This window comes from Williamsia sp. R60 (assembly GCF_054063855.1).
Genome location: NZ_JBSSGR010000001.1, coordinates 230,686 through 287,718, shown reverse-complemented (window position 1 = coordinate 287,718; position 57,033 = coordinate 230,686). Strand labels below are relative to the sequence as shown.

The 57,033-nt window shown below is 65.5% G+C and carries 55 protein-coding genes (2 of these 55 cut by a window edge); 10 read left to right on the top strand and 45 right to left on the bottom strand.

Annotation, left to right across the window (positions count from 1 at the left end; genetic code table 11):
- The 6 genes from ACVWY6_RS01200 to ACVWY6_RS01175 all read right to left on the bottom strand — a co-directional run.
- A protein-coding gene (locus ACVWY6_RS01200) for a DUF389 domain-containing protein (protein ID WP_457535724.1) crosses the window boundary here: on the bottom strand, positions 1-777 show its 5' portion. 204 nt of this gene lie to the left of the window's left edge; only the first 777 of its 981 coding nucleotides appear in the window; it begins with the start codon at positions 775-777; its stop codon lies off the left edge, out of view.
- Positions 778-795: 18 nt separating this feature from the next.
- Complete coding sequence (locus ACVWY6_RS01195; RefSeq protein WP_400720527.1) at positions 796-1,428, bottom strand: TetR/AcrR family transcriptional regulator; 633 nt, start codon at positions 1,426-1,428, stop codon at positions 796-798.
- A 94-nt stretch (positions 1,429-1,522) separates the two neighbouring features.
- Positions 1,523-3,031 (bottom strand): aldehyde dehydrogenase family protein, encoded by a 1,509-nt coding sequence (locus ACVWY6_RS01190; RefSeq protein ID WP_400720530.1) that lies wholly within the window; start codon positions 3,029-3,031, stop codon positions 1,523-1,525.
- A gap of 137 nt (positions 3,032-3,168) precedes the next feature.
- Positions 3,169-4,323 (bottom strand): acetyl-CoA C-acetyltransferase, encoded by a 1,155-nt coding sequence (locus ACVWY6_RS01185; RefSeq protein WP_457535722.1) that lies wholly within the window; start codon positions 4,321-4,323, stop codon positions 3,169-3,171.
- A gap of 45 nt (positions 4,324-4,368) precedes the next feature.
- Positions 4,369-5,181, bottom strand: coding sequence for an SDR family oxidoreductase (locus ACVWY6_RS01180; protein ID WP_023961152.1), 813 nt, complete (start codon positions 5,179-5,181; stop codon positions 4,369-4,371).
- A complete protein-coding gene (locus ACVWY6_RS01175; protein WP_030172579.1) occupies positions 5,178-6,431 on the bottom strand; it encodes an acyl-CoA dehydrogenase family protein in 1,254 nt (417 codons plus the stop codon). The genes ACVWY6_RS01180 and ACVWY6_RS01175 overlap by 4 nt, the downstream gene beginning before the upstream one ends.
- A 131-nt stretch (positions 6,432-6,562) precedes the next feature.
- On the opposite strand from ACVWY6_RS01175, the gene ACVWY6_RS01170 reads away from it, so the two are divergent.
- On the top strand, positions 6,563-8,167 hold the full coding sequence (locus ACVWY6_RS01170) for a FadD3 family acyl-CoA ligase (protein ID WP_457535720.1): 1,605 nt from the start codon (positions 6,563-6,565) through the stop codon (positions 8,165-8,167).
- Between the two features lie 256 nt (positions 8,168-8,423).
- Here ACVWY6_RS01170 and ACVWY6_RS01165 read toward each other — a convergent pair whose 3' ends face one another.
- The 16 genes from ACVWY6_RS01165 to hpt form a co-directional block, all read right to left on the bottom strand.
- Positions 8,424-8,756 carry a histone-like nucleoid-structuring protein Lsr2 gene (locus tag ACVWY6_RS01165; protein ID WP_023961146.1) on the bottom strand — a complete coding sequence of 111 codons (333 nt, stop codon included), beginning with the start codon at positions 8,754-8,756 and terminating at the stop codon, positions 8,424-8,426.
- 149 nt (positions 8,757-8,905) lie between these two features.
- Positions 8,906-10,477 (bottom strand): lysine--tRNA ligase, encoded by a 1,572-nt coding sequence (gene lysS, locus ACVWY6_RS01160; RefSeq protein ID WP_084248163.1) that lies wholly within the window; start codon positions 10,475-10,477, stop codon positions 8,906-8,908.
- A 29-nt stretch (positions 10,478-10,506) separates the two neighbouring features.
- On the bottom strand, positions 10,507-10,947 hold the full coding sequence (locus ACVWY6_RS01155) for a hypothetical protein (protein WP_457535718.1): 441 nt from the start codon (positions 10,945-10,947) through the stop codon (positions 10,507-10,509).
- A 170-nt stretch (positions 10,948-11,117) separates the two neighbouring features.
- Entirely contained in the window at positions 11,118-11,942 is an 825-nt protein-coding gene (locus ACVWY6_RS01150) for a type III pantothenate kinase (protein ID WP_457535717.1), read from the bottom strand.
- Position 11,943: 1 nt separating this feature from the next.
- Positions 11,944-12,375 (bottom strand): aspartate 1-decarboxylase, encoded by a 432-nt coding sequence (gene panD / locus ACVWY6_RS01145; protein WP_400720552.1) that lies wholly within the window; start codon positions 12,373-12,375, stop codon positions 11,944-11,946.
- Positions 12,372-13,289 carry a pantoate--beta-alanine ligase gene (gene panC / locus ACVWY6_RS01140; protein WP_457535715.1) on the bottom strand — a complete coding sequence of 306 codons (918 nt, stop codon included), beginning with the start codon at positions 13,287-13,289 and terminating at the stop codon, positions 12,372-12,374. The genes panD and panC overlap by 4 nt, the downstream gene beginning before the upstream one ends.
- Complete coding sequence (locus tag ACVWY6_RS01135) at positions 13,286-14,209, bottom strand: Rossmann-like and DUF2520 domain-containing protein (protein WP_457535714.1); 924 nt, start codon at positions 14,207-14,209, stop codon at positions 13,286-13,288. The genes panC and ACVWY6_RS01135 overlap by 4 nt, the downstream gene beginning before the upstream one ends.
- A 170-nt stretch (positions 14,210-14,379) precedes the next feature.
- Positions 14,380-15,561: a DUF6779 domain-containing protein gene (locus tag ACVWY6_RS01130; RefSeq protein WP_457535713.1), complete on the bottom strand. Its 1,182-nt coding sequence runs from the start codon at positions 15,559-15,561 to the stop codon at positions 14,380-14,382.
- Positions 15,562-15,674: 113 nt separating this feature from the next.
- On the bottom strand, positions 15,675-16,142 hold the full coding sequence (locus ACVWY6_RS01125; protein WP_457536837.1) for a DUF3180 domain-containing protein: 468 nt from the start codon (positions 16,140-16,142) through the stop codon (positions 15,675-15,677).
- Between the two features lie 35 nt (positions 16,143-16,177).
- The gene (gene folK / locus ACVWY6_RS01120) at positions 16,178-16,720 is read right to left on the bottom strand and encodes a 2-amino-4-hydroxy-6-hydroxymethyldihydropteridine diphosphokinase (protein WP_457535712.1); all 543 of its coding nucleotides are present in this window, start codon (positions 16,718-16,720) and stop codon (positions 16,178-16,180) included.
- Positions 16,717-17,091 (bottom strand): dihydroneopterin aldolase, encoded by a 375-nt coding sequence (gene folB, locus ACVWY6_RS01115; protein WP_457535710.1) that lies wholly within the window; start codon positions 17,089-17,091, stop codon positions 16,717-16,719. Before folB ends, folK begins: the two co-directional genes overlap by 4 nt.
- Positions 17,084-17,962: a dihydropteroate synthase gene (gene folP, locus ACVWY6_RS01110; RefSeq protein ID WP_457536836.1), complete on the bottom strand. Its 879-nt coding sequence runs from the start codon at positions 17,960-17,962 to the stop codon at positions 17,084-17,086. The genes folB and folP overlap by 8 nt, the downstream gene beginning before the upstream one ends.
- A gap of 108 nt (positions 17,963-18,070) precedes the next feature.
- Complete coding sequence (folE, locus tag ACVWY6_RS01105; protein WP_457535709.1) at positions 18,071-18,682, bottom strand: GTP cyclohydrolase I FolE; 612 nt, start codon at positions 18,680-18,682, stop codon at positions 18,071-18,073.
- Positions 18,679-21,075: an ATP-dependent zinc metalloprotease FtsH gene (gene ftsH, locus ACVWY6_RS01100; RefSeq protein WP_457535707.1), complete on the bottom strand. Its 2,397-nt coding sequence runs from the start codon at positions 21,073-21,075 to the stop codon at positions 18,679-18,681. Before ftsH ends, folE begins: the two co-directional genes overlap by 4 nt.
- Before the next feature lie 327 nt (positions 21,076-21,402).
- Positions 21,403-22,764 carry an amidase gene (locus ACVWY6_RS01095; RefSeq protein WP_457535706.1) on the bottom strand — a complete coding sequence of 454 codons (1,362 nt, stop codon included), beginning with the start codon at positions 22,762-22,764 and terminating at the stop codon, positions 21,403-21,405.
- A gap of 12 nt (positions 22,765-22,776) precedes the next feature.
- Positions 22,777-23,349 (bottom strand): hypoxanthine phosphoribosyltransferase, encoded by a 573-nt coding sequence (hpt, locus tag ACVWY6_RS01090; RefSeq protein ID WP_030172532.1) that lies wholly within the window; start codon positions 23,347-23,349, stop codon positions 22,777-22,779.
- A gap of 317 nt (positions 23,350-23,666) precedes the next feature.
- On the opposite strand from hpt, the gene ACVWY6_RS01085 reads away from it, so the two are divergent.
- Entirely contained in the window at positions 23,667-24,320 is a 654-nt protein-coding gene (locus ACVWY6_RS01085) for a hypothetical protein (protein ID WP_457535704.1), read from the top strand.
- A gap of 17 nt (positions 24,321-24,337) precedes the next feature.
- Here the strand turns inward: ACVWY6_RS01085 and tilS are convergent, their stop codons facing one another.
- Genes tilS through dacB form a run of 3 tightly spaced genes read right to left on the bottom strand, consistent with a single transcriptional unit; the run spans position 24,338 to position 27,683 of the window.
- Positions 24,338-25,300: a tRNA lysidine(34) synthetase TilS gene (tilS, locus tag ACVWY6_RS01080; RefSeq protein ID WP_457535702.1), complete on the bottom strand. Its 963-nt coding sequence runs from the start codon at positions 25,298-25,300 to the stop codon at positions 24,338-24,340.
- Complete coding sequence (locus tag ACVWY6_RS01075) at positions 25,297-26,313, bottom strand: zinc-dependent metalloprotease (protein WP_235189420.1); 1,017 nt, start codon at positions 26,311-26,313, stop codon at positions 25,297-25,299. Before ACVWY6_RS01075 ends, tilS begins: the two co-directional genes overlap by 4 nt.
- On the bottom strand, positions 26,310-27,683 hold the full coding sequence (gene dacB / locus ACVWY6_RS01070) for a D-alanyl-D-alanine carboxypeptidase/D-alanyl-D-alanine endopeptidase (RefSeq protein WP_457535700.1): 1,374 nt from the start codon (positions 27,681-27,683) through the stop codon (positions 26,310-26,312). Before dacB ends, ACVWY6_RS01075 begins: the two co-directional genes overlap by 4 nt.
- Before the next feature lie 105 nt (positions 27,684-27,788).
- Between dacB and ACVWY6_RS01065 the strand changes: the two genes are divergently transcribed.
- Complete coding sequence (locus tag ACVWY6_RS01065; protein WP_023955670.1) at positions 27,789-28,301, top strand: inorganic diphosphatase; 513 nt, start codon at positions 27,789-27,791, stop codon at positions 28,299-28,301.
- Between the two features lie 80 nt (positions 28,302-28,381).
- Here the strand turns inward: ACVWY6_RS01065 and ACVWY6_RS01060 are convergent, their stop codons facing one another.
- Together ACVWY6_RS01060 and ACVWY6_RS01055 are read right to left on the bottom strand one after the other, a co-directional pair.
- Positions 28,382-30,064, bottom strand: a complete 1,683-nt coding sequence (locus ACVWY6_RS01060; protein ID WP_457535698.1) for an MDR family MFS transporter — start codon at positions 30,062-30,064, stop codon at positions 28,382-28,384.
- Positions 30,061-30,531 (bottom strand): MarR family winged helix-turn-helix transcriptional regulator, encoded by a 471-nt coding sequence (locus tag ACVWY6_RS01055; RefSeq protein WP_457535697.1) that lies wholly within the window; start codon positions 30,529-30,531, stop codon positions 30,061-30,063. Before ACVWY6_RS01055 ends, ACVWY6_RS01060 begins: the two co-directional genes overlap by 4 nt.
- Positions 30,532-30,697: 166 nt before the next feature.
- Between ACVWY6_RS01055 and alc the strand changes: the two genes are divergently transcribed.
- Complete coding sequence (alc, locus tag ACVWY6_RS01050; RefSeq protein WP_457535695.1) at positions 30,698-31,723, top strand: allantoicase; 1,026 nt, start codon at positions 30,698-30,700, stop codon at positions 31,721-31,723.
- A 37-nt stretch (positions 31,724-31,760) separates the two neighbouring features.
- Here alc and ACVWY6_RS01045 read toward each other — a convergent pair whose 3' ends face one another.
- From ACVWY6_RS01045 to ACVWY6_RS01020, 6 genes are all read right to left on the bottom strand, one after another.
- The gene (locus ACVWY6_RS01045; protein ID WP_457535693.1) at positions 31,761-32,279 is read right to left on the bottom strand and encodes a hypothetical protein; all 519 of its coding nucleotides are present in this window, start codon (positions 32,277-32,279) and stop codon (positions 31,761-31,763) included.
- Positions 32,276-33,103, bottom strand: a complete 828-nt coding sequence (locus tag ACVWY6_RS01040; protein WP_457535691.1) for an aminotransferase class V-fold PLP-dependent enzyme — start codon at positions 33,101-33,103, stop codon at positions 32,276-32,278. The genes ACVWY6_RS01045 and ACVWY6_RS01040 overlap by 4 nt, the downstream gene beginning before the upstream one ends.
- A 122-nt stretch (positions 33,104-33,225) precedes the next feature.
- Positions 33,226-33,849, bottom strand: a complete 624-nt coding sequence (locus ACVWY6_RS01035; protein WP_457535690.1) for a DedA family protein — start codon at positions 33,847-33,849, stop codon at positions 33,226-33,228.
- A gap of 68 nt (positions 33,850-33,917) precedes the next feature.
- Entirely contained in the window at positions 33,918-35,126 is a 1,209-nt protein-coding gene (locus ACVWY6_RS01030) for an O-succinylhomoserine sulfhydrylase (RefSeq protein WP_457535688.1), read from the bottom strand.
- Positions 35,127-35,160: 34 nt separating this feature from the next.
- Positions 35,161-35,574 (bottom strand): rhodanese-like domain-containing protein, encoded by a 414-nt coding sequence (locus ACVWY6_RS01025; RefSeq protein WP_457535686.1) that lies wholly within the window; start codon positions 35,572-35,574, stop codon positions 35,161-35,163.
- Positions 35,571-36,059, bottom strand: a complete 489-nt coding sequence (locus tag ACVWY6_RS01020; RefSeq protein ID WP_457535684.1) for an Rv0361 family membrane protein — start codon at positions 36,057-36,059, stop codon at positions 35,571-35,573. Before ACVWY6_RS01020 ends, ACVWY6_RS01025 begins: the two co-directional genes overlap by 4 nt.
- Before the next feature lie 143 nt (positions 36,060-36,202).
- On the opposite strand from ACVWY6_RS01020, the gene ACVWY6_RS01015 reads away from it, so the two are divergent.
- Both ACVWY6_RS01015 and ACVWY6_RS01010 read left to right on the top strand, forming a co-directional pair.
- The gene (locus ACVWY6_RS01015) at positions 36,203-37,234 is read left to right on the top strand and encodes an ABC transporter substrate-binding protein (protein ID WP_457535683.1); all 1,032 of its coding nucleotides are present in this window, start codon (positions 36,203-36,205) and stop codon (positions 37,232-37,234) included.
- Positions 37,235-37,405: 171 nt separating this feature from the next.
- A complete protein-coding gene (locus tag ACVWY6_RS01010) occupies positions 37,406-38,794 on the top strand; it encodes an FAD-dependent oxidoreductase (protein ID WP_116917174.1) in 1,389 nt (462 codons plus the stop codon).
- Between the two features lie 159 nt (positions 38,795-38,953).
- On the opposite strand, the gene ACVWY6_RS01005 is transcribed toward ACVWY6_RS01010, so the two are convergent.
- On the bottom strand, positions 38,954-39,697 hold the full coding sequence (locus tag ACVWY6_RS01005; RefSeq protein ID WP_457535680.1) for a MerR family transcriptional regulator: 744 nt from the start codon (positions 39,695-39,697) through the stop codon (positions 38,954-38,956).
- 178 nt (positions 39,698-39,875) lie between these two features.
- The gene (locus ACVWY6_RS01000) at positions 39,876-40,298 is read right to left on the bottom strand and encodes a hypothetical protein (protein WP_030172470.1); all 423 of its coding nucleotides are present in this window, start codon (positions 40,296-40,298) and stop codon (positions 39,876-39,878) included.
- A gap of 241 nt (positions 40,299-40,539) precedes the next feature.
- Between ACVWY6_RS01000 and ACVWY6_RS00995 the strand changes: the two genes are divergently transcribed.
- The 3 genes from ACVWY6_RS00995 to ACVWY6_RS00985 are packed head-to-tail and all read left to right on the top strand — an operon-like array spanning position 40,540 to position 43,506.
- A complete protein-coding gene (locus tag ACVWY6_RS00995) occupies positions 40,540-41,577 on the top strand; it encodes a FecCD family ABC transporter permease (RefSeq protein WP_457535678.1) in 1,038 nt (345 codons plus the stop codon).
- Between the two features lie 19 nt (positions 41,578-41,596).
- Positions 41,597-42,697, top strand: coding sequence for a FecCD family ABC transporter permease (locus tag ACVWY6_RS00990; protein WP_457535676.1), 1,101 nt, complete (start codon positions 41,597-41,599; stop codon positions 42,695-42,697).
- The gene (locus ACVWY6_RS00985) at positions 42,694-43,506 is read left to right on the top strand and encodes an ABC transporter ATP-binding protein (protein ID WP_023961672.1); all 813 of its coding nucleotides are present in this window, start codon (positions 42,694-42,696) and stop codon (positions 43,504-43,506) included. The genes ACVWY6_RS00990 and ACVWY6_RS00985 overlap by 4 nt, the downstream gene beginning before the upstream one ends.
- A 16-nt stretch (positions 43,507-43,522) precedes the next feature.
- Here ACVWY6_RS00985 and ACVWY6_RS00980 read toward each other — a convergent pair whose 3' ends face one another.
- The 3 genes from ACVWY6_RS00980 to ACVWY6_RS00970 all read right to left on the bottom strand — a co-directional run bounded on the left by ACVWY6_RS00980 (position 43,523) and on the right by ACVWY6_RS00970 (position 45,878).
- Positions 43,523-44,002: a DUF456 domain-containing protein gene (locus tag ACVWY6_RS00980; protein WP_030172457.1), complete on the bottom strand. Its 480-nt coding sequence runs from the start codon at positions 44,000-44,002 to the stop codon at positions 43,523-43,525.
- 12 nt (positions 44,003-44,014) lie between these two features.
- The gene (gene purT, locus ACVWY6_RS00975; protein ID WP_400726691.1) at positions 44,015-45,394 is read right to left on the bottom strand and encodes a formate-dependent phosphoribosylglycinamide formyltransferase; all 1,380 of its coding nucleotides are present in this window, start codon (positions 45,392-45,394) and stop codon (positions 44,015-44,017) included.
- A gap of 163 nt (positions 45,395-45,557) precedes the next feature.
- Complete coding sequence (locus tag ACVWY6_RS00970) at positions 45,558-45,878, bottom strand: UBP-type zinc finger domain-containing protein (protein WP_120802928.1); 321 nt, start codon at positions 45,876-45,878, stop codon at positions 45,558-45,560.
- Positions 45,879-46,042: 164 nt separating this feature from the next.
- On the opposite strand from ACVWY6_RS00970, the gene ACVWY6_RS00965 reads away from it, so the two are divergent.
- Positions 46,043-47,638, top strand: a complete 1,596-nt coding sequence (locus ACVWY6_RS00965; protein ID WP_030172447.1) for a Na+/H+ antiporter — start codon at positions 46,043-46,045, stop codon at positions 47,636-47,638.
- 63 nt (positions 47,639-47,701) lie between these two features.
- Here ACVWY6_RS00965 and ACVWY6_RS00960 read toward each other — a convergent pair whose 3' ends face one another.
- The 7 genes from ACVWY6_RS00960 to ACVWY6_RS00930 form a co-directional block, all read right to left on the bottom strand.
- A complete protein-coding gene (locus ACVWY6_RS00960; RefSeq protein ID WP_400720619.1) occupies positions 47,702-49,255 on the bottom strand; it encodes an adenylate/guanylate cyclase domain-containing protein in 1,554 nt (517 codons plus the stop codon).
- A 37-nt stretch (positions 49,256-49,292) separates the two neighbouring features.
- On the bottom strand, positions 49,293-49,982 hold the full coding sequence (locus ACVWY6_RS00955; protein WP_457535674.1) for a response regulator: 690 nt from the start codon (positions 49,980-49,982) through the stop codon (positions 49,293-49,295).
- The gene (locus tag ACVWY6_RS00950) at positions 49,979-51,718 is read right to left on the bottom strand and encodes an ATP-binding protein (RefSeq protein WP_457536834.1); all 1,740 of its coding nucleotides are present in this window, start codon (positions 51,716-51,718) and stop codon (positions 49,979-49,981) included. Before ACVWY6_RS00950 ends, ACVWY6_RS00955 begins: the two co-directional genes overlap by 4 nt.
- Positions 51,719-51,792: 74 nt before the next feature.
- Positions 51,793-53,250 (bottom strand): CitMHS family transporter, encoded by a 1,458-nt coding sequence (locus ACVWY6_RS00945; protein ID WP_457535672.1) that lies wholly within the window; start codon positions 53,248-53,250, stop codon positions 51,793-51,795.
- Between the two features lie 174 nt (positions 53,251-53,424).
- The gene (locus tag ACVWY6_RS00940; protein ID WP_457535671.1) at positions 53,425-54,057 is read right to left on the bottom strand and encodes a TetR/AcrR family transcriptional regulator; all 633 of its coding nucleotides are present in this window, start codon (positions 54,055-54,057) and stop codon (positions 53,425-53,427) included.
- A gap of 19 nt (positions 54,058-54,076) precedes the next feature.
- Entirely contained in the window at positions 54,077-55,906 is a 1,830-nt protein-coding gene (locus ACVWY6_RS00935; protein WP_457535669.1) for a hydroxysqualene dehydroxylase, read from the bottom strand.
- 142 nt (positions 55,907-56,048) lie between these two features.
- A protein-coding gene (locus ACVWY6_RS00930) for an adenylosuccinate synthase (RefSeq protein WP_023955543.1) crosses the window boundary here: on the bottom strand, positions 56,049-57,033 show its 3' portion. It continues 302 nt past the right edge of the window; the window shows 985 of its 1,287 coding nt (coding positions 303-1,287); its start codon lies beyond the right edge, outside the window — the gene reads right to left on this strand; the stop codon is at positions 56,049-56,051.

Here is a 57,033-nt window from a genome sequence, read left to right as displayed (position 1 = left end):
GCCGGCGGCCGGAATCGTGGTGACCGAGATGAACACCCCCGACAAGCCACCAAGCCTTGCCGACGTCAGCGACAGCACACCAGCGGCACCCGCGAGCATCGCCACTATGAACGACCACTTGTCAGGCGAGTAGATGAACTCGGTGTCCGGCCGCGCCTCCACCACGTCGATCACCGTGATCCACCCCAGTGCGCGGGCGATCAACGCAAAGATTGTGGTGGCCACGATCGCGATCACAAAGCCGCCGCTCAACGTGGCCACCGCGCGCCGCAGCAACCCGAACCGCCGGCGCACCAGCGCAACTCCCAAAGCAGCAACCGCACCGAACTCGGGGCCGAGCACCATCGCGCCGATCAGGAGAATCGTCGAGTTCAGCACAATCGCAATCGCGCACAGCAGCGTCGCGAGAAACATGAACATCGAGAACGTCCAGTTGAACTCGGAATCCTCGTACGCCTGCTGGGTGACCTCAGTCCAGACCACCGCGTCCGCACTCGCTCCAGGAGTGACGCGTTCCGCGTCGAAAGCCTTCTGCGACATCCAAGTGGGCACTCGAGCGATCTGCACCGAACCGAACCGATGCACTCCCAGATCCCGCAGTTCGTTGATGATCTCGTTCACGCCCTCGCGGGCTACTTCGACCTCGAGCACATCGCCCGCCGGTTTGACCGACGAACCGGCGAACACGGCGACGTTGCTGACCGCCGAGTCATGGACAAGCATCTCCACGATCTGCTCGGTGAGCTCGGTCGGCGTGACCACCCGCATGTGCAGCATCGCAACAAGAGTGCCACGTCAGCGGGGAATGATCCCATCGAGCACCACACTGAGGTACTGCTCGGCCACCTGATGCGCGGTCAGCTCGCCACCGGGCCGATACCAGCGCACCGCAACCCACACGGTGTCACGCATGAACCGGTAGACCAGCTCGACGTCGAGATCGCTGCGGAAACTACCGTCGGCGACACCACGATTGAGCACGTCTTTCCAGAGGGTGCGGAACTCGACATTGCGGTCGCGTATGTAGGCGAAGCGGTCCTGCGTGGACAATCGCTTGGCTTCGTCTTGATAGATGGCGACGGCGTAGTGGTCGCGGTCGATGCTCTCGAACGAGGCAACAACCAACGCGCGCAGCGTCTCTCGCGCGGGCATGCCCGCCGCGACAACCTCGTGGTAGGTGTCAAAGAGCGAGTCCAGGAAACTACGCAGGATCTCGTCGACCATCGATTCCTTGGAATCGAAGTGGTGGTACAGACTGCCGGAGAGGATGCCCGCGCTGTCGGCGATGTCGCGCACTGTGGTTGTGCGCAGCCCGCGCTCGGCGAACAACGAACTCGCCACCGTCAGCAACTCGTCGCGCCGCGACGTTCTGGTCCGGCTGTCCGCCAGGCCTGACTCTGATTCGATCCGCTTTCGGGTCGCAGCCACCCGCCTCACCTCCAAGAGCTCAAGCCTAGCAAGCGCTTGGTTGTTCAGGTGTCCCACCTGCACGAAGCGGGTGGCATGCGATCCGTCGGTAGAGCTAGTGTCCCAGCTTCTTACGAGCCCGCGCGTTGAAGAACTTCCACAACTTCAACTGCGTGTTGGCGTTCTTGGTGTCCTTGGCAGTGAACGGCGCGGACATCATCTCGGACACCGCGATCTTCAACGTCGAGAACGCCACCGCCCGGGTGTGGGAGAAGGTGTCAAAACCGTACTTGCCGTGGTAGCTGCCCATGCCACTCTGGCCGGAGCCGCCGAACGGCAGGTCTGGCCCGAACATGTTGATGGCGAAGTCGTTTCCGTTGATCGAACCCGACCGGGTGGCGTCGGCGATCTTGGCGAATCGCTCATTGCGATCACCGTGCCAGTACATGGTCAACGGATTCGGATGACTTGTGACGTGGGCGATCACCTCGCCGAGATCGCGGTAGGGGTACACGGTGAGGACAGGACCGAAGACCTCGTCCTCTTCGATCTTCATCCCGGCCTTCACTCCGGTGAGCAGGGTTGGCGGGATCTTTCGAGCTTCCGCGTCCGGAAGACTTTCGCCTGCCGGGATCACCTGATGCTTGGTGGCACCGAGTGACACTGCATCGTCGATGAGGTCGACGATGCGGTTGAAGTTCTTCTCGTTGATGGTCGACGTGTACTGCGGATTGTCCTTGATCGACGGGAGGTTGCTGCGCCAGCGAGCCAACACCTTGTCGGTGAACTCCCCCAGCTTCGCTTCGGGCACCCACACGTAGTCGGGGCACAGGCACACCTGACCACCGTTGACCAGGCGGGCGTCGGCGATGCGCTGGGCAGCCTGATCGATGTCGGCGTCGATGTCGACGATCACCGGGTTCTTGCCACCGAGCTCGAGCGTGACGGGCACAAGGTTCTTGCCGGCCTCCGCGGCCACCGATCGACCCACATCCGGCGAGCCGGTGAAGAACATGTGGTCGACCTCGAGCTTGGCAAAATCTGAACCGCCGCCGTGAGCGCTGGTCAGCACGGCAAACTCCTCGAGGCTGAAGTACCTCGGTGCGTGCTTGGCGAGGACCGCGGTGGTCTTGGCGGTGACGGACGACGGACGCACCAGCACTCGGTTGCCCGCAGCGAATGCCGAGCCCGCCGGCACGATGGTCAGGTTGAGAGGAAAGTTCCAGGGGCCCATGATGCCGACGACACCCTTGGGGTCGTGGCGGACCTCCTGGCGGAATCCCGCCCGGGCCATCAACTTGCCCGGCGTGGACGTCTCCATCCACTTGGTGACATGCCTCTTCTGATGCGAGAGGTCGATCATGCATCCGGCGATGTCGGCGGCCATCGACAACTCGCGTGGTCGAGTCCCGAAGTCGGCATTCAACGCCTCGGCGAGCTCTTCGGCGTTGTCGAGCAACAGGGCCTGGAGGCGAACGATCCGGTCGATGCGAGTCTGCGCGTCGGGGATTCCGTCACGCAGGAACGCGGCCCGCTGCAGCTCGAGCAACTCCTGCAGCGACAACGTGTCGGCTGATTTTTGCTCTGTGACCTGCTTTTTAGCTACGTCTGCCGGTTTGGTCATAACGCGGACCTCCAAATTGCCCTTGGTTACACACGAAACGTTGGAACGATTTTCCAAGTATGTCGCAAACCAGTATGCGCCAACTCACACCAGGGGCGCCAGTGACCCGGGGGCAAAGAGGAGGTACGCGAGCTCGACTACAGCCGCTCGATGATCGTGACGTTGGCGGTGCCGCCACCCTCACACATCGTTTGCAGGCCGTAGCGGCCCCCGGTGCGCTCGAGTTCGTGCAGCAACGTGGCGAACAGTTTGGCGCCGGTGGCGCCGAGGGGATGTCCGAGGGCAATGCCGCCGCCGTTCGGGTTGACCCGGGCCGGGTCGGCGCCGGTCTCCTTGAGCCACGCGAGCACCACCGGGGCGAATGCTTCGTTGATCTCGATGACGTCGATGTCATCGATGCTCAGGCCGCTCTTCTCCAGTGCGTACTTGGTGGCGGGAATGGGCGCAGACAGCATCATCACGGGGTCGTCGCCGCGCACCGAGATGTGGTGGATGCGCGCGCGGGGCGTGAGGTTGTACTGCTTGAGTGCATCCTCAGACACCACGAGTGCAGCCGATGCACCGTCGCAGATCTGGGAGGCGACAGCAGCCGTCAGCGACGAGCCCTCGGCCAGTACCGGAAGTCCGGCCATCTTCTCCAGCGATGTCTCGCGAGGGCATTCGTCGACGACACAGTCGCCGAGCGCCACGGTCTCCGCAGCGAAGTGGCCCTCATCGATGGCGCGGCGCGCACGCTGGTGCGACTGCAGAGCCCACTGCTCCATGTCTTCGCGGCTGATGTCCCACTTCTTGGCCATCATGTCGGCGCCGGCGAACTGAGAGATCTCGGCATCGCCGAACCGCTCGTCCCAGCCGACCGATCCCTTGAACGGCCCTTCGAATCCATACTGGACGCCGGCCAGCATGGCGGCCGAGATGGGGATGGCGCTCATGTTCTGGACGCCGCCGGCGAGCACCACGTCCTGCGTGCCACTCATCACTGCCTGCGCGGCGAAATGGATGGCCTGCTGAGACGACCCGCACTGGCGGTCGATGGTGGTGCCGGGGATGTCGAGGGGCAGACCGGCCGTGAGCCAGGCGGTTCGGGCAATGTTGCCGGCCTGCGGCCCGATGGTGTCCACGCACCCGAAGACGACGTCGTCGACGACCATCGGGTCGATACCGGTGCGTTCGAGCGTCGCCTTGATGACGTGCGCGCCGAGATCGGCAGGGTGCACCTTGGCCAGTGCGCCGTTGCGCTTGCCGACCGGCGTGCGTACGGCATCGACGATGTACGCCTGAGGTTTGGACATTGTGTGCTCCTTCGATCAAAAAACGTGGCGGTTCGATCTGGTGGGTCAGGCCCGCTGGCTGGAGATGGAGACCACTTCACCGGTGAGATAGGTGGTGTAGTCGCTGGCGAGCATTGCGATGGTCGCCGCGATCTCCCAGACCTCGGCGGCGCGTCCGTAGGCCTCGCGCGAGGCGAGGTCGGCGAGCAGCTCTTCGCTCGTGACCTTCGCGAGGAAGGGATGGCGGGCGATGGAGGGAGCCACCGCGTTGATTCGCACGCCGTACTCGGCGGCTTCGATCGCCGCACACCGGGTCAGGGCCATCACCCCGGCTTTTGCTGCGGCGTAATGGGATTGGCTGTGCTGTGCACGCCAGCCCAGAACCGACGCATTGTTCACGATCACGCCGCCGTGCGGTGCGTCGCGGAAGTAACGCAACGCCGCGCGAGTCGCGCGGAAGGTGCCGTTCAACGTGATGTCGATGACGCGGTCCCACTCGTCGTCGTCCATGTCGACGACCGGGGTCTCACCACCGAGTCCGGCATTGTTGATCAGCACGTCGATACGGCCGAGTTCGGAGGCCGCGGACTCGATCAGGGCATTGACCTCCGAGGTCTTCTGCACGTTGCACACCACGGACGCCACGGTCTGGTCGGCGAACTCACCCTTGAGTTTGTCCACGGTCTCGCCGAGTCTGCGCTCGTGCCAATCGCTGACCAGCACATCGGCGCCTTCGGCCAGAGCCCTGCGCGCGGAAGCGAACCCGATTCCCGTGCCCGCGGCGGCCGTCACCACAACCTTGCGGCCGGCGAGCAGACCGTGACCTGGGATCTCTTCCGGCGGCGTCGCCAGCGGACTGGAGCCTTGCTGAACTGTCACGGTCGTGCCTCTCGAGGTAATCCGAGCACCCGCTCGGCAATGATGTTGCGCTGCACTTCATTCGAGCCGCCATAGATCGTGTCGGCGCGGGTGAACAGGAACAGCCGCTGCCACTGATCGAGTTCCACCTGGTCCGGCTCGAAGATGTTGTTGGGTTCACCCTCGCTGGTGCGATCGGGTGCGATGAGCGACGGGGCCCCCTGGACCGCCATTGCGAGCTCGCCGAGGTCACGATGCCAGTTGGCCCACAACAACTTCGACACCGAGGCCGCTCCCCCGGCGCCGCCGGTGTCCACCACGGCCAGTGTGCGTTGTGCGTGGGCCCGCATCACCCGGAGCTCGAGCCATGCCCGGGCGATCCGCTCCCGGATCACCGGGCTGTTCGACGACCCGTTGGCCTTTGCCATCTCCACGATGTGTTCGAGTTCGCGCGAGAAGCCCACCTGCTGCCCGAGGGTGGACACACCCCGCTCGAACTCGAGCAGACCCATCGCCACTTTCCAGCCCTCACCGGGTTCACCGACGACAAGGCCGGCCTCGGTGGTGGCGTCGTCGAAGAACACCTCGTTGAACTCGGAGGTACCGGTGAGCTGCTGAATCGGCCGGACGGTGACGCCGGGTTGATCGAGCGGCACGAGGAGAAAACTCAGTCCCTTGTGACGCGAGGACCCCGGCTCGGTGCGGCACAGCACAAATGCCCATTGGGCGACGTGTGCCAGCGACGTCCAGATCTTTTGGCCGTTGATGACCCACTTGTCGCCGTCGAGTGTGGCGGTGGTGGAGATGTTCGCCAGGTCCGACCCCGCGCCCGGTTCGGAGTAACCCTGCGCCCACAACTCGTCGACCGTGGTGATGCCCGGCAGGAAACGCTTCTTCTGTTCCTCGGTCCCGAAGGCGATCAGCGTCGGGCCGAGCAGTTCCTCGCCCACGTGGCTGACCCGGGCCGGCGCGCCCGCCCGGGCGTACTCCTGATGAAAAATGATGCGCTGCTCGATGGACGCGTTGCGTCCGCCGTGTTCCACGGGCCAACCGAGGCACGTCCATCCCGAGGCGGCCAGCAGCCGGTCCCACGCGAGCCGCGGCCCGTAGAACTCGTGTTCGCTGCCCGGGCCTCCGCGTGACTTCAGGTTCGCGAACTCGCCGGTCAGATTGTCGTCGAGCCACTGTCGTACGGCAGCCGCGAAATCGGCCGCCGAACCATCCCATTCACCCAGGTCCACGCCTCGGTCAGCGAGGTTGATCGCCGTCATGTGAACCAGCGTAACCGACCAAGCACTTGCTCGGTTAGCGCACCCAAGCAAGTGCTAGGTTTTGGCTTCGGAACCTGCGCTGTACCAGGTGGTACTAGCCTTTTACGCAGGTGTGAGCTCCGGGAGGAATCGTGTCCATTTCAGCAGATCAGCCCACCCCAGACCGGCTCGACGTCGACGCCGTCACCACCACACCGCAGGCCTTGCGCCGAGCCGCGGAATTGTGGCCGGACGGTCTGGCGATCATCGACGACCAGTGGGGCGAGACGGTCGAACTGACCTGGTCCGACCTCCTCGGCGCCGTGCGTACTTTCGCGGCCGGCCTGATCGCGGAGGGCATCGAGGCCGGCGACCGGGTCGCCATCTGGGCACCGAACAGCTTTCACTGGCCCATCGCCGCGCTCGGCGCCCATTTCGCCGGCGCCACCCTCGTCCCACTCAACACCCGTTACACCGCGGCGGAGGCGCTGGAGATCGTTCAGCGCACCAAGGCCCGGGCGATCGTCGTGGTCGGCCGATTCCTCGGCACCGACCGGGTCGAACAATTGTGCGCCGAGGCGGGCGGCGACCTCGCTGCCGCATCGGACCTGGCCGTGGCCATCCGCGTACGCCTCGAGGCGGATGACCATCGGGGTGCGGTCGCTGTCGACTGGAACGACTTCCTCTGTGCAGCAACCGACGAGGGAAGGGCCGAAGCCGACGCACGTGCATCTGCGGTCGCACCCACCGACATCTCCGACGTGCTGTTCACCTCAGGGACCACCGGCAGGTCAAAGGGAGCCCTCGCCGAGCATCAGCAGACGGTCGCCGGCGCTCGAGCGTGGGCCACCAACGGAAAACTGGGGACCGACGACCGCTACCTGATGGTGAACCCCTACTTCCACACCTTCGGCTACAAGGCCGGAATCCTCGTGTGCACCCTCATGGGCACCACGATGATCCCTCTGGCGGTGTACTCCACCGATGCCGCGATGCGGCTGATCGAGCAACGCGAGGCCACCGTGTTCCCCGGCGCCCCGACCATCTTCCAGACGATCCTCGACGCTCCGCGGCGCCCCGAGTTCGACCTCTCGTCACTGCGGCTGGCAGTCACCGGCGCCGCGATCGTGCCCGTGGTGCTCGTCGAGCGGATGCAACGCGACCTCGGCATCGAGACCGTCATCACCGCCTACGGCCTGACCGAGGCGAGCGGCTTCGTCACCACCTGCACACCCGACGACGACGATCAGACCGTGGCCAACACGTGCGGCCGCCCGTTCACGGGCATGGAGATCAAGCTCTCGGAGAACGGCGAGGTGCTGGCCCGCGGCAAGATGGTCATGCGCGGTTATCTCGACGACCCCAAGGCCACCGCAGAGGCGATCGACGCCGACGGCTGGCTGCACACCGGCGACATCGGAACAATCGACGAGCGCGGAAATCTCTCCATCACGGACCGCCTGAAAGACATGTACATCAGCGGCGGATTCAATGTGTACCCCGCAGAAGTCGAGCAGGTTCTCGCCAGAATCGACGGGGTGGCCGAGGCTGCCGTCGTCGGGGTACCTGATGAGCGATTGGGAGAAGTGGGGCGCGCTTACCTCACGTTGTCACCGGGCGCGTCCGTCGACGAAAAGTCGGTCATCGAGTACTGCCGTCAGAAACTCGCGAACTTCAAGACCCCGCGTTCGGTCATCATCATCGACGAGTTCCCACGCAATGCCGGCGGCAAGATCCTCAAGCGCGAACTGCACTGAACCCGGCCATGCCTGTCTTCGCGAGCTTTGTTCCGCTGATGAACAGTTTGTCTCACTTCGACTATCCGCAACTCGAAAGGGACAACGGTTTGTCACACAAGTTCACAAATGATCGCGACGGTCATAAATGTTTTCGATTCTTTTCTGAATGCGCACTAATACAATTCGAAGAGAACCGCCGGAGAAACAAATGACGGGCGGCCCGATTCCTCGGGCCGCCCGTCATTTTGACTACAGTTGTGGTCAGTTCAATGCGTCAGTGCGCCTCGTTGTAAGCCTCGACGACATCCGCGGCAATACGCCCACGCGATGACACCTGGTGGCCGTTACGACGGGCCCAGTCACGGATTGCCGCGGTCTGCTCGCGATCCACAGATGCCTTGGTGGCGATCCCTTTCGCGCGCTTACGGCCACTCACACGTCGGGCATGCTCAGCCCATTTCGCCACGTCGTCACGCAGCTTGTCAGCGTTCTTGCTGGACAGGTCGATCTCGTAGGTGACGCCATCGACGCCGAACTCCACGGTCTCGTCCGCTGTCTTGCTGTCATCAACATCATCTACGAGTGTGACGGTTACCTTCTTAGCCATAATGCTCCATTCTGATGGCTCCCGGATCCAACTTTGACAGTTCCGGCACACAACGCAAACGAACAATATTCATGGTGGCCGCCTATCGGCCGCCAGCATAGCGCGAATGAACCGTCAACGCTAATAAGAGGAAGTGTTTTCCAGTAACGTCATTGCTGCGGCTTGACGAGTGGAAAGAGGATGGTTTCGCGAATGCCGAGACCCGTCAGAGCCATCAGAAGTCGGTCAATGCCCATTCCGGTACCGGTCGTCGGCGGCATGCCCTGCTCCATGGCCGCAAGAAACTCTTCATCGAGCACCATTGCCTCATCATCACCGGCACGAGCCAAACGGGCCTGGTCGACGAACCGCTCCCGCTGAATCACCGGATCGACCAATTCGGAATAACCGGTAGCCAATTCGAACCCGCGGACATAGAGATCCCACTTTTCACTCACACCCGGCTTGTCGCGGTGCTCACGCACCAGGGGTGATGTCTCGACCGGGAAATCGCGGACGAATACCGGCCCCGACAACCCGTCGCCCACCTGGTGTTCCCAGAGTTCCTCGACGAGCTTGCCGTGGCCGTAGCCCTTGCCTGCCGGGATCTCGAGCCCCACATCGGCGCTGATGGAGAGCAGTTTCTCGACCGTCGTGGCCGGCGTGATCTCGATCCCGAGCGACTCGGAGAGCGAGGGATACATCTCCACCGACTTCCATTCCCCACTCAGATCGTTGATCGATCCGTCGGCCATCTCCGGGGTCAGGGTGCCGAGGGCGGCCATCGCCACTTCCTGGATCACCTCACGTGTCATCGTCGCCGAGTCGTCGTAGGTGCCGTACGCCTGGTACGTCTCCAGCATCGCGAACTCGGGCGAATGGGTGCTGTCGGCGCCCTCGTTGCGGAAGTTGCGGTTGATCTCGAAGACCCGCTCGATACCGCCGACCACAGCCCGCTTGAGGAACAGCTCTGGGGCGATGCGCAGGTAGAGGTCGATGTCGAGGGCGTTGGAATGGGTGACGAACGGCCTGGCGGCCGCACCACCGTGCAGCGTCTGCAGCATCGGTGTCTCGATCTCCAGGAATCCCCGCCGCTCCAGCGCCGCGCGCAGTTCCCGCAGGACCGCGACGCGTGTCCGCGCCATCTCGCGGGCCTGGGGTCGCACGATGAGGTCGACGTACCGCTGGCGGACACGCGTTTCCTCGTTCATCTCCTTGTGCGCCACCGGAAGTGGGCGCAGCGCCTTGCTCGCCATCTGCCACGTGTCGGCGAGCACGCTCAGTTCTCCGCGTCGCGAGCTGATCACCTCGCCGTGTACGAACACGAAGTCACCGAGGTCCACGTCGGACTTCCAGGCGGCCAGCGATTCCTCACCCACGCCGTTCAAGCTGATCATGGCCTGCAGCTGCGTGCCATCGCCTTCTTGAAGTGTTGCGAAGCACAGCTTCCCGGTGTTGCGGATGAAGATCACCCGGCCGGCGATGCCGACGACCTCACCTGTCTGGGTGTCGGGCTCGAGGTCTGGGTACTTCGCGCGGAGCTCGGCCAGTGAATGGGTGCGCGGAACCGACACGGGGTAGGCCTGACCACCCTCGGCGAGGATGCGATCGCGCTTCTCGCGCCGAACTCGCAACTGCTCCGGGGTCTGGTCCTCGGTGTTGTCAACTGCTGCATTTTTCCGGCCTTGGCCACGGGCTTCATTCACGCCAACGACCCTAGCGGCCGAACCTGGGTTGGCCATATTCGACGGGTCGCCAGGTCGGCGCGTGATCAGTGCGCGGAGAACATGCTCCACTCGCGTTCGGTGTGACCGGCGACCGGCCGCCGGTCAGCCGAACGGGCGAGCGCCATCTGGCCACCGGCAACAAACCGGGCGCCGGGCACCCCCGCGGCCTGCAGGTGCCAGGTGAGCATCTCGGCGTCGTGACCGTCCACCCCGATGAGAAGCCAACGGCTGGAGGCGTCAGCGCAACGCAGTGTCTCCCTCGAGCCCGGGATCAGGCGGTCGAGGACTTGATCGGAGGGAATTGCCAACGCGCCGAGGACGATTCCGTCCCGATCACGTTCCTGCTGGCTACGGATGTCGATCGCCACAGCACCGCTGCGGAGCAGGGAATCGACGTCGTGCGCCGCGACGGACAGCGGAGCAACGGGGTATGCCGACGTGGGCCGACTTGACAGAGAAGGTGCGGGTGCGGTGAGCACAGACATGGCTGGTGCTTTCGTGAATGATCGGCAACTAATCGGCCGAAGAACGGGCGTAGGGGTTATCAAGAGGCGTTTCAGCCCCGACAACACTCCTGACAGCTCCGCGTGATCACGGTGGAGATTGTGCCACAGCGATCACGATCGCACCACCGTCACCCGACCGCGGCAACACCTCAGTCCGGACGCGAGCCTGCCGAACGCCCCTTTGCCCGGGCATCGCGCTGCCGCTCGTACACCAGCCGCAACCCGTCGAGCGTCAGAGTTGGCTCGTGGTGCTGCAACGTCACACACTCATCGAAGACCAGCGGGGCGAGGTAGCCGGTGGCGATCACCGCGATGTCGTCGCCGTCGAAACCCGGCACTTCGCGCCGTACCCGGGACACGAGCCCGTCCACCTGACCTGCGAATCCGTACAGGATGCCCGACTGCAGTGCTTCGACGGTGTTCTTGCCCACCACCGAGCGCGGCGGCAACAGCTCGACCTTGCGTAGCGTCACCGTCCGGACGGCGAGGGCCTCGACCGCCAGATCGATACCCGGGGCGATCGCCCCACCGAGGAACTCGCCCTTCGCCGACACCACGTCGACGAGGGTGGTGGTCCCGAAATCGACGACGATGCAGCCGCGACCGTAGGCCGAGTAGGCGGCGAGCGCATTGGCGACGCGGTCGGTCCCGACCTCTTTGGGATTGTCGACCAACAGCGGAACCCCGGTTCGCACACCGGGTTCGAGCAGCACGTGCGGTCCGGCCCCGAAGTACTTCCCGACCATCACCCGCATCTCGCGCAGCAGAGACGGCACCGTCGACAGCCCGACAACGGCCGTGACCTGTTCCACGTCCGGCCCCAGCAGGCCACGGATGGTCAGCGCCAACTCGTCGGCGGTCATGCGCGACTCGGTCCTCATCCGCCAGTCGCGCACCAGCCGCGAATTGGTCCCGATGCCGACATAGACACCCAGGTGGATGTTCGTGTTGCCGACGTCCAGCGCGAGCAACATATCAGGCGGGGGTGCTCGACAGCACCGGGTGGCGGGGGTCGAGCAGATCCGAGCCTTCCGGTGCGTGTGCGGGGTCGGCACCCTGTTCGACGATGCGGTTCGATTCGTCGACGAACACCACCTTGGGCTGATACTCGAGGATCTCGCGGTCATCGAGTCCGCCGTAGGCGATCAGGATGACAAGGTCGCCCGGGTGCACCAGATGTGCTGCGGCGCCGTTGATACCGATGATCCCGGACCCGCGGGGACCCGAGATCGCGTAGGTGACCAACCGGGCGCCGTTGTTGATGTCGACGATGGTCACCTGCTCACCCTCGAGCAGACCGGCGGCGTCGAGCAGGTCCTGGTCGACCGTGACCGATCCGACGTAGTGCAGATCGGCCTGGGTCACCGTGGCGCGGTGGATCTTCGAGGTCATCATGGTGCGGATCATGCTGGGTTCTCTCCTCTTTCGACGAAACCGGTGCCGATCGCGACACCCACGTTGTCAATGAGCCGGGTGGAGCCGATTCGCGCGGCGACGAGCAGCCTGCCGTCGCCGCGGGCCGGCGGTTCTTCGAGGTTCGGGCCGCGCAGTTCGAGGTAGTCGACCGAGACTTCCGGGTGCAGGTCGAAAACGCCGCGGGCCGCGTCGAGGATGGCCTGCTCTCCCCCGGCGGCCGCATAGGCGCCCGCGATCAGCGCTGCCGACAGGGTCGTCGCCAGCTCACGCTGAGCGGGATCGAGGTACCGATTGCGCGACGACATGGCCAATCCGTCGGCTTCGCGCACGGTGGGAACGCCGACGATCTGTACGTCGAGGTTCAGGTCGGTGACCATCTGCCGGATCAACACCAACTGCTGGTAATCCTTCTCCCCGAAGTAGGCCTCCATCGGCGCGGCAATGTTCAGCAACTTGAGCACCACGGTCAGCATGCCTGCGAAATGCGTTGGTCGAGAAGCACCTTCGAGCTCTCCACCGAGCGGTCCAGGGTGCACGGTGGTGCGCGGTCCCGTCGGGTACATGTCGGAGACCTTCGGGGCGAAGACCAATTCGACGCCGGCCGCCCGCAGGAGATCGCAGTCCTCATCGAATGTCCGGGGGTAGGCGTCGAGGTCTTCACCCGCGGCGAACTGCAACGGGTTGACGAAGATGGACGCGATCACCACCGCGTCGCCCTTGCGTTTGGCGGCACGGACCAGTTCGAGATGGCCTGCGTGCAGCGCGCCCATCGTGGGGACCAGCACCACGCGCTTACCCGTCGAACGCAGGGCACGGCTGACCTTGTTCAGCAGCACTGGATCACGATGGACCGTCAATTGCCCAGCGGTGAAAGGTTTCTGGCCCGTGAGGTCATCAGTGGTCATCGATGTTCGTCCCGTCTGCTGTCATTTCCCAAGTCGTCGTCCCTGAGTAACTCGACCAGGTCCTTTGGTGGATCGGTGTACGTGGCGGCGCGGCGGGCGAGCGCACGATATCCCTCCGCGATGCCCGGATCAGCGGCCGTCAGCGCCTGCAGATGCCGGGCCACCGCCGCCGCGTCGCCGCGAGCCACCGGGCCGGTCAACGCCTTCGGGCCGATTTGCAGACTGTTGTCGAGCGCCGCGGTGAGCAGGGGCCCCAGGATCCGTTCCGGCCGTACGTCTTGGCCGTCGACCACCTTGCGCAGCGCTGCCACGGCGTCACACACAAGCGCGACAAGATGATTCGCACCATGAGCGAGGGCAGCGTGATAGAGGGTGCGGTCTTTCTCGTCGATGCGGACCGGTTCGGCGCCCATCTCCAGTACCAGCGATTGTCCGATTGCCAGACCCACCTCGTCCGCGGCAGTGACACCGAAGCAGCAGTTGCGGATCCGGTCCGTGTCCTCTTCCGTCCCGATAAACGTCATGGCCGGATGCAACGCCAGCGGGAGCGCTCCGATGTCGGTGAGCGGATCGAGCACGCGTACACCGTGTGCGCCCGCGGTGTGGGCGACGATGGTTCCCGGCCGCACCGATCCCGACTCCGCCAGATCGGAGATGACAGACGCCAATCGGTCGTCCGGGACCGCGATGACAAGGAGCTCGCACTGTGAGGCGACGTCGGCCACGGCGCGGATCTCGGACTCGGGGAGCCGCTGTGCCGCACGTGCGCGCGAGGCCGGGGACGATGCGGCGACGGCGCCGACCACGTGTTCGGCACGTTCGAGGGCCTGACCGATGGTGGTTCCCACTCGACCCGCCGACACGACGCCCACCGTCAGGCGGGCAGGCGCGGGCCAATTGGTAATCCCCGTCGAGGTCACCGTCGTCCTCCATTCGTTCCAGTCCCTCTGACTTCTCCCCTGGCCGTTGAGTCGAACGCGACTGGGGATGTGTCAGGCACGGGTACCAGACGTCTCGCAGCGAGAATAGAACCAGGCGGACACATATTGCCAATGCCTGTGATCGGGCTCACCCGATAGGACGTGGGCGATCAGCTACGACGGCGGCGGCGTCCACCGGCAGGTGCCGATGATTCGAATCGGGTGAGCAACTCCGAGACCGACCGTCCCGACGCATGTGCGCCTGGATGGTCCGCGGACTGCTCGCCGTCATCGGCCAGTAGCGCGTTGGGGATTCCACCTTCCGCGGGGACAGCCACCTCCCACTCGTCGGTGGGGGTTTCGTCCACGAACGGCCCGGGAGCCGACGACTCGACCTGCGCCTCGGGCGTTCCGTCCGCCTCCTCAGCACGCTTTTCGTGCGCGCCGGCCACCTGCGGCTCAGCGGTACGGGCCACGTCCCCGGCCGCGACGACCTCCGGTGCTGCGTCATCGGCGCGACGCCGGCTACCCGCATGGCGGCCGGACGGTGTCTGCGCGTTGATGGTGTCGCCGGGGTGGTCCGACGTCACCGCATCCTGCTCACCGGCGTCGGACGAGTCTTCGGTGTCGGTCGCGTCGTCTGCCGGCGTTTCGGCAGGCTCCACGGGCACCGGATCCTCGTCGGACACCACCGGGATGACCTGGGTGCTCTCGTTCGGGTTGTCGTCGCGCCGGCGATCAGCCGGGGGTGCCGTGGACGCAAAATCGCGTTCGGCCACGGTTCCGTCATCCGGGACCAGCGGCGCCGGCGGGAAATGCTGCTCGGCGAAGCCGGCCGGGGCGTAGGGATTGCCCGTCCCCTCATGACGGTTCGCGCGGTTCTCCAGTTCCGGCAGACGTTCACGGACCAGAGCGATCCGTTCGTCCGGGAGCTCCCCGAGCAGCTGCTCGAGGCTCGACCGCAAGGACTGCAGCTCCGCCTTGAGCGCGGACAGTTCTTCACCCGACTGTTCGCCGATCTCCTTGCGAACCTGTGTCTCGACGCCCAGTTCGTACTGACGGCGAGCGGAGATCTCACGCTCGAGCTGCAATTCGTAGACCAGTCGGAGGTCACGGGCCTTGGCGTCCGCGGAATCGGCCTGCCGGCGATACTTCGTCACCAGGATGGCGCCGATGACAGCAGCCCACAACGCGGTGATGACGGCCAGCGAGGCGGCGATGCTCATCTCCGAGGTGAAGATCATGAAGATGCTGGAGCCGAGCGCAAACAACAGCAGCACACCGAGCAACCACTGACCAGGACCACGGCGGGCTCTTCTGGCATCAGCCGATCGGCCGGCAGAGGTGGTCATGGTGGCAAACTTACCTGCCCGACTGTGTCGCGTTTGCCATCTGGTGCGGCAAGTCCAGTTATCGATCGTGTTTGTCGAGAGATCTGCACATCTCGCGAGAGATGTGTGGCTACTCAGGTGGCCAGGTCGTCTGAGGGATCGTCCGGCGTGCGGCAGCAGTATTCGAGCCAGAGTGCCGCACCGACAAGCAGCACGCCACCGATCAGGCCGACGATCGTGCCCGGGCGATCATGATCTGCCGCCGCGAGATCGTCTTGCCGGGTGAGCAGATACGCCAGCGTTCCGGTCCACACGCCGACGGCGAGAGCACCGAGAATGGCCGATGCCTTGGCCAGCGCCAGCACGCGCGCCGCCGTGATCGGATGCAATTGGCCGCTGTGCGAGCCGATTTGCCGGTCATTCACCCGGGCACGCACCACAAACGCGATCACAACCTCAAGTGCGGCAAGCACATACAGCACGATGCCGGCCAACAGGGGCAGCGGCGGCAGCGATCCGTAGCTGACCCGGACCACCAGGAACACCACAACCGCCACCACAACCGCGAGCATGGCGAGATCCCGGATACGGGTCGGGCCCATCGCGTTGTCGCTGCCGGGATCGGACTTGCGGCTCGTCACGTGTGTTTCCCTGCGTCGGTACCGGCGGTGGTCAGCGTGTGTTCGGTGAGTCGAACCCCGTCGCGGTCGGCCGGCGTCAATGCGGCCAGCAGATCCGACACCGAAACGTCGGAACCGCGATGACGTAGCACCGCTCCGGGATCGGCGTCCAGCCAGGGAATCAGGACAAACGCCCGCTCAGCGGCACGCGGGTGGGGCAAGGTCAACACCGGATCCGTCGACTCGACAACTGCCCCGTGGTCCGACACCGAGATCACGTCGACGTCGAGAGTTCGTGGCCCCCACCTCTGGTCGCGTACCCGCCTCGCCTCGTTCTCGAGATGCTGACCCACGTCCAGCCAATCGCGTGCGGTCCGGGCGTCGTCGTCGACCAGCAGGATCGCGTTCAGGAAATCCTGCTGCTCCACCCCGCCCCACGGTTCGGTGGCGTAGACCCGCGAGGCCGCCACCACCCGGTCACCGAGACCGTCGCAGACCGACTGCAGATGGGCGAGCCGGTCTCCGATGTTGGAGCCTATCGAGAGCACCGCACTGCTCACTGCATCCCCTTGCGGGATCGGCGAGCGACGACCGCCACGTCGTCGAACTCCAGATCGATTGGCGCAGAAGGCTTGTGCAATGTCACCTCACACGCCAGTACGGCGTCGAGATCGAGCAAGATCTTGTCGGCTATCTCGGCCGAGACCGTCTCGATGAGGTTGTGCGGTGTGCCGGCGATGATGTCGTGGGCGGTGTGGGCCAGTCCCCCGTAGTCGATGGTGTCGGCGAGGTCGTCCGTCGCCGCGGCCACCCGCAGGTCGGCCCACAGGATGATGTCGACGATGAAGTCCTGGCCGTCCTGCCGCTCGTGGTCGAACACCCCGTGATTGCCCCGAACCTTCAGTCCGCGCAACTCGATTCGATCAGCCATCGTGCCCTTTCGTTACAGCGCCCCCAGCGGAGAACGTGGTCGGACCGGTGTCGGCGCCGCGCGGCCCGCCCGCCTGCCAGGCGTCGGCGACCAGCACCGCATCGCGGCTGGCGCGCACGTCGTGTACCCGCACGCCCCACGCACCTCCCGCGGCCGCGAGTGCGGTCAGAGCGGCGGTGGCGATCTCGCGGCCATCCGGCGGACGTGGGTTTCCGTCTCGATCGGCGAGCAGGGTACCGAGAAAACGCTTGCGTGACGCCCCGATCAGTACGGGAAAACCGAGCCCCACCAAGGTTGGCAGTGCGTGTAGCAGGGCCCAATTGTGCTCGGCGGTCTTCGCGAATCCGAGACCAGGATCGAGGATCAACGCACTGGGATCAACACCGGCAGACGTGGCCGCATCGACCTGCGCCAGCAGTTCCCCGCTGACCTCGGCCACCACGTCGCGATACACGCCGGGTTCGCCGGTCCGATGGACAAACGACGGGTCGGAAGGGCGCCAGTGCATCAGGATCCACGGAACACCCGCCTCGGCGACAACTCCCGCCATGTCCGGATCGGCACGTCCCCCGGATACATCATTGACCACAGTTGCGCCCGCAGCGATCGCCTTCTCGGCGACCTCGGCGCGCATGGTGTCCACGGAAATCCGAACACCTTGCGCCGCCAGGCCTTTGATGACCGGCGTGACCCTGGCGATCTCGAGACCGGTGTCGACGCGGTGCGCACCGGGTCTGGTGGACTCCCCACCCACGTCGATGATGTCGGCCCCCTGCGCAGCCAGCGACAACCCATGGGCGATGGCGGCATCGGTATCGAGGTACCGGCCACCGTCGGAGAAGGAATCGGCCGTCACGTTGACGACGCCCATGATGATGGTGCTCACGCCGTCCACCCCATCACGACGTCCACCACGTCAGGTCGCCGGGGCTTTCGGTGATGCCGGCCCCTCACGATGCTCCTGGTGTGATCGCGCAGGTCAGCGGGAGATGAGGTCGAGGGCTTCGCCTCGCGAGACCGCGCTGGTCTTGAACTGACCGCGAACCGCAGAGGTGGTGGTGGTGGCGCCCGGCTTGCGGATACCGCGCATCGCCATGCAGAGGTGCTCGGCTTCGATCACCACGATCACACCGCGAGGATCGAGTCTGCGGACGATCGCGTCCGCGATCTGCGTGGTCAACCGTTCCTGCACCTGCGGTCGCTTCGCGTAGAGGTCGACCAGACGCGCCAACTTGGACAGGCCGGTCACCTGACCGCCGGGACCGGGGATATAGCCAACGTGCGCGACACCGTGGAACGACACCAGGTGGTGCTCGCAGGTCGAATACATCGGGATGTCCTTGACCAGCACCAGCTCGTCGTGACCGACATCGAAAGTGGTGGCCAGCACGTCGTCGGGGTTGACGTGCAGGCCTCCGAACATCTCGAAGTAAGCACGTGCCACCCGGGCGGGTGTCTCCTTCAGACCGTCGCGGTCCGGGTCCTCGCCGACGGCGATGAGCAGTTCACGTACGGCACGTTCGGCGCGCTCGGCGTCAAAGGGGGCAATCGCACCGTTCTTGGCGGGTGTCCCATTGGTCTGTTGTGTCATTGCCCATTCTGTCCGTTCGGGGAATGCCCATTCTGGCCGTGACCCTCGTTCCCGCCGTCGCCCTGGTTGTTCCCGTTGTGCCCGCCATGGCCATTCTGACCATTCGGTGACCTGCCATGAGAACCGGGCTGGCCGTAGGGGTTACCCGGCTGTCCGTATGGATTGCCTGGTTGCCCGTATGGGTTGCCTGCCGGGTAGGAACCGTTGTGGCCCGTGCCGCCGTTCTGGGCCTGTCCGCCGTTCGGCCCACCGTTGGGGGGCCAGCCCGGAGCCGACCAACCTGCGGGGGCGCCGTAATCGGGACGGGTGCCTCCTGGGACAGCACCTGCCTGCCCACCTTGCTGCGGGTAGGGGTTGCCCGGGGACTGCGGCGGATACTGCTGCTGCGGAAGCTCGCCCGGACCGGGCTGCATGTGCGACGGTCCGACCTTCGCCAGCTCCGGCGACTTCGGGGGTTCGGGCGGCCAGGGCTCGCCGCGCTCCTTGGCGAGCTCGCCCGGCGTCTTCACCGGCGGCTTGTCGCTCGGGGTGCGTTCGCCGAAATCGTTGAAGGTGGTGATGCGCGGGCGCTTGACCACCTTGTCGAAGATCTTCTCGAGATCCTTGCGGGTCAGGGTCTCGCGTTCGAGGAGTTGCGTGGCGAGCTCGTCGAGGGTGTCGCGGTACTCGGTGAGGATGGCCCACGCCTCGGTGTGAGCGGCCTCGATGAGGCGTCGCACCTCGTCGTCGATCTCACTGGCGACCTCGGGTGAGTAGTCGGCGTGCGAACCCATCGAGCGGCCGAGGAACGGGTCACCCTGCTCCTGCCCGTACCGCACGGCTCCGAGCCTGGCGCTCATGCCGTACTCCGTGACCATGGCGCGAGCGATCTTGGTGGCCTGGTCGATGTCGGAGGACGCGCCGGTGGTCGGCTCGTGGAACACCAACTCTTCGGCAGCACGACCACCCATTGCCATCACCAGACGGGCGATCATCTCCGAACGGGTCATCAGGTCTTTGTCCTGCTCGGGCACGGCAAGAGCGTGGCCGCCCGTACGTCCGCGGGCCAGGATGGTCACCTTGTAGATCGGGTCCAGATCGGGCATCGCCCACGCGGCGAGTGTGTGGCCTCCCTCGTGGTAGGCCACGATCTTCTTCTCGTGCTCACTGATGATGCGGCTCTTGCGACGCGGACCACCCACAACCCGGTCGACGGACTCTTCGAGCAGTTCGGCGGTGATGGTGGTGCGGTTCTCGCGGGCGGCCAGCAGTGCGGCCTCGTTGATGACGTTCGCCAGATCGGCACCCGACATACCCGGGGTGCGCTTGGCCAGACCGTCGAGGTCCGCGTCGGCGTCGATCGGCTTGCCCTGTGCGTGGACGTTGAGGATCGCCTTGCGGCCCGCCATGTCGGGGTTGCCGACGGGGATCTGACGGTCGAAGCGTCCCGGACGCAGAAGTGCAGGGTCGAGGATGTCGGGCCGGTTGGTGGCCGCGATCAAGATGACGCCCGAACGCTCACCGAATCCGTCCATCTCGACGAGCAACTGGTTGAGGGTCTGCTCGCGCTCGTCGTGTCCACCGCCCAGGCCGGCGCCGCGCTGGCGTCCGACGGCGTCGATCTCATCGACGAAGATGATGCAGGGGCTGTTGTTCTTGGCTTGCTCGAACATGTCGCGCACACGTGAGGCACCGACACCGACGAACATCTCCACGAAGTCCGAACCGGAGATGGTGAAGAACGGCACACCGGCCTCACCTGCGACCGCGCGGGCGAGAAGCGTCTTACCGGTTCCGGGAGGACCGAACAGCAACACGCCCTTGGGGATCTTGGCTCCCAACGCCTGGTAGCGGGCCGGGTTCTGCAGGAAGTCCTTGATCTCGAAGAGCTCTTCGACCGCCTCGTCCGCACCTGCCACATCGGCGAACGTGGTGGTCGGCATGTCTTTGTTCAGCTGTTTGGCCTTGGACTTGCCGAAGCCCATCACGCCGCCCTTGCCGCCACCCTGCATCCGGTTCATCACGAAGAAGAACAGGCCGAACAGCAGGACAAGCGGAAGGATGAAGATCAGCATCTGCATCAGGAACGACTCTTGGTTGACGTTCGTCTGATACTTCGCACCCGAGGCATCGACGCGGTCGAAGACCTCTTCGGTGGTGCGGGCTGGGTACTTGGCGGAGATCTTCTTGTCGCCGCCGGCCTGCGCCGGGTCCTTGAGCGTCATCCGTAGCGTCTGCTCGCGGTCGTCCATCTGCACCTCGGACACGTTCTTCGTGTTGAGCTGCGTCATCGCCACAGAGGTGTCGACACTCTTGTAGTCACGATTGTTGTCGCGGAGCACGGTCCAGCCCCAGATGGCCAGCACGATGATGGCCACGATCGCCAGGTTGCGAAAGACAGTCTTGCGGTTCATTGAGGTGTGTCAGCCGACCCCGACGGCCACTATCGGCCCTCTGTGATTTCGGCGCGTCCTTCCAGTCGGGATGTCTGAATCATCAGGCTACCCGTCAACGATTCATCGTGGTCGCGCGTTCCCCGTGGGCGAAAACAGTCGCGGCACCGCGCTGGCCGGCGCCGCGGCTCGCGAAACTTGGGAACGCTCGGTCTGCAGAGCGCGCAAACGCGAGTTTTGTGAGCTGGCCGCCGGCCGCGCTCGCAAAACTTGGGCACGCTCGGACTGCGGAGCGCGCAAACGCGACTATTGCGCGCCGGACGTCGGGCGCGCTCGGTGCGCGGACGGTCAGTATCCGGGAGCTACTCGCTGCCAGGGGCGGGCGGCCTCGATCTGGGCGGCTAGCTTCAGCAGCGTTGCCTCGGATCCCGGGCGGCCGGCGAAATGGACGGCCACCGGGGTCTTGGACACCGGGTGCACACCGAACGGCACAGACATCGCAGGCCATCCGAGGAGATTGAACAGTCCCTGGAACGGCGCGTAGTTGATGTTCGCCCACATGTTGGCCGCCCAGCTCTTGCTGCTCCACGCCTTCGCCTCGAGGGGTGGGGCTGCGAGGGCGGGGGTCATCAAGACGTCGGCCTGGTAGCGGTCGAGGTAAGCGAGCACCTTCTGCTCGATGGTGCTGGCCTGGACGTCGTGTACCAGATCAAAGCGTTGCACCGCCCTGCCGAGCGACGTGTGAATCTTGCTGCGCGACTGCAACTTCGACAGATCGCCACCCGCCTTCGCGAAGTCGTCCGCGTCGGCTGCAGCCCCCGCCAGCCATCGCAGCAGCAGAGGAGCCGGATTGCTCGGGTACGGGAGCTTGGACTGCGGCACCCTGTGGCCGTGATCGGCGAGCAACGCGCTGCAACTGGACACCGCCTGCGCAAAGTGCTTGTCCGTCCGACCCACGGCCAGCGGAAAGTTCTGCGCCACAACAATTCTGAGCTTCCCAGGGTCGGCGTCCGTCCCGGCGGCGGCAAGGGCCATGTCGTCGGCCATCACCCCGAGCATCAGTGCGCCGTCGGCAACCGTGGTGGCAAGCGGCCCGTTCTCACTCATCTTGAACCAGCCGTTGCCGCCGAACTCGCTGGGCACCACTCCGAGGCCGGGCTTGAAACCGAACAATCCGCAATCGGCGGCAGGGATGCGGATCGAGCCAAGGCCGTCGTTCCCGTGCGCCAACTCGACCTGCCCGCTGGCCACCGCCGCAGCCGCTCCACCGGACGAGCCGCCTGGGGTTCGCGCCGGATTCCACGGGTTGCGTGTCACGGTCTGCTCGTTGTCGGTGGTCCCCCACAAGCACAGCTCGGGTACGGCGGTGAGGCCGATGACCACTGCGCCCGCGGCTCGCAGCCTGCGGACCACGGTGTGGTCACTGAGCGCAGGTGCTCGACTGGTCGCGGCCGACCCCACGGTCATCGGCTCGCCTGCGACGGACACGTTGTCCTTGATGGCAACCGGCACGCCGGCCAAGGGCAACTTGGCCAGATCCGGATGGGCCGTGAGAAGTTCCGCCTCGGCGACGGCCTTGCCGGCACGGACCTTGACGAATGCGCCGATGGAACCGTCGCGATCAGCTATCCGTGACAGCGCATCCCGGGTCACCTGCACCGGATCGAGTCGACCGGTCCGGACACCTTCTGCCGTCTGTACCGCACTCACCGAAACGAACCTCTAATCGGAGTAGACGTTCGGGTTCAGCCGACCGACGTACGGCAGATCCCGGTACCTCTCGGCGTAATCGAGCCCGTACCCGACCACGAACTCGTTCGGGATGTCGAAGCCGACATCCTCGACGTGCACGTCCACCCGCACGGCGTCGGGTTTACGCAGCAGTGTGCAGACTTCCAACGACCTGGGGTGGCGGGTACGCAAGTTCTTCACCAGCCACGAGAGCGTCAGCCCGGAGTCGATGATGTCTTCGACGATCACGACGTCGCGGTCGTGGATGTCGCGATCGAGGTCTTTGAGGATGCGCACCACACCCGACGACGACGTCGAGGACCCATACGAACTCACCGCCATGAACTCGAGTTGCGACGGAATCGGCAGCGCCCTTGCGAAGTCGGTCATGAACATCACCGCACCCTTGAGGACACCGATGAGGACCAGGTCATCCGGAGTGTCCCGGTACCGGTTCGCCACCGTCTCGGCGAGCTCGGCGATGCGCCGCTGGATCTGCTCCTCGGTGACCACAACTGCTTCGATGTCGTCCCCATATGGATCGCGCTGTTCGCTCACGGACATCATCATGCCTCAACGGCCGCAGCCCGGGTCGCGCAGCCGTCGGCCGGCAGCTGTGTAGACCCAACGAATGACACCAATTCGCGACAGCCATATGGCTTTTCGTGGCGACTTCTCGTTTGTTTTGCGAATTGTCCCCATTTCGGCCAAACTCCCATTTGGCGACCGTTAGCATTGCGTTGCCTGAGAACACACGGTCATCACACAGCGTCACCATCCCCTCTGCCCAGGGGCCGGTCACGTCGCCTCTGCTTGTTTCGATGTGGGGATCGAAATCGGTTCGGGCGGACATTCAAGCAATCAGAGGGGATTTGTAGTCAATGAGGTTTCGGAAATCAGTGGTCTCGGCCATGCTGGTACTGGCCACCACCGCCAGCGTGGTGACGGCCACGCAGGCGAATGCGGCCCCGCCCGCGAAAGACATCGGCTATTCGGCGAATATCGTCGGTGATCACGTTGTGTTGAAGACCGACATCGGTTCGCTGCGCACCTCGGACGGTCAATTCCAGATCGTCGACAACAAAGGCAACGTCGCTGCGAGCATTCCTCTCGCCTACAACCTCAACGACAAGCAATTCCCCATCAACGCCGACATCAACGGCCGTACCGCGACCTTGACCCCTGTCCGCGACGCTGCGGCTGCTCAACCCGTGAAGGTCAGTGACGCCGTCCGCAAGCAGGCTGCTGCCCCGGCCACCCGCGAGCAACGCGATATGCAGGCGATGCAGACCCTCAGCCAGAGCATCAACACCGCGTCGGCGGTGGGTGGCCTCGTCGGGACCATCGTCGGCGGCGTGATCGGCTGCGTGGCAGGACTGGTCGGCGCGGTCGTCGGGTGTCTGCCAGGCATCGTGACGGGAGCCGGTATCGGAGGCGTCGTCGGAACCATCGTCGTGGGTGGTCCGGTCCTCATCGGTGCTGCCATCCAGTTCTTCAACACCATCAACTCCCCGTTCGTCCCGCCGGCCAACTGAGGCTGCCGGAACACAGCTCAACGCACGCGGCGTTCGACCACGAGTCGGGCGCCGCGTCGCGCTATCTCCAGCCTGTGATCGGGGTTCCCACCGACCGCGACCGGCCCTTGGCCACGCCACCGCACCAACAGGGCGTCCACCGCGTTCACCACTGAGCCGGTCGGTTCCGTCGCCCCCTGCGCGACGAGCCAGCGTCGCAGCAGTCGCCGCCGGATCGCTGCCGGCATCGACGTCATCTCCGCGCACACGATCTCGTCTCCGGCGATGACACCGGCGGCGTCATCGGCCATGTCCTCGAGTACGTCGATGTCGTCCTGCAACTGTGATGCCGTGCGACCCAATGATTCGACGACCCCGCCGTGCAACACCTGCTCCAGCAGGGGCAGCACCTCAGTACGCAACCGAACCCGCGTGAACCGCGGGTCGGTGTTGTGCGGGTCGTGATGCGGCGACAATCCCAGGTCGGTGCACGCGGCGACCGTGCTCGCACGCCGCAGACCGAGGAACGGGCGGCCGAACGGCGGAGTCCACGCACGCATCCCGGCGATGGACCGCGGCCCAGACCCTCTGGCGAGGCCGAGGAGAACGGTCTCCGCCTGATCGTCGAGGGTGTGCGCGAGTAAGACGGGCCTGCCCGCGCGCGCCTCGTCGAGTGCGTCATAGCGAGCACGGCGTGCTGCCGCCTCGAGACCACCACGACCCACCACGTCCACGGGGAGCACCGTGGCCTGCGCGCCCATCGCCCGGGCCGACCGCGCCGCCTCGTCGGCGACCGCGGCCGAGCCTTCCTGGAGTCGGTGGTCGACCACCAGGGCGTGCACCTGCAGGCCGGCGTGCACGGTAGCGGCGGTGAGTGCCAGCGAGTCCGCCCCGCCCGACAACCCCACGCACACAGCGGTCCCGTCGAGATGATCCTGGGCGAACGACGCCACGGCGCCGGTGACCTCGGCGATGGCGCCCGAGTCCACCCCAGGGTTCACAACACCCGGTCGATCCACAATCGTGGCTTTTCGATCTCGGCGGGCAGCGGCATGGTCTCCGGCCCCGTCCAGATCGCGTTGAAGCGGGTCATGCCCACGGTCCCGACGACTTCATCCACAAACGCCTTGCCGCGAATGTACTGAGCGAGTTTGGCGTCCATTCCGAGGAGCACACGCAGCAACCGTTGCACGGGATTCTGTGGCCGGCCCCGACGTTTGTCGAATGCCGCGCGAATCGTGTCGACGGTCGGGACGTGCTGCGGTCCGACGGCATCCATGACGTGATCGGCGTGGCCTTCGAGAAGTGTTCCCAGCATCATCATCCGGGTGAATGCCTCGTATTGCTCAGGGCTCTGCAACAACTGCATCGCACCGACGATGCCTTTTTCACGAGGCTGGTCGCTGCGCATCGCCGCACTGATCCGCGTCACCAATTCACCCGCGGATTCCGCGGTTTCGGCGGTCAGTGCTTCAACATTGGACGACATGTAATCGCGCAACCACGGGTTCGCGGAAAACTGCACCCGGTGCGTCACCTCGTGCAGACACACCCACAACCGAAAGTCCGAAGGTACAACCCGCAACGACCGTTCGACGGCGATGATGTTGGGCGTCACCAGCATCAAGACCCCGTCCGAGCCGGTATCCGGGTTGGCGGTGAACGGATCGTATTGCCCGAGGATCGCGCCAGAGAGCAGCGCCAGCAGTCCGCCGGCCTGAACACCGGCGACGCGTCCGGATATCCCGGGCTTGCCGTCGGGCTCAGGCCCCTCGAGCATCGCCGACATCGACAGCGCAGCGGCCTCGATCCAGCCACCACGGTCGAGGATCTGGGCCGCGGGCACGGCCAGACCGTCGGCCAATCCGGTGACCTCACGAACGGGGCCTTCGGCAGCGGCCGACGACCGCGCGAGTTCCTGTTGCGCTGCAGTGATCGTGTACTCGGTGGTGACAGGCCCCGGACGGGCGACCTTCTTGCCCACCGTCGCGGCGAGTTGCCAGTCGATACTCATCGGCATCCACATTCCCGCAGTGCCACTGCGATTGCATCGAGCGCCGGGCGGGCCGCATCTGGCGAACTCCCGTTGGACATCAGCGCGAAACTCAGGACGCGGCCTTCTCTCGTCTGCACCACACCCACCAACGCGCTCGCCCCGGTCAGTGTTCCCGTCTTGGCCCTCACCCATCCGGCACCCGACTTGTTCTGGGTGTCGAATCGTTCGGCGAGGGTGCCGGTGGCGCCTGCGACGGGGAGCATGTCGAGCAGGGGCCGCAGCTTGGGCTGTCCGTCTCCGGCCCCGGCGTTGACCACCTGATCGAGCAGTGCCGCCGAGACGCGATTGTCCTCGGACAGCCCACTGACATCGGCGAACACGGTTCCATTCATGTTGAAGCCGTAGTCGCTCAACGTCTTACGTACCGCCTCGATGCCACCGGCCATCGTCGGGCGACCACCGGTGGCCTTCGCGATCTCGATGGAGACGGTCTCGGCCAGTACATTGTCGCTGGCTCGCATCATGTCCCCGAGTCGCGTCACGAGAGGCGCCGACTGCACCTGGGCGATCACCCGGGCATTCGCCGGTGCGGTCGCCTCGGTGGGTGCCGCGTCCACTCCGAGCGCGTCGGCAAGAGCGGCGCCGGCGGTCAGCGCCGGAGTCGAGGTGCGCGGCGAATCGATGAAGAGCGGGTCATTACGGCCCGAGTCGGCGATCAGCGATTCGATCGGGGTGATGTTCCCGGCCGCTATGTCGGCCGGATCCCAGCTCGGCGCCAGTGTCGGACCACTGAACGCGTTGGTGTCCACGGCCACCGAGGTGACGTCGACGCCGGCCTTCTTGATCTGGTCGGCCAGCGCGCTGATCCGCGGAGCATCGGTGAAGAAGGTGTCCTGCCCGTCCGGTTGCACCGACAGCGTCGGGTCGCCCGCGCCCACGAGGATCACCTGTCCGCCCGCGCCGGCGACCACCGTGGTGGTCACCCTCTGCTCGTGCGGCAGTGCCAACAGGGCAGCCGATGCGGTGAGGACCTTGATCGTCGATGCCGGGATCAGTGCGCGGTTCGGATTCGTCGACCACAATTCGGCGCCGGTCAGGGCGTCGGAGATCTCGCCACTCAACTCACCGAGATCCGGGTTGGCCAACGCTTGCGTGAGTTCGGTTCGCACCCCTGCGGGTGTCGGCGCAGGCGCGTCCGCACGCACCGGATTGATCCTCGGTGTCAGCGACGCCGGCGATGGCTGGGGCGAGGCACCCGCGGGGAGGGCGTCGGAGCCGTCGTCCACGCGGAAGGCTATGACCAGCGCAATGGCTGCCACAGCGATGAGAGCCACCACGGGAACGAGCGTCCACCACAGTCCTTTGCGGCCCAGCGAAGTGCCTGCCACCGATACCTCCGGTCAATTGTGCCGCCGAGCGCGGCGGATAGTTGTGTCCACAGTATCGTTGAGTCGATTTTCGGACCGGATTCGCTGAATGCATCAGGAGGAAGCGTGGACTTCGACGTCACGATCGAGATCCCCAAAGGACAACGCAACAAATACGAGGTCGATCACGAGTCCGGGAAGGTTTATCTCGACCGTTATCTGTACACGTCGATGGGCTATCCGGCGGACTACGGATTCATCGACAACACCCTCGGCGAAGACGGCGACCCACTGGACGCAATGGTCCTGCTGCCCGAGTCGGTCTTCCCGGGCGTCATCGTCCGGGCCCGGGTCGTCGGCATGTTCCGGATGACCGATGAGGCAGGCGGCGACGACAAGTTGCTGGCCGTTCCGGCGAAGGACGTGCGCTGGGACCACATCCAGGACATCGACGATGTGCCCGAGTTCGAGCTCAAGGCCATCGCTCACTTCTTCGAGCACTACAAGGACCTCGAGCCGGGCAAAGAGGTCACGGCGGGCGGCTGGACCGGCAAGGCCGACGCCGAGAAGGTGGCGCAGGAAGCCATCGAGCGACTCAAGACTCAGCCGCACGAGGCGAACGAACCCTCCCGCGGCTGATCTGCACTCACACCCGCAGCACAGCAGGGCCCGACTCCACGGAGTCGGGCCCTGCTCGCGTTCGGCCTCAGGATTCGGCCTCAGGATTCGGCGGCGGCCTCGTCCTTGGCTGCTTGCATCCCCGACTTGGTCCGCAATGGGACCTCTTTCCAGAAGAACACCAGCACAAGCGAGATCAGCGAGACGATCGACACGGTCAAGAACACCGTGTCCATCGCGTCGGCGAACCCGACGCGAATGGGTCGCGAGATCGGTTCGGGGAGTTTGGAGATCACCGAGGTGTCGTTCATGACACTGCCGGTCTGGGCATCCGGGTCTGCGGCCGCAGCGATCAGGCCCTTCCCGAATGCGGCGACCTGCGCGTCCGGACTCTGCGCGGCGGCAGCGACGGCCTGCCTGAACTGCGGGGTGTCCGCACTGTCCTTGAGCCCATCGGTGACGTTGGGCCCCATCAGCGAGAACAGGATCGAGAAGAACACCGCGACGCCGAGCGTTCCACCTATCTGACGGAAGAAGGTGGCCGAGGCGGTCGAGACGCCCATGTCCTTGGGCGGCAACACATTCTGCAAGGCCAGCGTCATCGGCTGAAGTAGGTTGCCCAGTCCGAAGCCGAGGAAGAAGGCCAGGGTCATCACCAATGCGACCGGGGTGTCCACGCTCAACAGGTGCAGCAGGAACGTCGAGACGGTGATGAGGATCGATCCGATGATCGGGTAGATCCGGTAGTGGCCGGTGCGGGAGATTAGCTGTCCGGATGCCACCGAAGCGATCATCAAACCGAGGACCATGGGCAACATCTGCAGACCGGCGACGGTGGGGCTCGAACCTCGCAGCACCTGGAAGTACTGCGGCAGCATCGAGATCGAGCCGAACATCACCATGCCGACCACCACGGAGATGACGATGCCCTGCGCGAAGATCCGGTTGCGGAAGATACGCAACGGGATGATGGCGGCTTCGCCCATCCGGTGCTCGACGTAGACAAACCCTGCCGTGCCCACCACACCGGCCGTGTAACAGGCGATGGCCCACCCACTGCCCCAGCCCCATTCGCGGCCTTGTTCGGCGACGATCAGCAACGGGACCACGCCCAGCGCCAGAAGCCCGGCTCCCGACCAGTCCACCCGCCGGCGGGCGCCTCTGATCTGGTCGTAGTCCAGTACGCGGTAGACCACCACCAGGGCGATGAGGCCGATCGGCACGTTGACGAGGAACACCCAGCGCCAGCCGGACACGAAGAGAATCGACTCCTGGCCGGCGAGCAGGCCACCGAGCACGGGGCCCACCACGCTCGAGGTGCCGAAGACGGCGAGAAAATATCCCTGGTACTTCGCCCGCTCGCGCGGGGGCACGATGTCACCGACGATGGTAAGCGCCAACGACATCAGGCCACCGGCACCGAGTCCCTGCAACGCGCGGTATCCCGCGAGCTGATACATCGAGGTGGCGGTGGTGCACAGCAGCGAACCGATGATGAAGATCGTGATGGCCGTCATGAACAGCTTCTTGCGGCCGTACATGTCCGACAACTTGCCGTAGAGCGGGGTCACGATGGTGGCCGTGACGAGATACGCGGTGGTCACCCACGCCTGCAGCGAATAGCCCTGCAGGTCATCGGCAATGGTGCGGATGGCGGTGGAGACGATGGTCTGGTCGAGGGCGGCCAGGAACATCCCCAGCATCAGTCCACCGAGGATCGTCAGGATCTTCTTGTGCGACAGCTCAGCGCTCCCGGCCGGAACGGAAGCGGACGTGTCGGTCAACTCGGTTGCCTCTCCGCTGGTGCACAGGTCAGCGCATCTTCAGCGCTGTCGACGAAACGGCCCATCAGCCGGATCAGGGTGTCGATGTCGTCGTCGGGCCAATCCGCCATCAACATTTTGAGTTCTTCACCGCGTCGCTGACGCAGCGCAGCCACCCGCTCGCGGCCCGAGTCGGTGGCCACCAGGATCGTGGCACGCCCGTCCTGCGGGTCGGCCTCGCGACGTACATAGCCGAGGCGTACCAGGTGAGCGACGTGACGGCTGATGGTCGACGGATCGGCGAACAGGGCCTCGGCCAGTTCGCCCGAGCGCGACGGTTTGTCGACCAACCGAAAAAGGCACTGGTAGGCGGCCGTTTCAACGATGCCGTCCGGGGTGCGCAGGCGGGTGGCCGCCAGTCGATCGCGGATGCGTGCGTATCGGGCGAGCACCTCGATGAAATCCTCAACCTGGTCCGAGCGGGACATCTTCTGCAACGAGCCTTCCCACGAAACGCATCAATCTAGCCGGCAGCACGAGTTTCACACAGCAACTACTTGTGCGTTGCAAGTATGCTCTGGGCCGGTTGCCATCTGCAACCATCGGCGCCGCCCGGTTCGCCCCGCTGACCCGGGCACACTAACCTCGGATGTCGTGACACCCTCTCCGCCCGCCTCCCGCCCGCACTTCACCGCCATGCCGGATCTGGCGTTGCGTGCCCTCGGCGGAGCAGTGATCTGGGCCAATGACGACCTGTTCGCCGAAGCCCAGAACCTGATCAAGACCCCAGCGGCCGAGTACCAGCCCGCAACGTTTGGTCACAAAGGTCAGGTCTACGACGGTTGGGAAACCCGGCGGCGTCGCGAAGAGGGCGTCGACCAGGCCATCGTCCGGCTCGGGGTTCCCGGCGTGATCTACGGCGTCGTGGTGGACACATCGTGGTTCGTGGGAAATTACCCGCCCTGCATCTCTGTGGAAGCTACTGCGGTGGAAGGCATTCCGACCGCACTGGAGCTGGTCGAAGAGACCGAGTGGACAACGATCGTCGACCGCGTCGAGGTCAACGGCGACACCCGCAACCCGTTCCGCGTCGACGCCAAGGAACGGTTCACCCACGTGCGGCTTTCAATCTATCCCGACGGCGGAGTCGCCCGTTTCCGCGTACACGGACGCGGTATCCCCGATCCGAAATTCTTGTCCTACGGGCACTTCGACCTCGCTGCGCTGGAAAACGGCGGCATGATCACCTCGTGCTCCAACATGTTCTACGGATCGCCGAACAACCTGCTGATGCCGGGTCGTGCCCGCACCATGGGTGAGGGATGGGAGACCTCACGTCGCCGCGATTCCGGAAACGACTGGGTGCAGGTCAAATTGGCGGGTGAGGCCACCGTCGGTCTGGCCGAACTCGACACCAGCTACTTTCTCGGCAACGCCCCGGGGTCGGCGATGATCCGTGGTCGCGACGGCGAGAACGGCGAGTGGTTCGAACTCGTTCCGCGGACTCCATTGCAACCCGACACCCGGCACCGCTTCCTCGTCGACGTGGACCGACCGCTCACCGAAGCCCGCATGGACATCTACCCCGACGGCGGGATGGCCAGGCTCCGACTCTTCGGTCAACTGACGGACGGTGCCCGAGAACAGATCGTCGACCGCTGGGAACACGGCGAAAGCTGACGCACCCGTACGGCTTTCGCGGTAGCGGATGGGCGGGTCAGGCCGCGACAGACCTCTTGGTCAATTGCGGCAACACCTGTTCGGCGATCAATGCCGCGCTGCTCCGGCCGGCGTCCACCGAGTCGTCGGCCGATCCCGCGGCGGAATCGATGGGCCGGAGGATCACCGCATCGGCAACCTCGGCGGTGTAGATGTCCAGGATCAGCGTCAGCAGGCCATTGGCCGTTCCGACGTAGCGCACGGTGTCCCCGAACCTCGACTCACCGAGTCGCAACAATTTTGCTCGTGCGGTCGCGGCATCATCGGCGATCAGCACATCGATCTCGAGAGCGACGACCAGATCGGCGGGCTCGTTACCCAGGCTGGTCCACGCCGCTCGCATCTGAGTTCTCTCCCGGATCCCGCCACGCAGTTCTGGCTGGCGGATCCGGCGGATCACCCCCGCATGCGCGTCGAGCGGACGAGGACCACTCCAGGCGATGGGGTTGTCGTCGCCATCGATGGCGACGAGCAGTTCTGGCCGGTTGCGTGGAGCACCGACGGCTTCATATGTCATGACTTCTCCTGCTCGAACACCACATCTGCCAGTGAATCCAATTGCTGCGCAACGTCGTACCGACCGGTCTCGACACCCCAGCGAAGCGCGAACGGCGCCTCGCGTCCTGCCACCGCGACCGAGGCGATGCCCACACAATCGGCAACGTCGGCCCACAGTCGGAGCCGCCGAGTGCCGGGCAACCGTTGCAGCGCCTCGTCGAGAGTGTCCGACAACGCCTGTTCGTGCAGCCCGATCCACTCGAAACCCAGGCCCGCGACCTCGTCGCAACCCTGTGCGAACCCGCCCAGCGCAGACGGCTCCGCGTCGACACCGATGACACCGCGCAGCCAATCCGGCCGGCCGACGACGGCGGCGGGCCCGTGGCCTGCCAGTTGCCGTCCGGTGAACACGACGTAGTCGATGCCGTGGCTGGTCATGTTGATCACCCGGCGGGCCGCGAGTTCGCTTGCGTCCACGAGGAGCCGGGCCCCGTGGCGATGGGCCACCGCAGCGAGCTTCGACAGCGGCAGGACCTCACCGGTGGACGGGGCGACACCCGGGACGATCAGCAGTGCCGCAGGCCGGACGGAGAGCTCGCGGTCCAGGGCGGCGAGCGTGGTGGTGAGATCCACCTGAGCGGCGACGAGTCTGTCGCCGGCGTGGTCCCCGGTCCGACGGTCTCCGAGACCGGCCGTCAGGTCGAGCAGTACGGACTGTCCGGGTGCCGCGCCGACAACCTTTCGCACCGCGTCGTCCGCGTCGGAGGCGAGCACCACGGCGTCACCGGACCGGGCGTGGACGAACTCGGCCAGTACCGTGTGCGGATCGCGCGTGGAGGCCATGGCCGGGCACGTTTCCTTTCCGGGCGAGAGGTCAGAACTGGTGGCCGAAGCGGGTCGGTCCTCCATGTCAACAACGATGTCGCCGGAATAATTGCCGTGTCAAATAAAACCCCGGGTGAATGTTATTCGGCGCTGGTAGAGCCTATTTCGGACTTGTCGCGCTGACGCCACCAGCGGAAGGCGAAGTACCCGAGAACCACCACAGCCGCTGCGAACCCCAGGTACAGCAGCAAGGTGGCCCCGATCGTCTCGCCGACGGCGTAACCGGTCACCCCGACCACCACCACCCACACGACGCCGCCCAGGACGTTCGCGAAAAGGTACTGCTTGGTGGGCATCTGACTCATCCCGGCCACAAACGGCGTGACCGTGCGGACGTAACCGATCCAGCGTGCCCCGATCACCGCCACCACACCCCCGTTGCGGATCAGCTCTTCGGCGCGGTTCCAGCGCTCCTCACCGATCCACGAGCCCAGTCTGGAGTGGGTTATCCGTTCCCCTGATCGTCGACCCAGCATGTATCCGGTCCAGTCGCCGAGCACCGCGGCGAAGCAGGCACCGGTGATCAGCCAGCCGATGTTCGTCGGACCGATGGCGGAGGCGACGGCACCCGCCAGCAGAACGGTCTCACCTGGGAGGATCAGGCCGATCAGCGCGGCGGCCTCTCCGTAGATGACCCCCCACACAACGAGATACACGGCCCAGGGCGGAGTGGACTCGACAACCGAGATGACCCAGTCGACCAATGAGGAAAGGATGTCTCCACCCTCCGATCCGAAGAAGGCACCGGGGCCGGTGCCGTGCAATGACGCCGCTAGAGCGCCTGGTCCATGTCGTTTAGCAGGTCGTCGATACCTTCGAGTCCCACCGACAGTCTGACCACGGAGTCCGACAGTCCGATCGCGGCGCGACCTTCGGGACCCATCGCCCGGTGAGTTGTGGTGGCGGGATGGGTGATCAGCGACTTGGAGTCGCCGAGATTGTTGGAGATGTCGATGATCTTCAGCCCGTCGAGCACCTCGAACGCCCTTGCCTTGCCCGATACCGACCCGCGGTCGGCCAACTCGAAGGTGAGGACCGTACCGCCGCCGGACATCTGCCGGGTGGCCAGGTCGTACTGCGGATGCGACTGCAGGAACGGGTATTTGACCCACGCGACGCGCGGATCCTCCTGCAGGAACTCGGCGATCCGGAGCGCAGAGGCCACCGAGTGGTCCACCCTCAGCCGCATCGTCTCGAGACCCTTCAGCAGGGTCCACGCATTGAACGGGCTGAGCGCCGGCCCGGTGTGCCGCATCAGGGTCTGCACCGGACCGTCGATGTACTCGGCGTCACCGAGGACGGCTCCGCCCATCACCCGGCCCTGACCGTCGATGTGCTTGGTGCCCGAATAGACGATCACGTCGGCGCCGAGATCGAGCCCCTTCTGCAGCAGCGGTGTCGCGAAGACGTTGTCCAGCACCACCTTTGCGCCGGCCGCATGGGCGAGCTCGCACACCTTCTCGACGTCGACGAGCGTCTGCATCGGGTTGGACGGGGTCTCGAAGAACACGGCGGTCGTCGGTGTCGAGAGCGCTTGTTCCCACTGTTCGAGGTCTTCGCCGTCGACGAAGACGGTCTCCACACCCCAACGCGGCAAGATCTCGTTGCAGACCACGAAGCAGGACCCGAACAGACTCCGTGCTGCCACCAGCCTGTCCCCGGCCTTCAGCAGCGCGCCGAGGGCAACGAACACAGCGGCCATTCCACTGGCGGTGGCAAAGCAGGCTTCGGCACCTTCGAGCAGTCGGAGGCGTTCCTGGAACATCGCGACGGTCGGATTCCCGTAGCGCGAGTACACAAACCGTTTGTCCTCGCCGGTGAAGGCGCGCTCAGCGGCAGCAGCCGACGAGTAGACGTAACCCGAGGTGAGGTACATCGCCTCGGACGTCTCCTCGAACCCCGAGCGGTCGAGACCACCGCGAACCGCGAGCGTATCCGGCGACACCCCGTCGGGCAGTTCGCTGATCACATGTTCCTCCATGGCAGATGAGCACCCCGGCCGGTGAGCCGGTTCCTCAGGATTGGCGCCAGGGCAGCCCCAGCGCCTTCCAACCTACGGCCCCGCGATGACCGGCCGAATCGAGGCCGCCTTCGAATCCGTCGGACACGTTGTACGCCTCGGAGACCCCATCAGCCGTGGCGGCCTCTGCGGCACCGATCGACCGCTGACCGGAACGGCAGAGGAACACCACCGGTTGGTCGTCGGCGATGCCGGCCTCGCGCAGTTGGACGACAAAATCCGGATTGCGTTGTCCGTCAGGAAATGTGACCCACTCGATGAGTACGGTCTGCTTGCCCAGCTCGGTGAGGTCGGGAATGCCGACGTAACTCCATTCGGCCTTCGTTCGCACGTCCACCAGCACGGCGTCGGGGTTCTCCGAGAGAATCGTCCACGCCTGCTCGGGTGTGATGTCTCCTGCGTAACTCACGAGCACACCTTCCAGTCGCCGTCTTCGTTCACCAGCACCACCCCGGTGATCTGGGTCTCGGCCTTTTCCTTGCGAGACCAATGAATGTTTGCGGTTGCGCGATCGCCGTTGACAACCGTCTCGGAGATGTCGTCGATCTCAATGGCCCCGTCGGCCTCGCGGGCGTCAGTGTTTTCGATGGTGAACTCGTCCTCGGTGGGGAAATCGACCGACGACAGGTCCGCAGTACAGGTGGCGGCGCGGAAGTTCGAATAGTTGACGGCGTTCTTCGCGGTGTAGTGGTCGTTGATGGAGCGGGCCACCTTGGCCTCCTCGGTGAGCCGCTCGTCCGCCGGGCGCACCACGTAGGTGATGGCGATGGTGCCGAGCGTCAGCACGACGATCACCACCGCGATGAGAAACGGCCACATGGTCCGGCGTTCGTCATCGCTCGGCGGTCCCGTCTTACCACCTTCACCGGACGTCCCGGAGTTCCTTGATGCCATGGTCGCGAGCTTATAACCCGCATTTGCCGGATGCCGCGCCGCCGTGAGACGCTGATCCAGATATTGGTGAGCCAATCCTAACTTGATCGACGCCGTCGGGGGCGAACTCGACCTCTGGATTGCCGGACGTAAGGACTACAAAAGTGCGTATCAAGACAACCCGGTTGCCGCGCGGGTTCACCCGCACGGCCGTCGCCACGGTGGCCGTCGCCGCCCTGGTGGGAACAGCGGCATGCTCAGCTCCCGACGAAGACAGCGACAGCTCAGGCGCTTCGGTCTCCGCGGAAGCCGGCGCCCTGCCCGTCACCATCACCCACAACCTCGGCGAGACCACCATCGAGACCGAGCCCAAGCGCATCGCGACGCTCGGCCCCGGCGATTCGGACATCTTGCTGGCTCTCGGCATCATGCCGACCACCATCGTGCCGTTCGGCGATTCGACCGGTAAGAACGCTGTCGCGCCGTGGAACGAGAAGTACATCGCCGAGAACACCCCCGAGGTGCTCGGATTGGCCGCACAGGATCTGAACGGTGAGATCCCCAAGGCACTGGCCACCAACCCCGACATGATCGTCGCGGTGAACAACGCGGTCACCCAGGAGCAGTACAACAACCTCAAGAAGGTTGCGCCCACCCTCGTACGCGAAGCGCAGTACCAGGACTGGCTGATCCCCTGGGCCGCATCCACCGCCGAGATCGGCAAGGCCGTCGGCATGCCCGAGAAGACCCAGGAACTGATCGACCAGACCAATCAGAAGTTCGAGGACGCCAAGGCGAAGTACCCGAACATGGTCGGCAAGAAGTCGGCCGTGATCATCGCCGGCACCGACGGCTCCATCTCCATCTACGGCCCCGGTGACGGTCGCGGACAGATGCTGACCAACCTCGGCCAGGTGTTCCCCAAGGAACTCGAGCAGCTCGTGACCAGCGGCTTCTACGGAACCATCTCGAACGAGAACCTCAACCTGCTCAACAACCTCGACCAGGTCGTGGCCATCGACTGGGAGGGCTCCAACGAGCGGATGAAGACGAACCCGATCTTCAACAACCTCGACATCGTCAAGCGCGGAGGCGTCATCTACCTCGACCAGCAGACCGGAACCGCGATGTCGGTGCCGACCGTGCTGACCATCCCCTGGGCTGTCGACCAGATCGCCCCGCAGCTCGGCAAGTAGGCGCCTGAACCGCAAGGCTGCACTTCGCTGGACCTGGTCTGGGATGAGGTTTTTTGTTCCGGCCAGGTCCAGCGCCTACCGTGGTGGGCAGACTGTCCACAACGCCAGCACCAGGCAGGTCGCCCGGTTTTCGGCAGCGACCCCAACTGAACGAGAAAGACACTCCGACTCATGAGCGATCAGAACCGTCCGCTTCGCGTGGCCATCGTCGGTGCCGGTCCGGCCGGCATCTATGCCGCTGATGCCCTGATGAAGTCGGAGAAGGCCAAAGACCGTGGTGTCTCGATCGATCTGTTCGAGCGGATGCCGGCACCGTTCGGCCTGATCCGCTACGGCGTGGCACCGGATCATCCGCGCATCAAGGGCATCATCACCGCGCTGCACAAGGTGCTGGACAAGCCGCAGATCCGGTTGATCGGCAACGTCAACTACGGCAGCGACATCGCCCTCGAAGACCTGCAGCAGATGTACGACGCGGTCATCTTCTCCACCGGCGCCACCGACGACCGGGCGATGAACCTGCCCGGCATCGACCTCGACGGCTCCTACGGCGCCGCGCAGTTCGTGGCCTGGTACGACGGACATCCCGACTTCCCACGCACCTGGCCACTCGAGGCCGAGAAGGTCGCGGTCATCGGTGTCGGCAACGTCGCCTTGGACGTGGCGCGCGTGCTGGCCAAGACCGGCGACGAACTGCTGCCCACCGAGATCCCCGCCAACGTCTACGAGGGCCTCAAGAACAACAAGGCCACCGAGGTCCACGTGTTCGGACGGCGCGGACCGGCTCAGGCCAAGTTCACCCCGCTCGAGCTCAAAGAGCTCGACCACTCGCCCACCATCGACGTCATCGTCAATCCCGAGGACATCGACTACGACGAGGGCTCCACCGTCGCCCGCCGGTCGTCGAAGATCACCGATCAGGTCGCAACCATCATCGAGCAGTACGCGATCCGCGACCCCAAGGGGCGCCCGCACAAGCTGTTCCTGCACTTCTTCGAGTCGCCCGTGGAAATCCTGGGCGACGACGGCAAGGTCGTCGGTCTGCGCACCGAACGGACCGAGCTCGACGGCACCGGCAACGTCAAGGGCACCGGCAATTTCACCGACTGGGAGCTGGGTGCGGTCTACCGGGCCGTGGGCTACCTCTCGGACAACCTGCCGCAGATCCCGTTCGACGACCAGGCCGGCGTCATCCCCAACGAAGCGGGCCGCATCTTCAACGACGGCTCCCACATGACCGGCATGTACACCACCGGCTGGATCAAGCGCGGACCCGTCGGCCTCATCGGCCACACCAAGGGCGACGCCAACGAGACCGTCGACTGCCTGCTCGACGACATGCACGAGGGCAAGCTCCTCGAACCCGCCGAGCCCGGCGAGGACGCGATCATCAAGTACCTCGAGGACAAGAGCGTCGCCTTCACCACCTGGGACGGCTGGTACCGGCTCGATGAGCACGAACGCGCACTCGGAGCCGCCGAGGGCCGCGAACGCGTGAAGGTCGTCGAGCGCGAAGACATGCTCGCAGCCTCTGAGCCCGACAAGGTCAACAGGGCCTGACGCTGGGGTTGGGGTTGCGGAAGCTCGGTCTGTAGACCGAGCTTCTGCTGGTTAAGTGACCGACCGAACTGGCCGCTCAGCATCCTCGTCGTAGCGCGGTCTGCAGACCGCGCATCTGCCAGTTCACCGAGCGACCGAAACCGCCGCCCAGCCAACCCCTCAATCGACAGCAAACTCCAACGCATCCCGCACGAACTCCGCGTATCGGCGATGGTCGACGCCAGTGGGTGCGTAGTTCTTGCCGAACCGTTCGTCGTCGACGTACATCTGGCCGAGGCCACGCACGTAGTCGGCCGACACTGTCGCACCGCTCAGTGCGAGCCACTCCAGATGACGGGCCGCTAGATGGCGGGCTCGCTCCCCTGACGGGTCCTCCCCCGCATCGGTGAGCTCGATCCACTGTGCAGCGATGGCCCGATGTTCTGCGGCGAAGTCTGCACGCTGCTCATCGGTGAGTGAGCGATACCAGCGATCGGATGTCGCGTAGACGTCAGCGCCCCAGCGACTTTCGACCTCCTCGCGATGGACGGTGTGGTCGAATCCGGCGAATGCGTCGGTGGGCATGATGTCGAGTCCCTTCTCCAGGTGGGTGATGGTGTGTTCGACCGACGACATCTGGGCGTCGATGGTGTCGCGTCGAGACCGCAGTGTCGTGAGGAGTTCCCCGAGCGCTGTTCGTGGATCTTGTTGTCCGGCAAGCACGTCAGCGATTCGCGGCAGCGACAGACCCAACTCGCGCAAGATCAGGATGCGCTGCAGACGGACCACTGCTGCCGAGTCGTAGTACCGGATGCCGCCGGCGCCCGTCCGTGACGGCAACAGCAGCCCGATCTGCTCGTAGTGCCGCAACGTGCGCGGCGTGACGCCCGAACTACGGGCGATCTCCCCGATCGGATGATCCATCTCGGCCTCCTCAGGCGGTCGAGAACCACTGTGCCCGTTGACGCTGCGTCAACCGCAAGGCCTTGTGCAACACGCGCACCTGGAGACGCAAAGATCCCTCCCCCAGACAGATCGTGTCCGGGAGAGGGATCAAGTGGTGGTGCTGTTCACCCGCCGTGGTGGGTGCTGGGTGCGAGCGTCAGTTCGGGATGCTCTGAACGCTGAACCAGTAGCCGATGTTGTTCTGCAGCGGGTCGATCTCGCTGGAGATCGTGTAGCCGGAGATGGACGTCGGGAAGCAGCCGAACCACTTGGTCTCGATGGTCAGGGACTGGCCCTTCTTCAGGACCGGGGCGAACTTCTGCGCGCCGTTGAACTCCTGGAGCGTGACGTTGGGCCAGTCGCGGCCGTATGCGGTGACCTTCATCCAGCGCTTGGTGTGCCAGGCGTTGACCCAGGGATCACCGGGCTTGCCCCACTCGCAGCTGACGCCGCCGGTGAGGTCGAGGTCGAACGGGCCCACGGGGGCGGCCTGTGCGGGCGCGGCGGCAACAACGCTGCCTGCGGCAATACCCACAGTCGCGGCTACGGCTGCGGCGGCGCGAATCAACTTCTGTTTCATTCTTCACTCCTCCAGGTCTGGCCACGGATGTGACTCATGGGGTTATCGCCTGATGACAGCCTGAGTGTTAGCCAAGAAACAGATAAGAAACACGGTGTCTGCGATTCGTTACCGTTCCGTGATCCAAAGCCATGGACCGCAGGAAGATTTCGCAGTACCGGAGAAGGTTAGGGTAACCTGCCTACCGTCGACGTCGTCATCCCGACACCGACCACCCGCACAACTACCGCATACACATGCATTGAACTACACAAGACAGGTCCCGCAGATCTTGGTCAACAAATCGCGACGCATACCCGGGGTGGTACTGCTACTGGTCCTCCTGGCCATCGTCTGCGCGGCCTCGATCGCGATCGGGTCCCGCGTCATCCCCCTGCCCGAGGTTTGGGACGCGCTGTGGGCGGACAACGTTCCAGGAGCGCCCGACGCCGTCGGAATCGTGCATGACCTACGCATTCCGCGCACCGTCTTGGGCCTGGTGGTCGGTCTTGCGGTCGGCGCCGCGGGTGCGCTCACACAGGGCCACACGCGCAACCCACTGGCCGACCCGGGCATCCTCGGCGTCAACGCGGGCGCTGCTTTTGCAGTGGTCACGGGCGTCTACGTCCTGGGTATCACCACACCCATCCAGTACATGGGCTTCGGGCTGCTCGGCGCGATGGCGGCCTCCTCGCTGGTGTTCTTCCTCGCGTCGGTAGGCAAGGGCGCCAGCCCGCTGACGCTGATCCTCGCCGGCACCGGACTCTCGGCGATGCTGGTGGCACTGACATCCGCGATCGTCCTGATCGACACCGCATCGCTGGAAGCCTGGCGTTTCTGGCAGGTGGGATCAGTGGCCGGACGCGGATTCGACGTCATCCTCGCCACGCTCCCGTTCATCATCCCGGGGCTCATCTTGGCGATCGCCAGCGGCTTCTTCCTCAACATCCTGTCCCTGGGCGACGAGATGACCAAGGCCCTGGGTTCGCGGATCGTGCAGGTGCGGATCGTCGGCATCCTCGCGATCACCCTGCTCGTCGGGTCGGCGACCGCAGCCTGCGGGCCGATCGTGTTCCTCGGCCTGGTGGCGCCGCACGTGGCCCGGTTCTTCACCGGCCCCGACTATCGCTGGGTGGTGCCCTACTCGGCGCTCATCGGTGCCGTCGCCCTCGTCGGTTGCGACGTACTCGGCCGGATGATCGCCCGCCCCGGCGAGATCCAGGCCGGCATCGTCCTGGCTGCCGTCGGCGCCCCGTTCTTCATCGCCCTGGTACGCGCAAAGAAGTTGGTGGCGGTATGACCGTGAAGTCGGTGGCGGCATGACCGCAGTGGCCGATCCCCCCGAGCACAAGCCGGCACCGCTGCCGGCCCGGCACCTTCGCCGCACCACGGTGCGGGTGGCCGGAGGATCGTTCGTCGTGCGGCCGTGGGCAACAGCCGTGGGGCTTGTGCTGGCCGCGTTCGCCGTCGTCCTGTTCGCGGTCAGTATCGGAACCAGCGACTTCCCGATGACCCCGATTGATGTCGGGCGGATCCTGCTCGGTGGTGGCACCCGTGCGGAGAACGTCGTCGTCTTCGACACCCAGTTGCCGATCGGCCTGGTGAGTCTGCTGGTCGGGATGGGTCTGGGGATGTCCGGTGCACTCACCCAGGTGATCGCCCGCAACCCCTTGGCGACGCCCGACATGCTCGGCATCACCTCCGGCGCGAGTGCGGCCGCGGTGGCCGTGATCGCCTTCGGATCCACGTGGGCCTCGTGGCTGGCCGACCTCGGGCTCGCGCTCGCCGCCATGCTCGGCGGACTTCTCACCGCCACCGCGATGTACATCCTCACCTGGCGCAAGGGCATCGACCCCATCCGTCTGGTGCTCGTCGGCGTCGCGCTGACGTGGGGTCTGCAGGCCGTGATCGCCTATCTGCTAACCCGCGCCAATGTGGATCAGGTGCAGCGGGCGCAGCTGTGGATTGTCGGATCGGTGTCCGGTGCGGGCTGGAAAGCGGTGTGGCCCCCGTTCATCGTGCTGATCCCGGCCATCCTGATCGTGCTCGCCCAGTCCCGAAATCTCGCGATCCTCAGTCTGGGCGAGGACGTGTGCCGCGGGCTGGGCATCCGCGCCAACCCGGTGTCGGCGCTCATCCTCATCGTCGCGGTCATCGTGGCGGCGGTCTGTGTCTCCTCCGCCGGCCCGATCGCGTTTGTCGCCTTGCTCGCACCTCAGATCGCGATGCGGCTCACCCGGGCGGAAGTCCCGGGACCGATCACCGCCGGGCTGACCGGTGCGTGTCTCGTGCTGGGTGGAGACCTGCTGTGCCGCACGGTGTTGCCGGCTGGACTCCCCGTCGGGGTCGTCACCGCAGGCATCGGCGGCCCCGCCCTCATCTACCTCATGGTCCAGATCAACCGAAAGGCCTCGGTATGAGTGCCCTGTACTCGGAACAGTCCGCGGGACGCATCGCGGCCACCGGCCTCCAGGTCGGCTACGGCGACCGACCCATCATCGACGATCTCGACATCTCGATCCCCGACGGCAAGGTCACCACCATCGTCGGCCCCAACGGGTGCGGTAAATCCACGCTGCTGCGCTCGCTGGTACGTCTACTCAAGCCGACCGCGGGGCAGGTGCTGCTCGACGGCCGCGACATCGCGACGCTGCGCACCAAAGAGGTGGCCAAGATCCTCGGACTGCTGCCCCAGAACCCCGTTGCCCCAGAGGGTTTGACGGTTGTCGACCTGGTCTCGCGAGGTCGTCACCCCCACCAGTCCTGGTACAAGCAGTGGTCTCCGGAAGACGAGGTCGCCGTCGCGCAGGCGCTGGAACTGACCGACTGCACCGACCTTGCCGAGAGGACCATCGACGCGCTGTCCGGTGGTCAGCGACAACGGGTCTGGATCGCGTTGACGCTGGCACAGCAGACCGATGTGGTGATGCTGGACGAGCCGACCACCTACCTCGACCTGTCACATTCAATCGACGTGCTCGACCTCGTCGACGACCTGTGCCGCATGCACGGCAAGACCGTGGTGATGGTGCTCCACGACCTCAATCTGGCTGTGCGCTACAGCGATTGGCTGGTGGTGATGAGGGAGGGAGAGATCATTCGAGAGGGAACGCCCTCCGACGTCATCACCACCGATCTGTTGCAGGAGGCCTTCGGGTTGTCCTCGCAGGTGCTCACCGACCCGGTGTCGGGTGGGCCGATGATCGTGCCCATCGGTCGCAAACGCTGACATACCCACCCGCGGACTAGAAAGCGAACGCCGCTCCGAGCCACAGGGACGCGGCGAGCAGGGCGCCGGTCAGCTCGATCACGATGGCCAGTCCCGCGGCCTTCGTCGCAGCGACGGCCCCACGCCAACCCGCTTCGATGCTGCCCAGCCGCGCCCACTCGGCAAGGAACGCGCCGAGCACGAACCCGATCGGCAGGCCCACCACCGGGATCACGAAGAACCCGACGATCCCGAGCAGACCGCCCAGGACCACCGTCCGGCCGGGCACCCCCGAGTCCTTCATCGACTTGTTCGCGAAGACGTATTTGACGATGGCCGAGACGCCCAGCAACACGGCAGCTGCCGCGAACACCAGCCAACCCGCGCCACCGACGACAAACGCCCACACCCCGATGGCAACGAAGATGAGGCTCAGTCCGGGCAGCACCGGCACGACAACACCGCACAACCCCAGAAAGATCACCAGGGCGACGATGACCTCGCCGACAAAAGGCACGTGTTCTCCCCGCTACCGGTTCTCGTCGCCTGAGCCGGCGGGTTTGTTCAGCCGAGGACCGGCCGGCGGTCCGGCCTGTGCCGGGGAAGGGGTCTTCGGCGGAGAGGGCTGTGCTCCCGGTGGACGTCGGGTGACCCGTGTCATCCCCGGATCGGGAGGGGTCGACTCGCGCGGCGGTTCCTCGCGGATCGCTGGCACCGCGCGAGTGTCGGCCTGCGGTGACGTGCTGATCGGCCGCACCAGGCGGGCCGCTTCACCGGCGCGTGCGCGGGCTGTCTGGATGTCGTCGGCGGTCGCGATCACCACACCCATCCGGCGACGCGCAAAGCTCTCGGGCTTGCCGAACAACCGGATGTCCGTCTCCGGGACAGCCAGGGCAGCAGCGACGTTCTCGAAGGCGATCGCAGGTTCGTCCAGGCCGCCGTAGATCACCGCTGATGCTCCTGGAGAGGCCAGCGTGACGTCCACGGGCAATCCCAGGATCGCGCGCGCATGCATGTCGAACTCAGAGAGCCGCTGGGTTCCGAGGGTGACCAGACCGGTGTCGTGCGGTCGGGGGCTGACCTCGGAGAAGTACACGTCGTCGTCTTTGACGAACATCTCGACACCGAAGATTCCGCGGCCACCGAGCCGGCCGTCGCCGAGCGCCGCGGCGATGCGTGCGGCCACCGACGTGGCGCCGCCCAGCGCGGTCTCGCTCATCGGCTGAGGCTGCCACGACTCGACGTAGTCGCCCTGTTGCTGGCGGTGTCCGATCGGTGCGCAGAAGTACGTGCCGAGACGGCCGGTGTTCGGATCGACGGCGCGCACGGTCAGCAGGGTGATCTCGTAGTCGAAGTCGATGAAACCTTCGACGATGACCCGTCCACCCTGGACGCGACCGCCGGCGACGGCGTGGTCCCAGGCCCGGTCGACCTCGTCCGGCCCGCGCACCACGCTCTGGCCCTTGCCCGACGATGACATCACGGGTTTGACCACACACGGGAACCCGACCCGGTTGGTCGCGGCGCGGACCTCGTCGGCCGAATCGGCGAACGCGTACGGCGACGTCGGAAGACCCAGCCTTTCGTCGGCCAGCCGACGGATGCCCTCGCGGTTCATCGTCAGGGCCGTGGCACGCGCGGTGGGGATCACCTCGGTCAGACCGTCTTCGTGGACCTCGACGAGAACCTCGGTGGCGATGGCCTCGATCTCGGGGACCACGAAGTCGGGTTGCTCGGCCTCGATCACGGCACGCAGTGCGCGCGGGTCGGTCATGTTCACCACGTGTGAGCGGTGGGCGACCTGATGGCCCGGAGCGTTCGGATAACGATCGACCGCAACCACTTCGACGCCGAGCCGCTGGAAGGCGATGATCACTTCTTTGCCGAGTTCCCCGGCGCCGAGCAACATCACCTTGGTGGCGCCCGGGGTCAGTGGAGTGCCGATACGGTCGGGCACGGCAGAGATGACAACGCCGCTTCCCGAGGTATTGGTAGTCACAGAGATAAGGCTAGCGCCTTCGGTCGGCCGTTCTACACCTGACGATCACCGGGCGCGGACTGCCGGGGCCGGGTCAGCCCATCTGGGCATGCCGATAGCACCAGCGCCACGTCTCGCCGGGCTCGGCCGAACGCATCACCGGGTGCCCGGTGGACTTGAAATGTGCGGTGGCGTGCTTGCGGGGACTCGAATCACAGCAGGCGACATGTCCGCAGGTCAGGCATTTACGAAGGTGCGCCCAGTGATCGACGCCCTCGGCAACGCAGTCCTGGCATGCATCTTGCGAGTCGACGGGTGGGTCCGCCGACGGATCCTCACTGGTCTGGACGAGTTCGGGGCACAATTCGTCCGCCACGTCGGCAAGCAATGTGGACGGTTTGATGTTGCGGTGCATGACCGACCGGATGGGGTTGCGCATCAGGTCCTTCCTCATGTGGTTCGCGAGCGGGCTCAGGCCGCAGGCCTCGGCGGCGGGAGACGTCTGCGGCGAGAACAATTCCATTCTCCCGTATCTTTGGCTGGTTCGGTCGGGTGTGCGCTGAGGGAGGAATTCGGGCGGTGGACGAAGGACTGTTGATCGTCGCCGTGGTCGCGGTGATCCTGGCCGCCATCTGTCGCCGATTCGGTCTCTCTGCCCCGTTGGTGCTGGTGGTGGTGGGGCTGGGGCTCGGCTGGATCCCAGGTCTTCCCGAGTTCACCCTGGAACCGGAGCTGGTCCTGTTCGCGGTGTTGCCGCCGCTGCTCTACTCGGCGGCCCTGGACAGTTCCTATGTGGCGCTGCGCAAGAACGTACGCGCGGTCGGACTGCTGGCCGTCGGGCTGCCGCTCGCGACCACCGCGGGGGTCGGAGTGGTCGCGTACTACGCCGTCCCCGACCTCCCCTGGGCCGCCGCCTTTGTCCTGGGTGCGGTGATCGCGCCGCCCGATGCTGTGTCTGCGCAGGCCGTCGGCCGTCGCCTGGGTCTGCCCCGGCGTGTGATGACGCTGCTGGGCGGCGAGAGTCTGCTCAACGACGCCACCGCCCTGACGGCCTACCGCTTGGCGCTGGCCGCGGCGGTCGGCGCGACCACCACCGTGTGGGACGGAATCCTGGCCTTCCTGATCGCTGCCGTCGGCGGCCTGATCGTGGGACTTGCTGCCGGGCTGGCGGTCGCCTTCATGCGCCACTTCCTCACCGACCCCCCGATGGAGACGGCCCTGGGAATCATCGCGCCGTTTGCGATCTACTTCGTCGCCGAGGAGATCCATGCATCGGGTGTGATCGCGGTTGTCGCGGCGGGCCTCTATCTGGGTCAGCGCTCGGTGCGCGAGGGATACGCCACCCGCTTGCAGGACAACGCCGTCTGGCGTTCGATCGACGCCATCCTCGAGTCGTTTGTGTTCCTGCTCATCGGACTCCAGCTCCCGCAGGTCATCGAAGGTCTGGGAGACCGGTCGACTGCCGCGATCTGCTGGGCCGCGGCGGCGGTGTTCGCCGCGACCATCGCGATCCGCATCGTCTGGGTGTTCGGGGCGACATACGGTGCCCGGCTGTTCCCACGAATACGTGAGCGTGAACCGTATCCACAGCCCGGCGCGGTGTTCGTGGTGTCGTGGGCCGGTATGCGCGGGGTGGTCAGTCTTGCTGCGGCCTTTGCCATTCCACTCACCGTCGACGATGGTTCACAGTTCCCGGCCCGCGACGCGATCTTGTTCCTCACCTTCGTGGTGGTGGTCGGGACCTTGTTGTTGCAGGGGACCACGCTGCCGTTGCTCATCAGGTGGCTCGGTGTGCAGGGTGATGAGAGGCAGGCCGATCTGGTGGGCCTGGCCCGCGCCCAGGACCGCGCCGGCCGGACCGCGTTCGCGCGGCTCGAGCAGATCAAGGCCGAGATACCCGAGGGTGACGCCCGCCTGGAGCAGGTGAAGATCTTGGAGCACTGGATCCGGGCCCGGAAGAACCTTGCGTGGGAAGGACTGGGCCGGGACTCCGACGAGATCGGCGAGAGTCCGACGGAAGCGTACAACCGGATCCGCAACGAGCTCATCCAGATTCAGCGCGAGGTGTTCATCGACGAACGCGACCGCGGGCGGATCGACGACGAGGTGCTCCGGAGCGCGTTGCGGCAGCTCGACCTCGCCGAAGGTCTCGGCGATAGCCGAAAGCAATTGTGACAGTCGGCAGCCGAAAGCAGTTGTGACAGTGGATAGCCGAAAGCAGTTGTGACGAGCGGTCTGTCAGTCGGAGGAACTCTGGGTCGCGTACACCTCGGTGGCCTCGGAGCGGCCACGTAATACCGTCGAGTCCTGGTGGTGCCATTGTGACGCTTCGGATTTCGATGCCGCCTCGACCGCGCGGCCCGATGAGAGAGGACGGCCCGGGTCCTTTTTCGCGAGTTCACTGAGCCGGGCGGCCTCGTTCACGGCGTCGCCGATGACGGTGTACTCGAAACGCTGGATGGCGCCCACGTTGCCCGCGACCACCGGACCGTAGGCGACACCGATACCCGCCTGCAGTTGAGGCACCTTGATGGCCAGTTCCTCGCTGATCTCACGCGCGGCGACGAGGGCCGATGCGGCGGAATCGGACAGGCCGATCGGAGCCCCGAACACGGCGAGCACCGCGTCGCCCTGGAACTTGTTGACCAGTCCGTCGTGCTTCTCGACGGTCGACACCACCACGGCGAAGAACTGGTTCAGGATGTTCACCACATCGGCGGGCGGGCGGGTGGCGGCCAAGGTGGTGGAGCCGATGACGTCGATGAACAGTACGGCGACGGTCTGTTCGCTGCCGCCGAGTTCGGGGTCCTGCGCCAAGGCGGCCTCGGCGACCTCCTTGCCGACGTGACGGCCGAACAGGTCGCGCAGGCGCTCGCGTTCGCCGAGACCGGCGACCATCGAGTTGAAACCCGCCTGCAGGTCGCCGAGTTCGGTGCCGTCGAAGACCACCACCCGTACGTCGTTGTCTCCACTGCGAACCCGGCTCATCCCCTGCCGGACGGTGCGGATGGGCGCGACGATGCTGTCCATGCTGAGGAAGTTGAGGATCGACCCGGTGAACAGTGCGGTGGCGCTCAGGACCGTGACGGCGATGAAGATGTCGACCTTGGTGGTGTCGTCGCGGAACAGTCCGAAGATGACCACGAGCATCACCCCGACGATGGGGATGCCTGATCCCACCGACCAGGTCAGCATTCCGCGCGTGCGCAGGCTGCCGCGGCGGGCGGCGCGCACGTGCCCGGCTTCGAGGGCCTGGGCGGCGACGGGCCGCAGGGAGAACTCGGTCAGCAGATACGCGATGGAGCACACCACGGCTGCCGAGAGCCCCACCACGAATGCGATCTTGGGGATGAGGGCAGCGTCGTAGACCCCGTACGCGGTGGTGAACAGGATGCCTGCCACCACCCACAGCGCGGCCTGCAGCCTGGTGAGCAGTGCTGGTGCCTTCAGTGCTGCGCGCGCCTGGGCCGCCGTCGGCGGTTCGTCGCGCAACGCCCACCGGAGTCGTCGCAGTACCCGGGTGGTGCCCACCCACAGTCCGATCAGGAAGGCCAGCGAGACATAGACCGGCACGACGATGAAGTTGACCCACCACAGACCGGACTGCAGCACGCTCGGCTCGGGGATGCCGATGGTCACCAGGAGGATCACCATGCCGGCACCGATGGCGTTGGCGGTGAGGACACCGACGGAGATCAGGAGCTGGATCCGGATCCGCTTCTTGTGGATGGAGTCCTGCGTGGACCCCAGGAGGATGGATCCGTAGTCGGACTCGCGCCGCCAGAGCCTCATCGGCGCTCCGGTGTGGTGCGAGTGGGTTTCACGCCGGTCAATCTACTGCGGATCGGCGCTCACCAGGCAGGCGGTACTCCTGTTTGGGCCTGCCGGTGGCGCCGTAGCGTAGGCGCATCGCCAGCTTTCCCGACGCCACCATGTGGGCGAGATGCCGCCGGGCGGTGGGCGGCGAGATGCCGACCGCCGCGGACACCTCGTCGGCGAACATCACCTGGCCCGATTGCGCGAACGCTTCCAGAATCAGTTGCTCTGTGTGCGAGCCACTTTCGGAGCTCTCCCGCGTGACGCGGCCGAACCGCAATGCGCTGACCGCGGCGTCGACAGTGCTCTGGTCGATCGCCGGTGCAGCCAGGATGCGCCGATACTGCGCGTAAGCGGACAGTCGACGCGCGAGTTCGGTGTTCTCGAACGGTTTGATCAGGTACGTCAGCGCCCCACCGCGGAACGCGCGCCGGATGGCAGCGCTGTCGTTCTCGGCGCTGACGACAAACGTGTCGCAGCCGATCTGGGCCGCGAGTTCGAGTCCGGAACCGTCCGGCAGGTGGACGTCGATGAGGGCGAGGTCGACGTCGGGTTGTTCGGCGAGGACCGAGAGGGCCTGCTCGCGACCGCCTGCTGTGCCTGCCACCGAGAACCCACCGACGGCCTCGACGATGGACGCGTGCAGACCGGCGACCCGGAAGTCGTCGTCCACGATGAGCACCTTGAACTCCCGGGCTGTCATCGCACCGGCTCCTCGTCCAGCGGTTCGGCCGGCTCGTGCGGGCTCAGCATCCTGGGCAGCCGCGCGACGAAGACGGCGCCACCGAGGACGTTCTCGGGTTGCTTGGCGTCGCCGCCCGCGTCCACGAGTGTCAGGTCCCCGCCGCGGGTTCGCGCCAGCTGTCGCGACAGTGCCAGACCCATCCCCCGCCCGCCGGGCACGGAGTCGTCCTTATGGGTGGTTACGCCCTCGGTGAAGACCTGCTGCGGATCGGCGAGCCTCACACCGGGCCCGGAGTCCGACACGACCACCAGCAAGGTGTCGTCTGCGACGATCAGTTCCACCTCGACCTGGGCGGGTGCCCCGCCAGAGGCGGCCTCTGATGTCCCGCCGGAGGCGGCCTTCAATGCATTGTCGGAGGCGGCCTCGGGTGCCCCGCCGGAGGCGGCCTCTAATGCATTGTCGATCAGGTTGCCCACGATGGTCGTTGCGGCCACCGGGTCCTGCAATGTTCCGGAGACCAACGTCTGTGGACCCAGCGTGAGCAGTACGCCCCGCTCGCGGGCGGAGGCGGCCTTGGCGTCGAGGAATGCCCGCAGGTGCGGCTCGTTGATGTTCTCGCTGCCGGGCAGGTCGATGCCGTACGGACCTGTGCCCATCACCTCGTCCAAATAGTCGAGTGCAGCGCCGGCATCGCCTTGCCGCAGCAAACCGGCGGTGACGTGCATCCGGTTGGCCGATTCGTGTCGCTGAGCGCGCAGGGCATCGGTCATCGACTTGATCGAGTCAAGTTGTCGGGTAAGGGCTTCCACGTCGGTGCGGTCCACCACCGACAACACGATGCCGAGATCTGTACCGTCGCGCCGCACCCGGTGGGAACTGACCAGCACCACACGGTCACCCACCGCGGCCGACCGCGGCGTCTGCACGGGCGTGGTCGCGACCTCCAGCACGCGTGCGGTCAGACCGGCCTCGGTGACCGGGGTGCCGATGTCGGCGGTCACGCCCAGCAGGGTGCGCGCCTTGTCGTTGATCACCCGGACCACACCGGACGGGTCGATGGCAACCACACCTTCACCGATCGAGTGCAGCACCGCCCCTTGCTCACGCACCAGCTCCGCGAGTTGGTCCGGTTCCAGGCCGAGGGTGAGGCGACGCCACCGCCGCGCGAGCAGCGCCGAGCCGACGACACCGGTGAGGAGGGCGGCAAGTGCGATGAGGACAAGGGCGATCACATCACCGCGCAGGTCGTCGCTGATCTTCTCCGTGGAGATCCCGACGCTCACGAGCCCGACCACCTCGGTGGAGTCCGGGGCGAGGACCGGTACCTTGGCGCGCACCGATTCGCCCAGCGTTCCACGGTCGGTGGCCAGGTCCTCTCGACCGCCGAGTGCACGGCCCGGATCGGTACTGAGGGGGCGGGTCAGTTCGGTTGTGTCGGGGTGCGCAAGCCTCAGTCCACGATTGTTGGCGATGACCACGAAGAGGGCGCCGGTGCGGTCGGCGACGGCGACTGCCTGCGCTTGGAGCGGTCCGCCGGCAAGAGCTTTCTGATCGAGCGAGTCGCCGCTGCCCGCGGCCACCTCGGCGCGCACCTGATCGTCGGTCGCCACCGATCTGGCGATGGCGAGTGCGCGCTGACCATATTCCTCCCGGAGTTTGTCGTCGCTACCGGAGATCACGATGCCGAAGCCGACACCGAGACTGACCAGGATCACCACCACCTGCAGGAGCAGGACCTGGTTTCGCAACCGCATGAACACAGCGTAGGCACCCGCCATCCGACGGGTGCCCACGTTGCCTGCCAACAGTTTGGCCATCGTGTTGTCGATCAGATGGGGATGGCTCCCACAAGGGTGCCGACCACGAGCATCGCGACCGAGACCGCCGCGGCCCGCCACAGCACCTTCTTGTGATGATCGGCCAGCGAGACCCCGGCGAGCGACACCAGCAACAAGATCGCCGGAACCAGCGGGCTCTGCATGTGCACGGTCTGGCCTGTGATGGAGGCCCGTGCCATCTCGGCGGGGGTGATCCCGTAGGTGGCGGCGGTTTCCGAGAGCACCGGCAGCACACCGAAGTAGAAGGCGTCGTTGCTCATGAGGAACGTGAACGGCATCGACAGGAGGCCGGTGATGACGGCCAGGTGCGGTCCCATCGAATCAGGGAGCACGGAAGTCAGCCACTGTGCGATCGCCTCCACCATGCCGGTGCCTGCGAAGACCCCGGTGAGAACTGCCGCCGCGAGGACCATGGCCACCACGGAGACGATGCTCGACGAGTGCCTGGTGATCGCCTGCTGCTGGTCCTTGATGTGCGGGAAGTTGATCACCAGCGCGATGCCTGCGGCCACCATGAACAACACCGGGATGGCGACGACGTCCATTCCGAGCACGGCGAGCAGGGCGACGGTGAGCGCCGCGTTGATCCAGAAGAGCCTGGGACGCAAGGTGTCGCGATCAGGGTCTAGCGCGCCGGCGACGATGCCGGCGTCTGCGGTGCCGCCTGAATCGGTGTTCCGGAGTTCATTGGAGCCTGCACCGAATGCGTCTGCGCCCGAACCACCCGTACCCGAACCACCGGTGCCTCGACGCGGTCCGCGACCACGGCCGTTGCCGCTGCCGACCAGGACGTCGGCGGATTCACGGGCCAGTACTGATTCCTTGATGGTGATCGAACCGATCCTGCGACGTTCCATCAGGCCGAGGTGGTAGGAGAACAGGAGCACGATGACAAGACCGACAACCAGCGACGGGATCATCGGGATGAACACCTCGGACGGTGAGATGCCCAGTGCCGCAGCGGCACGCGCGGTCGGCCCACCCCACGGGAGGATGTTCAGGGTGCCGTTGGCCAGACCCGCGGTGACCGTCAGGACCACCGGACTGACACCCAGCTTGAGGTAGAGGGGCAGCAGTGCCGACGTGACGATGATGAATGTGGTGGAGCCGTCACCGTCGAGGGACACCACCATCGCCAGCAAAGCCGTTCCCACCACCAGCCGCGCCGGATCGGCCTTCACCGCCCGGACGACTCCGCGCACGATCGGGTCGAACAGGCCGACATCGATCATGATGCCGAAGTAGATGATGGCAAAGAAGAGCATCGCGGCTGTCGGGGCCAGGTCCTCGATGCCGTCGGTGATCATGTCGCTGATTCCCAGGCCCGCGCCGGCGAACAGACCGAAGGCGATCGGGACCAGGATGAGGCCGACCACCGGAGTGGTCCTCTTGGTCATGATGAGGAACATGAAGGTGGCCACCATCAGGAGGCCCAAGGCTACTAACATGACAACGCTGCTCTCGGTTGGCGACTGTGGACTGGCGGGAGTGATCTCCGCTACATCCGAAGTCTTGAGGTAGCGCACGTCACAGTCACGCTTGAGCGCGTAAGTCGCGTTTTGCGCTTTTTGCTCACTGTTCGAAACTCAGCACGAAACGGATTGAGCTGCAGGTTTTGTCCGTCACCCCGGCAGCAGATAGTGAGCTGTGAGCGTTTTCCACAGCGGAAGATGCGGATCGTTGCGGGGGTCGCGTCTGTCGATGAGGTACGGCATGGCCGCCCCGCGCATGCCGGAGAGCAGGATCGGATACAGCTCGTCGTAGCGGGGCGCGGACGTCAGAACCGGCCCGAGAAATGATGCGACAGCAGCGCGGACAGTCGGGCCCAGTTCACGTTCTGCGGGCAGCAGCGCACTGCGCAGGTTGGTGTTGGTTCGCGCGGCGGTCCAGAGCTCGATGGACGCGACGAAGTACGGCTGATGAAATGTCGACCATCCGGTGTCGATGCCGAGGGAGATCCGCTCGATCGGATCCTCGGGCCAGTCGACCTGGCGGGCCAGGTCCTCGATGCGCACCTTCGCGAGGTGATGCACGGCCGCCATCAGCAGGTCATCGCGAGATGGGAAGTGATGCAACAGCTTTCCGCGCGATACCCCTGCGGCCTCTTGGATGGCGAGGGTGCTCGCCTGGGCGTAACCCCTGTCGATCAGCACTTCGAGCGCCGCGTCGAGTATGTGATTGCGACTACGTGTGCCCTTGGACTCCCGTGGTCCGAGATCGACTGCGACAGGATCAGATTCGGGCCCGGTGGTCATCCGGTGATGCTACCGCGGCTCACACGTCCATGATGTGTGGCAGACCCGCCCGGTAGCGGTCGCGGTCGGTCTGTTTGAACGGGTCCAGCAGCGGGAGTTCCCAGAGCGGGTGCACCGCCACGCGAGCGGCGTTGCTGCCTGCCGCGTCGAGGATTGCGTTGGCCACCCGCCGTCCCGACTCGTTGGCCCCCTCCATCGTCGCGAGGTCGATGTTCGTGCGCACGTGGTCGCCGCCGATGAAGAAGTTCGAGATCGCGGTGTCGGCGGTGGGCCGGTGCCGGTAGGAATCTGCGGTGTTCACCATCAACGGTGTCGCGTTGGAGATGGCGGGTTCCCAGGTGATACCCGGATCGAGATGCCAGCTCACCAGTTCCTCGTCGCGCAGGATCGGCTTCGAGCCACGGTTGAGAGCGCGGCTCATCTGCGCCCAGACCTCCTTGGCGACCTCGTCTTTGGTGCATTGTTTGGCGGTTTTGCCGTACAGGATTCCCGGAGTGTCCCAGTCGGAGATGTCCACCGACAGGCAGTCGTGTACCCGCCCGTCGCCGTAGACGCGACCGAAGTCGACCTCCCACGGCGCCGCCTGGAACAGGCCGGTCAGGGCCCACGGCGTGCCCAGCGCCGCAATGTGACTCGGCACCACATCAGACCGCCGCGACAGGAAGTACTGGATTCCCACCATCCAGTCGTCGACCAGGTGGTTGATGCCCTCGAGTGCCGGCGCGGCCGCAAGGAGATCCGGCCGCAGGAGCGGTTTGAGCCGGTCCAGCGGCATGGCGGCGACGTACCAGTCGGCGGTCACGGTGGCGCTGGAACCGGCGTCGCCGGTCACCCGGGCACCGGTGATCCGTCCGCCCTGCACGTCGAAGCCGGTTGCGGCCTGGCCCATCACGAACCGCACGCCCCGACCACGCAAGTACGCCACCCACGGGTCTATCCACGCGTGATTGGTGGGAGCGTTGAGGATTCGGTCCACCCCACCCCCGACGATGGTCCCGGCGTACTGCGAGATCAGACCGGTGGCCGAGGTGACCAGCGCGAGTCCGATCTGCCCGATGGTGCGCGCCGACCCCATGTCGGGTTTGGCCGCAACAGTCGCCCGGGTCAGGGCACTCACCAGATACTTCTGGTAGGCAGCGGATTTGCCGTTGGCCTTGACGAACTCCATCCAGGACTGCTTCTCCCACTGACCGATTCGCCGTTCCTCGCAACTGGTCGCGATGACGAGTTCTCGCTGCACGAAGAACGCGAGTTCGTGGGCGGGTACGTCTCCGGCGATCTTCAGCGACGTCATCAAGGTGTTGCGGAGATTGTCCAGATCGGCGATGGCGCCGGCATGCTGCACGAGCCCGTCGATCGACTGTGGTGCGGTGATCGGTGCGTAACCCGGTTCGTCGAGGGCCACCACCGCACCCTCGACATTGATCAGGTGTCGGTCCCTGACGTTTCCCCCACCTGGCAACGGGATTCGCGCCATGGTGTCCGGAACGTGTTGATAACAACCGGGAAAGAAGCGGAAACCGTGCTCCCCCGGCAGCGCCATCCGTCCGCCGGCGGCGCTGCCGGGCACGTCCATGCTCCGTGCCTTACCCCCTAGGAAGGCAGGTTCATAGACGGTCACCGAGAAACCACGCTCGATGAGTTCTTGGGCCACGGCCAGTCCCGACATCCCGCCGCCGAAGACCGCGACCTCACGGCCGCCGCCTCCCGTCGGTGGGACCGCACGGGCACCCGGTCCGACCAGCGACGGCACCACAAAGCTGGTGCCGATAGCGCTGGTCGCCGCCGCGGCCCCCTTGAGCAGGGTGCGCCTAGACACCCCTCGGTCGCCCGTTGTCGCACCCACCATGATCGAGACCCCTCCCCAACAGTCAGTACTGACTGTTCCCTGAGGGATGTCTATCACAGCGTTCGCCGCCGTTGGGACGGTTCGGCAGATCAGTCCCGGGACGGAACCCGGGCGAGCCACAGGGACCGGGCCCTGCCATCGGCTAGAGGATGTCGCGCCGCACGATGGTCTGCTCGCGGCCGGGCCCCACGCCGATGCACGAGATGTGCGCGCCGGACAGCTCTTCGAGTCGGAGTACGTAGTCCTGCGCATTCTTCGGCAGGTCGTCGAAGGTGCGGCACTGTGAGATGTCCTCCCACCAGCCGGGCATCTCCTCGTAGATGGGCTTGGCGTGGTGGAACCCGGTCTGAGTCATCGGCATCTCGTCCACCCGCTCCCCGTCCACCTCGTAGGCGACGCAGATCGGCACGGTGTCGAGACTGGAGAGCACATCGAGTTTGGTCAGGAAGTAGTCGGTGATGCCGTTGACCCGGGTGGCGTACCGGGCGATCACGGCATCGAACCAGCCGCAGCGACGCGCGCGACCGGTGGTGACGCCCACCTCGCCGCCGGTCTTGGCCAGGTAGGCACCCCACTCGTCGAACAGCTCGGTGGGGAACGGCCCCGACCCCACCCGCGTGGTGTAGGCCTTGAGGATTCCGAGCACGGTCGTGATCCGGGTCGGGCCGATACCCGAGCCCACCGCCGCGCCACCCGATGTGGGGTTCGACGAGGTCACAAAAGGATAGGTGCCGTGGTCGACGTCGAGCAGGGTGCCCTGCGACCCTTCGAGCAGCACTGTCTCGCCGGCCTCGAGCGCTTGGTTGAGCAGCAGCCTGGTGTCGGCGATGCGGTGTTTGAAACCGTCTGCCTGACCCAGCACCTCTTCGACCACGTGCGCCGGGTCCAGGGCACGGCGGTTGTAGATCTTGGTGAGGATCTGGTTCTTGATCTCGAGGGCAGCCTCGACCTTCTGGGTCAGGATGCTCTCGTCGAGCACATCGGCGACCCGCACGCCGACCCGGGCGATCTTGTCCTGGTAGCAGGGCCCGATGCCGCGGCCGGTGGTGCCGATCTTCTTGTTCCCGAGGAATCTCTCGGTGACCTTGTCGATGGCGACGTGGTACGGCATCAGCAGATGCGCGTCG

Bases quoted from the DNA above. Each gene is read 5' to 3' on its own strand.
- ACVWY6_RS01190 (WP_400720530.1), bottom strand. From the start codon at position 3,031: ATGACCAAACCGGCAGACGTAGCTAAAAAGCAGGTCACAGAGCAAAAA.
- ACVWY6_RS01185 (WP_457535722.1), bottom strand. From the start codon at position 4,323: ATGTCCAAACCTCAGGCGTACATCGTCGATGCCGTACGCACGCCGGTC.
- ACVWY6_RS01175 (WP_030172579.1), bottom strand. From the start codon at position 6,431: ATGACGGCGATCAACCTCGCTGACCGAGGCGTGGACCTGGGTGAATGG.
- ACVWY6_RS01165 (WP_023961146.1), bottom strand. From the start codon at position 8,756: ATGGCTAAGAAGGTAACCGTCACACTCGTAGATGATGTTGATGACAGC.
- lysS (WP_084248163.1), bottom strand. From the start codon at position 10,477: ATGGCCAACCCAGGTTCGGCCGCTAGGGTCGTTGGCGTGAATGAAGCC.
- ACVWY6_RS01155 (WP_457535718.1), bottom strand. From the start codon at position 10,947: ATGTCTGTGCTCACCGCACCCGCACCTTCTCTGTCAAGTCGGCCCACG.
- ACVWY6_RS01150 (WP_457535717.1), bottom strand. From the start codon at position 11,942: ATGTTGCTCGCGCTGGACGTCGGCAACACGAACATCCACCTGGGTGTC.
- panD (WP_400720552.1), bottom strand. From the start codon at position 12,375: ATGATCCGCACCATGATGACCTCGAAGATCCACCGCGCCACGGTGACC.
- panC (WP_457535715.1), bottom strand. From the start codon at position 13,289: ATGACCACTGATGACCTCACGGGCCAGAAACCTTTCACCGCTGGGCAA.
- ACVWY6_RS01130 (WP_457535713.1), bottom strand. From the start codon at position 15,561: ATGACCACCTCTGCCGGCCGATCGGCTGATGCCAGAAGAGCCCGCCGT.
- ACVWY6_RS01125 (WP_457536837.1), bottom strand. From the start codon at position 16,142: ATGGGCCCGACCCGTATCCGGGATCTCGCCATGCTCGCGGTTGTGGTG.
- folB (WP_457535710.1), bottom strand. From the start codon at position 17,091: ATGGCTGATCGAATCGAGTTGCGCGGACTGAAGGTTCGGGGCAATCAC.
- folP (WP_457536836.1), bottom strand. From the start codon at position 17,962: ATGGGCGTCGTCAACGTGACGGCCGATTCCTTCTCCGACGGTGGCCGG.
- folE (WP_457535709.1), bottom strand. From the start codon at position 18,682: ATGACACAACAGACCAATGGGACACCCGCCAAGAACGGTGCGATTGCC.
- ftsH (WP_457535707.1), bottom strand. From the start codon at position 21,075: ATGAACCGCAAGACTGTCTTTCGCAACCTGGCGATCGTGGCCATCATC.
- hpt (WP_030172532.1), bottom strand. From the start codon at position 23,349: ATGTCCGTGAGCGAACAGCGCGATCCATATGGGGACGACATCGAAGCA.
- ACVWY6_RS01085 (WP_457535704.1), top strand. From the start codon at position 23,667: ATGAGGTTTCGGAAATCAGTGGTCTCGGCCATGCTGGTACTGGCCACC.
- ACVWY6_RS01075 (WP_235189420.1), bottom strand. From the start codon at position 26,313: ATGAGTATCGACTGGCAACTCGCCGCGACGGTGGGCAAGAAGGTCGCC.
- ACVWY6_RS01055 (WP_457535697.1), bottom strand. From the start codon at position 30,531: ATGTCCCGCTCGGACCAGGTTGAGGATTTCATCGAGGTGCTCGCCCGA.
- ACVWY6_RS01045 (WP_457535693.1), bottom strand. From the start codon at position 32,279: ATGACATATGAAGCCGTCGGTGCTCCACGCAACCGGCCAGAACTGCTC.
- ACVWY6_RS01040 (WP_457535691.1), bottom strand. From the start codon at position 33,103: ATGGCCTCCACGCGCGATCCGCACACGGTACTGGCCGAGTTCGTCCAC.
- ACVWY6_RS01030 (WP_457535688.1), bottom strand. From the start codon at position 35,126: ATGGAGGAACATGTGATCAGCGAACTGCCCGACGGGGTGTCGCCGGAT.
- ACVWY6_RS01020 (WP_457535684.1), bottom strand. From the start codon at position 36,059: ATGGCATCAAGGAACTCCGGGACGTCCGGTGAAGGTGGTAAGACGGGA.
- ACVWY6_RS01010 (WP_116917174.1), top strand. From the start codon at position 37,406: ATGAGCGATCAGAACCGTCCGCTTCGCGTGGCCATCGTCGGTGCCGGT.
- ACVWY6_RS01005 (WP_457535680.1), bottom strand. From the start codon at position 39,697: ATGGATCATCCGATCGGGGAGATCGCCCGTAGTTCGGGCGTCACGCCG.
- ACVWY6_RS01000 (WP_030172470.1), bottom strand. From the start codon at position 40,298: ATGAAACAGAAGTTGATTCGCGCCGCCGCAGCCGTAGCCGCGACTGTG.
- ACVWY6_RS00990 (WP_457535676.1), top strand. From the start codon at position 41,597: ATGACCGCAGTGGCCGATCCCCCCGAGCACAAGCCGGCACCGCTGCCG.
- ACVWY6_RS00985 (WP_023961672.1), top strand. From the start codon at position 42,694: ATGAGTGCCCTGTACTCGGAACAGTCCGCGGGACGCATCGCGGCCACC.
- purT (WP_400726691.1), bottom strand. From the start codon at position 45,394: ATGTTGCTCGGCGCCGGGGAACTCGGCAAAGAAGTGATCATCGCCTTC.
- ACVWY6_RS00970 (WP_120802928.1), bottom strand. From the start codon at position 45,878: ATGCACCGCAACATCAAACCGTCCACATTGCTTGCCGACGTGGCGGAC.
- ACVWY6_RS00960 (WP_400720619.1), bottom strand. From the start codon at position 49,255: ATGAGGCTCTGGCGGCGCGAGTCCGACTACGGATCCATCCTCCTGGGG.
- ACVWY6_RS00955 (WP_457535674.1), bottom strand. From the start codon at position 49,982: ATGACAGCCCGGGAGTTCAAGGTGCTCATCGTGGACGACGACTTCCGG.
- ACVWY6_RS00950 (WP_457536834.1), bottom strand. From the start codon at position 51,718: ATGCGGTTGCGAAACCAGGTCCTGCTCCTGCAGGTGGTGGTGATCCTG.
- ACVWY6_RS00945 (WP_457535672.1), bottom strand. From the start codon at position 53,250: ATGTTAGTAGCCTTGGGCCTCCTGATGGTGGCCACCTTCATGTTCCTC.
- ACVWY6_RS00940 (WP_457535671.1), bottom strand. From the start codon at position 54,057: ATGACCACCGGGCCCGAATCTGATCCTGTCGCAGTCGATCTCGGACCA.
- ACVWY6_RS00935 (WP_457535669.1), bottom strand. From the start codon at position 55,906: ATGGTGGGTGCGACAACGGGCGACCGAGGGGTGTCTAGGCGCACCCTG.